Source organism: Pseudomonas sp. RA_15y_Pfl2_54 (assembly GCF_963971015.1).
Taxonomy (GTDB): Bacteria; Pseudomonadota; Gammaproteobacteria; order Pseudomonadales; family Pseudomonadaceae; genus Aquipseudomonas; species Aquipseudomonas baetica_A.
In genome coordinates this window covers 1-57671 of sequence record NZ_CAXAPN010000016.1, presented here as the reverse complement: position 1 = coordinate 57671, position 57671 = coordinate 1, and the positions used below count along the sequence as shown (strand labels likewise).

General features: G+C 59.3%; 47 protein-coding genes and 2 pseudogenes (1 of these 49 running past the window's edge). 34 read left to right on the top strand and 15 right to left on the bottom strand.

Going from position 1 to position 57671, the window contains the following annotated elements; translation table 11 throughout:
* Positions 1-526, top strand: the 3' portion of a protein-coding gene (locus AACY50_RS13595) for a VIT1/CCC1 transporter family protein (protein WP_339494394.1). 176 nt of this gene lie to the left of the window's left edge; the window shows 526 of its 702 coding nt (coding positions 177-702); its start codon lies beyond the left edge, outside the window; it ends in the stop codon at positions 524-526.
* Positions 527-903: 377 nt separating this feature from the next.
* Complete coding sequence (locus AACY50_RS13590; RefSeq protein WP_339538682.1) at positions 904-3153, top strand: response regulator; 2250 nt, start codon at positions 904-906, stop codon at positions 3151-3153.
* 83 nt (positions 3154-3236) lie between these two features.
* Here the strand turns inward: AACY50_RS13590 and AACY50_RS13585 are convergent, their stop codons facing one another.
* Positions 3237-4145, bottom strand: coding sequence for a helix-turn-helix domain-containing protein (locus AACY50_RS13585; RefSeq protein WP_339494353.1), 909 nt, complete (start codon positions 4143-4145; stop codon positions 3237-3239).
* Positions 4146-4307: 162 nt separating this feature from the next.
* Here AACY50_RS13585 and AACY50_RS13580 point away from each other — a divergent pair, with 162 nt between their 5' ends.
* The 5 genes from AACY50_RS13580 (at position 4308) to AACY50_RS13560 (ending at position 10480) form a co-directional block, all read left to right on the top strand.
* On the top strand, positions 4308-5666 hold the full coding sequence (locus AACY50_RS13580) for a glutamine synthetase family protein (protein ID WP_339494354.1): 1359 nt from the start codon (positions 4308-4310) through the stop codon (positions 5664-5666).
* Positions 5667-5764: 98 nt separating this feature from the next.
* Positions 5765-6853, top strand: coding sequence for a polyamine ABC transporter substrate-binding protein (locus AACY50_RS13575; protein WP_339507651.1), 1089 nt, complete (start codon positions 5765-5767; stop codon positions 6851-6853).
* Complete coding sequence (locus tag AACY50_RS13570; RefSeq protein WP_339465063.1) at positions 6850-8151, top strand: NAD(P)/FAD-dependent oxidoreductase; 1302 nt, start codon at positions 6850-6852, stop codon at positions 8149-8151. Before AACY50_RS13575 ends, AACY50_RS13570 begins: the two co-directional genes overlap by 4 nt.
* 105 nt (positions 8152-8256) lie before the next feature.
* Positions 8257-9912 (top strand): PqiB family protein, encoded by a 1656-nt coding sequence (locus AACY50_RS13565; RefSeq protein WP_339465064.1) that lies wholly within the window; start codon positions 8257-8259, stop codon positions 9910-9912.
* 16 nt (positions 9913-9928) lie between these two features.
* Positions 9929-10480 carry a PqiC family protein gene (locus AACY50_RS13560; RefSeq protein ID WP_339494357.1) on the top strand — a complete coding sequence of 184 codons (552 nt, stop codon included), beginning with the start codon at positions 9929-9931 and terminating at the stop codon, positions 10478-10480.
* On the opposite strand, the gene AACY50_RS13555 is transcribed toward AACY50_RS13560, so the two are convergent.
* Entirely contained in the window at positions 10438-11742 is a 1305-nt protein-coding gene (locus AACY50_RS13555) for a sensor histidine kinase (protein WP_339465066.1), read from the bottom strand. The genes AACY50_RS13560 and AACY50_RS13555 overlap by 43 nt on opposite strands.
* Before the next feature lie 328 nt (positions 11743-12070).
* Between AACY50_RS13555 and AACY50_RS13550 the strand changes: the two genes are divergently transcribed.
* The 6 genes and pseudogenes from AACY50_RS13550 to AACY50_RS13525 all read left to right on the top strand — a co-directional run bounded on the left by AACY50_RS13550 (position 12071) and on the right by AACY50_RS13525 (position 20125).
* Complete coding sequence (locus AACY50_RS13550; protein WP_339538680.1) at positions 12071-12736, top strand: histidine phosphatase family protein; 666 nt, start codon at positions 12071-12073, stop codon at positions 12734-12736.
* Between the two features lie 275 nt (positions 12737-13011).
* Positions 13012-14733 (top strand): lipid IV(A) 4-amino-4-deoxy-L-arabinosyltransferase, encoded by a 1722-nt coding sequence (gene arnT / locus AACY50_RS13545; RefSeq protein ID WP_339538679.1) that lies wholly within the window; start codon positions 13012-13014, stop codon positions 14731-14733.
* Positions 14730-16247 carry an ArnT family glycosyltransferase gene (locus AACY50_RS13540; protein WP_339465069.1) on the top strand — a complete coding sequence of 506 codons (1518 nt, stop codon included), beginning with the start codon at positions 14730-14732 and terminating at the stop codon, positions 16245-16247. Before arnT (AACY50_RS13545) ends, AACY50_RS13540 begins: the two co-directional genes overlap by 4 nt.
* 211 nt (positions 16248-16458) lie before the next feature.
* Positions 16459-17472 carry an iron ABC transporter substrate-binding protein gene (locus tag AACY50_RS13535; RefSeq protein WP_339538678.1) on the top strand — a complete coding sequence of 338 codons (1014 nt, stop codon included), beginning with the start codon at positions 16459-16461 and terminating at the stop codon, positions 17470-17472.
* A 72-nt stretch (positions 17473-17544) separates the two neighbouring features.
* A pseudogene (locus tag AACY50_RS13530) lies at positions 17545-19070 on the top strand (ABC transporter permease).
* Positions 19067-20125, top strand: a complete 1059-nt coding sequence (locus AACY50_RS13525; RefSeq protein WP_339538677.1) for an ABC transporter ATP-binding protein — start codon at positions 19067-19069, stop codon at positions 20123-20125. Before AACY50_RS13530 ends, AACY50_RS13525 begins: the two are co-directional and overlap by 4 nt.
* Here AACY50_RS13525 and AACY50_RS13520 read toward each other — a convergent pair whose 3' ends face one another.
* Complete coding sequence (locus AACY50_RS13520; protein ID WP_339465112.1) at positions 20126-21016, bottom strand: site-specific integrase; 891 nt, start codon at positions 21014-21016, stop codon at positions 20126-20128.
* A 429-nt stretch (positions 21017-21445) separates the two neighbouring features.
* Here AACY50_RS13520 and arnB point away from each other — a divergent pair, with 429 nt between their 5' ends.
* The 13 genes and pseudogenes from arnB (at position 21446) to AACY50_RS13455 (ending at position 35843) form a co-directional block, all read left to right on the top strand.
* Positions 21446-22594 carry a UDP-4-amino-4-deoxy-L-arabinose aminotransferase gene (arnB, locus tag AACY50_RS13515; RefSeq protein WP_339465074.1) on the top strand — a complete coding sequence of 383 codons (1149 nt, stop codon included), beginning with the start codon at positions 21446-21448 and terminating at the stop codon, positions 22592-22594.
* Entirely contained in the window at positions 22591-23613 is a 1023-nt protein-coding gene (arnC, locus tag AACY50_RS13510; protein WP_339494364.1) for an undecaprenyl-phosphate 4-deoxy-4-formamido-L-arabinose transferase, read from the top strand. The genes arnB and arnC overlap by 4 nt, the downstream gene beginning before the upstream one ends.
* Positions 23610-25616 (top strand): bifunctional UDP-4-amino-4-deoxy-L-arabinose formyltransferase/UDP-glucuronic acid oxidase ArnA, encoded by a 2007-nt coding sequence (gene arnA, locus AACY50_RS13505; protein ID WP_339465076.1) that lies wholly within the window; start codon positions 23610-23612, stop codon positions 25614-25616. The genes arnC and arnA overlap by 4 nt, the downstream gene beginning before the upstream one ends.
* Positions 25616-26500: a 4-deoxy-4-formamido-L-arabinose-phosphoundecaprenol deformylase gene (gene arnD, locus AACY50_RS13500; RefSeq protein ID WP_339465077.1), complete on the top strand. Its 885-nt coding sequence runs from the start codon at positions 25616-25618 to the stop codon at positions 26498-26500. The genes arnA and arnD overlap by 1 nt, the downstream gene beginning before the upstream one ends.
* Complete coding sequence (gene arnT, locus AACY50_RS13495) at positions 26497-28149, top strand: lipid IV(A) 4-amino-4-deoxy-L-arabinosyltransferase (RefSeq protein WP_339507657.1); 1653 nt, start codon at positions 26497-26499, stop codon at positions 28147-28149. Before arnD ends, arnT (AACY50_RS13495) begins: the two co-directional genes overlap by 4 nt.
* On the top strand, positions 28146-28490 hold the full coding sequence (gene arnE / locus AACY50_RS13490; protein ID WP_221731700.1) for a 4-amino-4-deoxy-L-arabinose-phosphoundecaprenol flippase subunit ArnE: 345 nt from the start codon (positions 28146-28148) through the stop codon (positions 28488-28490). Before arnT (AACY50_RS13495) ends, arnE begins: the two co-directional genes overlap by 4 nt.
* The gene (gene arnF, locus AACY50_RS13485; protein ID WP_339465080.1) at positions 28487-28891 is read left to right on the top strand and encodes a 4-amino-4-deoxy-L-arabinose-phosphoundecaprenol flippase subunit ArnF; all 405 of its coding nucleotides are present in this window, start codon (positions 28487-28489) and stop codon (positions 28889-28891) included. The genes arnE and arnF overlap by 4 nt, the downstream gene beginning before the upstream one ends.
* Positions 28888-30267: a UDP-glucose dehydrogenase family protein gene (locus AACY50_RS13480; RefSeq protein ID WP_339465081.1), complete on the top strand. Its 1380-nt coding sequence runs from the start codon at positions 28888-28890 to the stop codon at positions 30265-30267. The genes arnF and AACY50_RS13480 overlap by 4 nt, the downstream gene beginning before the upstream one ends.
* On the top strand, positions 30264-31862 hold the full coding sequence (locus AACY50_RS13475; RefSeq protein WP_339465082.1) for an ArnT family glycosyltransferase: 1599 nt from the start codon (positions 30264-30266) through the stop codon (positions 31860-31862). Before AACY50_RS13480 ends, AACY50_RS13475 begins: the two co-directional genes overlap by 4 nt.
* 105 nt (positions 31863-31967) lie before the next feature.
* Positions 31968-32551, top strand: a pseudogene (locus AACY50_RS13470) (MFS transporter); the annotation flags it as partial.
* A gap of 155 nt (positions 32552-32706) precedes the next feature.
* On the top strand, positions 32707-33393 hold the full coding sequence (locus AACY50_RS13465) for an HPP family protein (protein ID WP_339465083.1): 687 nt from the start codon (positions 32707-32709) through the stop codon (positions 33391-33393).
* Between the two features lie 188 nt (positions 33394-33581).
* A complete protein-coding gene (locus AACY50_RS13460; RefSeq protein WP_339465084.1) occupies positions 33582-34688 on the top strand; it encodes an enoyl-CoA hydratase/isomerase family protein in 1107 nt (368 codons plus the stop codon).
* 3 nt (positions 34689-34691) lie between these two features.
* A complete protein-coding gene (locus AACY50_RS13455; RefSeq protein ID WP_339465086.1) occupies positions 34692-35843 on the top strand; it encodes an acyl-CoA dehydrogenase family protein in 1152 nt (383 codons plus the stop codon).
* A gap of 130 nt (positions 35844-35973) precedes the next feature.
* On the opposite strand, the gene AACY50_RS13450 is transcribed toward AACY50_RS13455, so the two are convergent.
* The 6 genes from AACY50_RS13450 to AACY50_RS13425 form a co-directional block, all read right to left on the bottom strand.
* Positions 35974-36747: an enoyl-CoA hydratase gene (locus tag AACY50_RS13450; RefSeq protein WP_339494371.1), complete on the bottom strand. Its 774-nt coding sequence runs from the start codon at positions 36745-36747 to the stop codon at positions 35974-35976.
* 16 nt (positions 36748-36763) lie between these two features.
* A complete protein-coding gene (locus AACY50_RS13445; RefSeq protein ID WP_339494372.1) occupies positions 36764-37891 on the bottom strand; it encodes an acyl-CoA dehydrogenase in 1128 nt (375 codons plus the stop codon).
* Between the two features lie 143 nt (positions 37892-38034).
* Complete coding sequence (locus AACY50_RS13440; RefSeq protein ID WP_339494374.1) at positions 38035-39228, bottom strand: acetyl-CoA C-acyltransferase; 1194 nt, start codon at positions 39226-39228, stop codon at positions 38035-38037.
* A 12-nt stretch (positions 39229-39240) separates the two neighbouring features.
* Positions 39241-40002, bottom strand: coding sequence for an SDR family NAD(P)-dependent oxidoreductase (locus AACY50_RS13435; RefSeq protein WP_095126290.1), 762 nt, complete (start codon positions 40000-40002; stop codon positions 39241-39243).
* 16 nt (positions 40003-40018) lie between these two features.
* On the bottom strand, positions 40019-41683 hold the full coding sequence (locus AACY50_RS13430; protein ID WP_339507659.1) for an AMP-binding protein: 1665 nt from the start codon (positions 41681-41683) through the stop codon (positions 40019-40021).
* 267 nt (positions 41684-41950) lie between these two features.
* Positions 41951-42967: an AraC family transcriptional regulator gene (locus AACY50_RS13425; RefSeq protein WP_339465093.1), complete on the bottom strand. Its 1017-nt coding sequence runs from the start codon at positions 42965-42967 to the stop codon at positions 41951-41953.
* A 230-nt stretch (positions 42968-43197) separates the two neighbouring features.
* Between AACY50_RS13425 and efeU the strand changes: the two genes are divergently transcribed.
* Genes efeU through efeO (AACY50_RS13405) form a run of 4 tightly spaced genes read left to right on the top strand, consistent with a single transcriptional unit; the run spans position 43198 to position 47418 of the window.
* Positions 43198-44043 carry an iron uptake transporter permease EfeU gene (gene efeU, locus AACY50_RS13420; RefSeq protein WP_339465094.1) on the top strand — a complete coding sequence of 282 codons (846 nt, stop codon included), beginning with the start codon at positions 43198-43200 and terminating at the stop codon, positions 44041-44043.
* Positions 44044-44051: 8 nt separating this feature from the next.
* The gene (gene efeO, locus AACY50_RS13415; protein ID WP_339538676.1) at positions 44052-45251 is read left to right on the top strand and encodes an iron uptake system protein EfeO; all 1200 of its coding nucleotides are present in this window, start codon (positions 44052-44054) and stop codon (positions 45249-45251) included.
* A 17-nt stretch (positions 45252-45268) separates the two neighbouring features.
* Entirely contained in the window at positions 45269-46567 is a 1299-nt protein-coding gene (efeB, locus tag AACY50_RS13410) for an iron uptake transporter deferrochelatase/peroxidase subunit (protein WP_339538675.1), read from the top strand.
* A 26-nt stretch (positions 46568-46593) separates the two neighbouring features.
* Positions 46594-47418, top strand: coding sequence for an iron uptake system protein EfeO (gene efeO, locus AACY50_RS13405; RefSeq protein WP_339538674.1), 825 nt, complete (start codon positions 46594-46596; stop codon positions 47416-47418).
* Positions 47419-47569: 151 nt separating this feature from the next.
* Here the strand turns inward: efeO (AACY50_RS13405) and pssA are convergent, their stop codons facing one another.
* Complete coding sequence (gene pssA, locus AACY50_RS13400; RefSeq protein ID WP_339465099.1) at positions 47570-48913, bottom strand: CDP-diacylglycerol--serine O-phosphatidyltransferase; 1344 nt, start codon at positions 48911-48913, stop codon at positions 47570-47572.
* A gap of 206 nt (positions 48914-49119) precedes the next feature.
* On the opposite strand from pssA, the gene AACY50_RS13395 reads away from it, so the two are divergent.
* From AACY50_RS13395 to AACY50_RS13385, 3 genes are all read left to right on the top strand, one after another.
* Positions 49120-49683, top strand: a complete 564-nt coding sequence (locus AACY50_RS13395; protein WP_339465100.1) for a TetR/AcrR family transcriptional regulator — start codon at positions 49120-49122, stop codon at positions 49681-49683.
* Positions 49684-49738: 55 nt separating this feature from the next.
* Complete coding sequence (locus tag AACY50_RS13390) at positions 49739-50218, top strand: nuclear transport factor 2 family protein (protein ID WP_339465101.1); 480 nt, start codon at positions 49739-49741, stop codon at positions 50216-50218.
* Positions 50219-50339: 121 nt separating this feature from the next.
* A complete protein-coding gene (locus AACY50_RS13385; protein ID WP_339465102.1) occupies positions 50340-51119 on the top strand; it encodes a TSUP family transporter in 780 nt (259 codons plus the stop codon).
* Here the strand turns inward: AACY50_RS13385 and nudC are convergent.
* The 5 genes from nudC to lpxO all read right to left on the bottom strand — a co-directional run bounded on the left by nudC (position 51087) and on the right by lpxO (position 55552).
* The gene (gene nudC / locus AACY50_RS13380; RefSeq protein ID WP_339465103.1) at positions 51087-51917 is read right to left on the bottom strand and encodes an NAD(+) diphosphatase; all 831 of its coding nucleotides are present in this window, start codon (positions 51915-51917) and stop codon (positions 51087-51089) included. The two genes, AACY50_RS13385 and nudC, sit on opposite strands and share 33 nt — an antisense overlap.
* Positions 51918-51923: 6 nt before the next feature.
* Positions 51924-52736: a crotonase/enoyl-CoA hydratase family protein gene (locus tag AACY50_RS13375; RefSeq protein WP_221731677.1), complete on the bottom strand. Its 813-nt coding sequence runs from the start codon at positions 52734-52736 to the stop codon at positions 51924-51926.
* 147 nt (positions 52737-52883) lie between these two features.
* Positions 52884-54026: a PQQ-dependent sugar dehydrogenase gene (locus tag AACY50_RS13370; protein WP_339538673.1), complete on the bottom strand. Its 1143-nt coding sequence runs from the start codon at positions 54024-54026 to the stop codon at positions 52884-52886.
* A gap of 52 nt (positions 54027-54078) precedes the next feature.
* Positions 54079-54399, bottom strand: a complete 321-nt coding sequence (locus AACY50_RS13365) for a hypothetical protein (protein ID WP_339465105.1) — start codon at positions 54397-54399, stop codon at positions 54079-54081.
* 253 nt (positions 54400-54652) lie between these two features.
* Positions 54653-55552 carry a lipid A hydroxylase LpxO gene (gene lpxO / locus AACY50_RS13360; protein WP_339465106.1) on the bottom strand — a complete coding sequence of 300 codons (900 nt, stop codon included), beginning with the start codon at positions 55550-55552 and terminating at the stop codon, positions 54653-54655.
* 383 nt (positions 55553-55935) lie between these two features.
* On the opposite strand from lpxO, the gene AACY50_RS13355 reads away from it, so the two are divergent.
* Positions 55936-57522, top strand: coding sequence for an ABC-F family ATPase (locus AACY50_RS13355; RefSeq protein ID WP_339538672.1), 1587 nt, complete (start codon positions 55936-55938; stop codon positions 57520-57522).
* Positions 57523-57671: the final 149 nt, after the last annotated feature.

Genomic DNA, 57671 nt, shown 5'->3' with positions numbered 1-57671 from the left:
AGCGGGCGCCATGTCGATGGCCGCAGGCGAGTATGTTTCGGTGCATTCTCAGGCCGACACCGAGCACGCGGATCTGGCAAAAGAGCAAAAAGAGATTGATACCAAACCTGCGGCAGAACACCGGGAGCTGGCGCAGATCTACATCCATCGAGGGGTTGAACCCGAGTTGGCCAGCCAGGTCGCCAGTCAGCTAATGGCTCACGACGCATTGGGCGCACATGCCCGCGACGAGTTGGGTATTTCAGAGACGCTCAGTGCCAAACCCCTTTCTGCCGCTTTCGCGTCGGCGACGAGCTTTGTCGTCGGCGCCGTTTTGCCAGTGGCGGTCACGCTGATCGTGCCGCTTCAGAACGTGATTCTCTGGATATCGATCATGTCGCTGCTTTTCCTGGCCTCCCTGGGCGCAGTCGCCGCGCAGGCCGGAGGCGCCTCTTTGCTCAAAGGCGCCTGGCGTGTGACCTTCTGGGGGGCGTTGGCGATGGTCAGCACCGCTGTGGTTGGGCATTTGTTCGGTGCGGTTGTCTAGGGCCGGTCAGTCTTTGTCAACGCCCCATCGGCGGCGCTCAGCCGGGCTGCGTCAGTGGGCTCGGAAACTACTCAGCGTTAAGCGAAAGTCTTTGCGCAGAGCTTCAAGCGACGACCGCCGGTCGGAGAGAAATGTCTGACGCCGTCCTGCGCCCAATCATTGCGTCCGTTCACGTCGTTGAACCGCCCCTCGCGCGCCAGCGAGCATTGCCTGGTGATTAAAGGGGTGTAGGATCCAAGGACGTGTTCACCCGGAATGCACTCACGCGGAAAGTCACAATGGCAGTTCGTCCGCCACTCGACACTGGAACCGCCACGCCCAGGATGATGACTCCATCTCCTTTGGCTGATGCTGCAACGTTGGGCTCCAAAGCGCGAATGGCCCCCAATGAAACAACAGACGCCCTCGATCAGTTACGTTTGCTCAATGGCCAGTTGGCCGAGATGAATCATGAGCTTCGTAGCAAGCTCGACCAGCAACGGGACGCTGCGCTGGACTGCCAGAATGTGCTGAACGGCATCAACATCGCGGCTGTCTTGCTGGACGAGCAGTTGAACATTCGTCTGTTCACACCGGCCACCCAAACCTTGTTCAGCATGCGTGCCGCCGACATTGGACGTCCGCTGGCCGAGCTATGCTCGTTGGCAACAGACGCCAATCTTCTGGAAGACGCCAGAGCGGTGATGCGTGACACGACGCCGCTGGAGCGAGAAGTCCGATCACAGAGCGGTATGAGTTTTACTCGGCGGATTTCCCCTTACATCAAGCACGACCATTGTGTGGAAGGGGTCATCATCACCTTTACCGATATCTGCGACAAAAAGCAGGTCACCCAGGCACTTGAAGAAGCGACGCATAACGCGCAGTTGGCAACGGCTGACCGTACACGGTTTCTGGCCTGTGCCAGTCATGATCTGCGCCAGCCTTTACAAACGCTCAAGTTGTTGCAAGGCCTGTTACTGAGCCTGTTGAAAGAGGAACAGCCTCGAAAACTGACCATCAGAATTGGCGAAACAGTGGGCGCCATGTCCGGCATGTTGAATGCGCTACTGGATATCAACCACATTGAAACCGGTGCCGTTCAGGCAAACCCCGTTACTTTTCGAGTGAGTGATCTGCTGGACCGACTCGCCGACGAATTCAATTACAAAGCCTCTGCCCAAGGGTTGAGGCTGAAGGTCGTGCCCTGCCATCTCTCGGTCGAAAGTGATCCGCGCCTATTGGAGCAGATCCTGCGCAATCTGCTGTCCAACGCGCTGCAATACACCCATGAAGGTCGGATACTCCTGGGCTGCCGGCGACATGGCGGGTGGCTGAGTATCGAAGTTTGGGACACAGGCCTGGGTATCGAGCCGTCCCATCTGGAATCCATCCTTGCGGCCGATCCGCCAGGCAAAGAGCCTGGCGCTGGATTTGAAACGGGTTTGCCTGCCGTCAAACGCTTATGTGCCCTGCTCGGGCATCGACTGCGTGCGCAATCGCGCATCCAAAAGGGGTCTGCCTTCGCCATTGATGTCGTCTTGACGCCTGAAAGTGCAGCGTTGCCAGGTGCCATGCATCCAACGGATCAGTCGGCGCAAGGCTGCACGGCAAACGGTGAAATGATCCTGGTTGTCGAGGATGACGTCGAACTGCTCGAGTTGTTGGGGACATTGCTCAAATCCGCAGGCTATCAAGTGGCAATGGCCAAAGACGGGATGACGGCACTGGAAAGTGTCACGCGTGGCGGCGTACAACCCGATCTGATTCTGGCCGACTTCAATCTGCCCGGGGCGATCAACGGCTTACAGATGATCACTCAGTTACGCATGGCACTTCATCGCAGCATGCCTGCCATCATTCTGACGGGAGATATCTCGCGCCTGACCTCCCGCGACGTAGCGTTCGAACACTGCGTTCAACTGAACAAACCGGCGAAGCTAAAAGAGGTCACGTTCGTCATTGCGTCGTTGCTTGCACAGCAACGCACCGCAAAAAACGACAGTGAGCGACCCGAACAATTCGCCCCTGGCATTGCGCGCTCATCGATCATCTTCGTAGTCGATCGCGACGATCTCTTTCGCCACACGATTCGCGGCGTGCTTGAATCCCACGGCTACGCGGTTCACGACTACGCGACCAGTGAAGCGTTTCTTGCAGACTATGCCCCCGGCCCGCCCGCCTGCCTGCTGATCGATGCCCACCTGCCAGGAATGGAAGGCGTTGAACTGCTGCACCAACTGAGAAAGAACGGCGATGACTTGCCCGCTGTCGTGATCAGCGGCAGCAATGAAGTGTCGATTGCCGTCGATGCCATGAAGGCCGGCGCTTCAGATTTCATTGAAAAGCCATTCGGTCGTAGTGAGATGCTTCAGAGCATTGCGCGAGCCTTGGAACACTCGCAGGACGCCAATAAAAAACTGGCGTGGATGCAGGAAGCGACTCATTGCATCGATAGCCTGACCTTACGGCAGCGACAAGTCATGGACATGGTACTGGCAGGATTTGCGAGCAAACACATTGCAGCGCAACTCGGAATCAGCCAGCGCACGGTGGAAAACCACCGCGCCGCGGTCATGACTCGAACCCACTCCAAGTCCATTCCCGCCCTGGCGCGTGTGGCACTGGCCGCCGATTTGAGAGTTTGAATGAGCGGCGGGCTCCCGGGTTGCGCACAGTGGTCGTGCACGTTGTTCGCATTCTGGTGTGGGTCACAAAGGACTTTGCTTCGCTACGCCATGGGTGAACGCTTGAGCGTCTCGCTTGGCAGTTCCTTGAACAGCGACCGGTAACTGTTGGAAAACCGCCCCAAGTGCCAGAACGACCAATTCATCGCCACTTCGGCGACCGTCGTTTGCGTCGGTGTGCACTTGAGTAATTCGCGGTGAGCACTGTTCAACCGGCGCAGACGCAACCATTGACTCGGGGTCATCCCGGTGTAGGCCTTGAACGCCTGTTGCAACTGCCGCAATGACACCCCTGCCACTTGGGAAAGCTCCAGCAAATTCAACGTCTCTTCCGGTGAATCGGCAGCCCACTCCCCGATCCGTTTCATGAGCGTTCGCTCTTCGGTACGACGCTGCAATTCACCGTGATCCAGGCCTATACGTGCGTTGTCGAGGATAAACAGACAATCCTCTAAAAGCTGCCGAGTAAGCGCGTCTTTTTCTTTTGAATCAATGGGTTGCGAAAGCTTCGTGAGAATCGAGCTTAACCAGCGACTGAACAGCGCGTTCTGCCCGCCCTTGAGTTGCGTCATGAACAAGCCTTCGAGTTTCGCCAGATCCAGACCTTGCTGACGGACAAACTCCGGGCCGAACACCACGGCGATTTCCTGGTAGTTCTCCGGGGTGATCCAGATGTTGCGACTGTCTTCATTGAGCAGATACAGCGCGTTGTCACTGCGATCAAAACAGAACGCCAAAGCCCCTTGCGGCGCGCTGAAATTCTGCTCGACCCGGGTGTTCATCTGCTCTTCGTAGACCTCGACACCCTGCAGATCCAGATAACGAATCTGCCCGGCGAAATGCCCCGGCGACATCTGTTGGTAATGCTGAACCCAGCCCGGTGTGGCGCGGACTTGCTCGGCCACATCGGCGGTGTTGAATGCTTGAACCTGTAGCGGATTGCACGTTGTCATGGGGTGACCTTGCGCACTCTTTTGGTGCGCTTTGGTGCTGCTTAAAGTGGATAGATGGAACCGCAAAGCTCGCCCAAGATAGTCGTCAATGCGCCACAGGGGAAGGGGCGGAAGATGAAACCCGCCCTCCCCGGCGTCTCTAAAACCAATAACGAGGTCTTTATGAATGCCCCTTTCGATCAGCTGTTCACTTGGCTGAAAGATCACAAGATTACCGAAGTTGAATGTGTGGTCAGCGACCTGACCGGCATCGCCCGCGGCAAGATCGCACCGACCAACAAGTTCCTCCAGGAGCGCGGCATGCGCCTGCCGGAGAGTGTGCTGCTGCAAACGGTAACCGGGGATTTTGTCGACGACGACATTTACTACGACCTGCTCGACCCGGCCGACATCGACATGATCTGCAAACCGGTGAGCGATGCGGTCTACGTGATTCCATGGGCCATCGAGCCGACGGCCATCGTCATCCACGACACCTTCGACAAGTTCGGCAACCCGATCGAACTGTCGCCGCGCAACGTGCTGAAGAAAGTCTTGCAGCTGTATACCGACAAAGGCTGGAAGCCGATTGTGGCGCCGGAAATGGAGTTCTACCTGACCCAGCGCTGCGAAGACCCGGACTTGCCGCTCAAGGCACCGCTGGGTCGTTCGGGGCGCGCCGAGAGCGGCCGGCAGTCGTTCTCCATCGATGCGGCTAATGAATTCGATCCGCTGTTCGAAGACGTCTATGACTGGTGCGAACTGCAAGGTCTGGACCTCGACACGCTGATCCACGAAGACGGCCCGGCGCAGATGGAAATCAACTTCCGTCACGGCGACGCCCTGGATCTGGCCGACCAGATCACCGTGTTCAAACGAACCATGCGTGAGGCGGCGCTCAAGCACAACGTCGCGGCGACGTTCATGGCCAAGCCCATTGGTGACGAACCGGGCAGCGCCATGCACATCCACCAAAGTGTGGTGGACATCGCCACCGGCCAGCCGATCTTCGCCACCGCCGATGGGCAAATGAGCGAGTTGTTCCTGCATTACATCGGCGGTTTGCAGAAGTACATCCCTAAAGTGCTGCCGATGTTCGCGCCCAATGTGAACTCGTTCCGCCGTTTCCTGCCGGACACCTCGGCACCGGTCAACGTCGAATGGGGCGAAGAGAACCGCACCGTTGGTTTGCGTGTGCCGACCTCCAGCCCGCAAGCCATGCGCGTTGAAAACCGCCTGCCGGGTGCCGATGCCAACCCGTACCTGGCAATTGCCGCGAGTCTGCTCTGCGGTTACATCGGCATGGTCGAGGGCATCGAGCCTAGCGCTGCGGTACAAGGCCGCGCCTACGAACGCCGCAACCTGCGTTTGCCGATCACCATCGAAGAAGCCCTGACGCAAATGGAAGAGTGCGACACCGTTGCGCACTACCTGGGCGACAAATTCGTACGCGGCTACGTCGCGGTGAAACGTGCCGAGCATGAAAACTTCAAGCGCGTGATCAGCTCGTGGGAACGCGAGTTCCTGATGCTGAGCGTTTAAGCCAATTCCACAAATCCTCTGTGGGAGGGGGCAAGCCCCCTCCCATAAGGGGAATAGCGAACCACCTGAAAAATCCAATAATTCGAAGAGGTGTCGATATGCGTCTATTGAAATCCGTACTCCCGGTTGCTCTGAGCGTGCTGTTCAGCGCCGTGGCCCACGCCGAACCCCAGGTCAGCGTCTACAACTGGACCGACTACATCGGTGAAACCACCCTCGCCGACTTCCAGGCCAAGACCGGAATCAAGGTGATCTACGATGTTTTCGACTCCAACGAAACCCTCGAAGGCAAGCTGCTCGCCGGTCGCACCGGTTATGACGTCGTGGTGCCGTCCAACCATTTCCTCGCCCGTCAGGTGAAGGCCGGCGCCTTTCTCAAACTGGATCGTTCGCAGTTGCCGAACTGGAAGAACATCGACCCGAAATTGCTCAAGCTGCTGGAAAAGAACGATCCCGGTAACTTGCACTCAGTGCCTTACCTGTGGGGCACCAACGGCATCGGTTACAACGTCGACAAGGTCAAGCAAGTCTTGGGCATCGATCACATCGACTCCTGGGCCGTGCTGTTCGAGCCTGAGAACATGAAAAAACTCAGCCAGTGCGGCGTCTCGATGATGGACTCGGCCGACGAAGTTTTCCCCGCCGTACTCAACTACATGGGCATGGACCCTCGTAGTGAAAACCCGAAAGACTTTAAAAAGGCTGAAGCGAAGCTGCTGAGCGTTCGCCCTTACATCACCTATTTCCACTCATCGAAATACGTCTCGGACCTGGCCAACGGCGACATCTGTGTAGCCTTCGGTTACTCCGGCGACGTGTTCCAGGCTGCCAACCGCGCCAAAGAAGCCAAGAACGGCGTGAACATCGCCTACGCCATTCCCAAAGAAGGCGCCAACCTGTGGTTCGACCTGCTAGCCATCCCGGCAGACGCCAGCAACCCGAAAGAAGCCCACGCCTTCATCAATTACCTGCTCGATCCGCAAGTGATCGCCAAAGTCAGCACTTCGGTCGGTTACGCCAATCCGAACCCGGCCGCCAAGCAATACATGGATCAGGACCTGGTCAACAACCCTGAGGTTTATCCCTCGCAGGCCGTGCTCGACAAACTCTACATCTCCTCTACCCCGCCCCAGGCGATCATGCGTCTGATGACCCGCTCCTGGAGCAAAGTGAAGTCCAACAAATGAATCAGTACAGCCAAGAACACGCCCGCTCCTATTACGCTGCTTCAGCGCGGGCGACCACGCCCTACCCGATACTGGACAGCGATCTGAGTGCCGATGTCTGCGTGATCGGCGGCGGGTTCACCGGGGTCAATACCGCCATCGAACTGGCGCAGCGCGGACTCTCGGTGATCCTGATCGAAGCCCGGCGCATTGGCTGGGGCGCCAGCGGGCGCAATGGCGGTCAGTTGATTCGCGGGATCGGCCACGAGGTCGAAGGTTTCGCCCGTTATGTCGGTCAGGAAGGCGTGCGCTACTTGCAGCGCTCCGGCATCGATTCGGTGGAGCTGGTGCGCCAGCGCATCGGCGACAACAGCATCGATTGCGATCTGCACTGGGGCTTCTGTGAGCTGGCCAACACGGCCGCGCAATTTGCTGCCTTCAGGGACGAACACGTTGGCCTCGCCGAACTCGGTTACGCCCATGAAACCCGGTTGGTCGGCCCCGAGCAGATCCGCCAGCAAGTGGTCAACGCCGAAGGCTATGCGGGCGGTCTGATCGACATGGGCTCAGGTCACCTGCATCCGCTTGATCTTGTACAGGGCGAAGCGCGGTTGGCCGCGTCCCTGGGTGTGCGCATCTTCGAGCAGAGTCCGGTGCTGGAAATCATCCACGGCACAACCGTGCAAGTGCGTTGCGCCACCGGCACCGTACGTGCCGGCAGCCTGGTACTCGGTTGCAACGCGCACCTGGATGAGCTCGAAAAACAGCTCAGCGGCAAAGTGCTGCCGGCGGGCAGTTACATCATCGCCACCGAACCATTGTCCGACGAACGTGCCGCGCAACTGATCCCGAACAATTTTGCGCTGTGCGATCAGAAGGTCGGGCTTGATTATTACCGGCTCTCGGCGGACCGGCGCCTGCTGTTCGGCGGTGCTTGCCATTATTCCGGACGCGATCCGGCGGACATCGCCGCCTACATGCGGCCGAAGATGCTCAAGGTCTTCCCGCAACTGGCGGACGTGCGCGTCGAATATCAGTGGGGCGGCAAAATCGGCATCACCGCCAACCGCTTCCCGCAGGTCGGCCGACTCAAGCAGCACCCGAACGTGTTCTACGCCCAGGGGTATTCCGGCCATGGCCTGAACGTCACACACTGGTGCGCGAAACTGCTCGGCGAGGCGATTGATGCCGGTCACAGCCAAGGCATGGACGTGTTCAGCGGCGTGCCGCACATGACCTTCCCCGGCGGCCCGGCCTTGCGTTCGCCGCTGCTGGCACTGGGAATGTTCTGGTATCGGTTACGCGAGATGCTCGGCTGAGGTCTTTCCCTTCCGCACATTTGCTCTATCGCCCAGCACTTCTATATTGATGAAGTGCTTTTGCGTTCCTGACGCTCAGAGCCCAATTATTGAAGGAGGACACGGATGAAGTCGTCAGCCACCGACGAGCCGCGAGCACCAGGCCAGGCGCCGATAAAGACCCGACGCTTCAGTGTGTCATTGGTCTGGATCGTGCCAATCGTTGCGGTGCTGGTGGGGATTTCGCTGGTGGTGCACAACCTTCTGCAGGAAGGGCCGACCATCGCCGTCAACTTCAAGACCGGCAGCGGCCTGGTGGCCAACAAGACCGAGGTCAAATACCGCAACGTGGTAATCGGTCAGGTGACCGATGTCGAACTGAGCGATGACCAGAAAAGCGTCAACGCCACCATCAAACTGGCCAAGCGTGCCGAATCCTTCACCCGCGAAGACTCTCAGTTCTGGGTGGTGCGCCCGCGTATTGGGGCCGGCGGTGTGTCGGGTATCGATACCCTGCTTTCCGGCGACTACATTGGTGCCGATATCGGCCAGTCCAACACCCGAGCCAAACACTTCAAAGGTCTGGAAAACCCACCACCGATCACCTATGGCGAACCCGGCAAGCGCTTCATGTTGCACGCCCCGGATCTCGGTTCGCTGGACATCGGCTCGCCGATCTACTACCGCAAGATCCCGGTCGGTCAGGTCGTCAGCTACGCACTGGCATCTGACGGCAAGGGCGTGGACATTGAAGTGTTCATTCATGCGCCCAACGATGCTTTTGTCACCGAAAACACCCGTTTCTGGAACGCGAGCGGTATTGACGTCAGCGTCGGCGCCAACGGCTTTCAGTTAAAGACCGAATCGTTGTCGTCGATGCTGGTCGGTGGTATTGCCTTTCGGGCGCCGGACTACAGCCCCAATGACGTTGCTGCGGCCGATGACAAACACTTCGAACTGTTCGAAGACCAGCAAACCGCCCTCGCCCCACCCAGCGGCAAAGCGCAATACCTGAGCTTGCGTTTCGACCAGTCCTTGCGCGGGCTCAAGGTCGGCGCTCCGGTGGAGTTCCTCGGCATAGAGATCGGCCGGGTGGTGGCGATCAATCTGGATTTCGACGCGAACAAAAGCAGCTTCCCGCTGAATGTCGGCATTGTCATATACCCGCAGCGCCTCGGTCTGGCCTACGGAAAAATGCTCAAGACCTTCAAGCACAACCCCGACGACGAAGCTGCCGGCATACGCCTGATCGGCACCTTCATCGACAAGGGCTTGCGTGCGCAAGCCCGCAGCGGCAACCTGCTGACCGGACAGTTGTACATCGCCCTGGACTTCTTCCCGAAAGCCGAAAAAGTCGCGTTTGACCCGACGCAGCGCCCAGTGGTGATTCCGACGGTTCCCGGCAGCCTCGAACAGCTACAGGTCAAACTCGAAGCCATGATCGACAAGCTCAACAAACTCCCGGTCGGCAGCATCGCCAGCAACCTGGACAGCAATCTGGTCGAACTGCGCAAAGGTCTGACCCAGTTCAACGCCAAGACCCTGCCGGGCGTGCAGACCACCCTCGCCGACGTCAGTAAAACCTTGCAGTCCGCCAACTCGACCCTGGCCGAAGATTCGCCGCAGCGCGAAAAACTCAACCAGACCCTCGATGAACTCGCACGCATGTCGCGCTCCTTGCGTGAGCTGTCGGATTATCTGGGCCGTCACCCGGAATCGCTGATTCGCGGGCGCCCCGACAACGCCGCGCCACTGGACCTGAAAGGACCGCCACGCAATTGAGCACAGGAGCTAACCCATGGCTTTACCGCTGAAGATCACCGTGCTCGCTGCGTTCATGTTGCTGGGTGCTTGCCGCAGCGACCCGATCAGCTTTCACACCCTGACGCCGGTGCAACCCGGTAGTCACCGGGCGGGCACACAAATCCCGATTGAAGGGATCACCGTGCCGCCCCAGGTGGATCGTCCGCAAATTGTCGTCCGCGAGGGCAGCAGCGGCCTGGCGATTCTGGAAACCCACTGGTGGGGCGCGAGTCTGGCGGATGAGTTGCGCAGTGCCTTGACCGACCAACTGAGCAACATCAGCGGGCGGGGCACTGTCTCGGTGCGTATCGATGTACAACGCTTCGACTCGATTCCCGGCCAGTACGCGTTGATCGATGCAACATGGCGACTGCGGCCGCTCGGCGATACCGACAACGGCCTGTTGACCTGCCGTTCCACGCTGCAAACGCCGTCAGGCCCCAGTATCGATGAACTGGTCTCGGCCCAGCAGAACAACGTCAAACGTCTGGCTGCCCTGATCAGTCAGACCGCCGGCGATCTGCACAGGTGCCCAGCGTCTTCCTGAGTCAGCGTCACGGTAAAACGACACCCGTTGGGCTCACGGCTGGTGAGTTGCACCTGCCAATGCTGCTGGTTACAGATTCTCTGCACCAGTGAAAGCCCCAAGCCGAGGCCCTCCCCGCGTTGCTCATCGCCGCGCACGAATGGCTGGAACATCGCATGGTGTTGCTCCTCGGGGATACCGATGCCGCTATCCTCGACCACAAAGCTGTTTTCGTGGAGGGTCAGGCGGACAAACCCTTGATCGGTGTAGTGCCAGGCGTTGCGCAACAGATTGCCCATGACCGACTGCACAAAGGTCAGGTTGTAGAGCGCCGTTCCTGCGTGTTGCGCGTCGTAGATAAATTCCAGGCCCTTTTCACGAATCAACCGCCCCCAGACTTCAACCAAAGCATCGGCGACCTCCCTGAGCGAGCAGGCAGATTCAGTGCCGGCTTCCTGTTGCTTGCGGGCCAGCAGCAAGAATGTCTCGACCAACTGGCGCATTTCGTCGCTGGCCCGGGCGATGCGGTTGACTTGCGCCGAGGAGCGCGCGTCCAGTGAAGGGTTGGCCAGCAACAGTTCGCAGGAACTGGCGAGCACCATCAGCGGTGTGCGCAATTCGTGGCTGACGTCGCTGGTGAAGAGTTTCTCCCGGCTCAGCGTTTGCCTTAACCGGCCCAGCGTCTGATCGAACGACAACGCCAGTTCGCCGACTTCGTCGGCGGCATAGTCCGGATGCAGAGGCGGAGCCAGTTCAATGAGTTGGTCGCGATGCCTGACCTGGTTCGCCAGGCGGATCACCGGGGCCATGACCCGCCGCGCCAGTAGACGGCCCAGCCCAATGGCCAGCAACACGCTGAGCATGAAACCGACAATCACCACGATGAACAGCAAGCGCTCACGCTGCTCAAGGTTTTCCTGGTCCCGCAACAGTACGTATTTTCGTCCGCCAACAGCTTCCACCATCGCGTAGAAGTCATCGCCGTCAAACTGGATCTCCTGAAAGCCCAAAGGCAATGCTGCCAGTTGCGCGGTGAGCGCCATGGCCCCTCGTCCGCCCTCAAAAAAAAACAGCTCACTTTTTTCAGGTTTATGGTTCCAGTGGCTGATGTCATCCATCGCCAGTAACCGGTGCAACCCTCCGCCGAGCGTGGTACGGGTCAAATTGCGCTCGACCACGTGCACGGTGGCGACAATCCCTAGCGCAAACACACCGGCGACCAGGGCGCTCATCGAGGCGAAGACGACCACAATCCGTTTGGTGAGGCTTTGCTTAAAGTCCATTGGCTAGAAATGACTCCACGACTGCTCAGTTCAATCGCAAAAAAAAGGGCGCTGCACGGTTGTGTTCATGCTTGCAGCTTTACCGGTACTGGCAACTTTTGTTAAGGGGGCTTCACGAATAAAACAGCAATTGAGTCTGGTTATCAAATAGCCGTTTTAGTTTGTTTGCTGATGCGCTCGCAAATTTTTCACATGTTCTTCACCACACCGCCATGATCATCAGCGCAATGTTCAGCCTCCATTCAAGTAAACAATCGTGAAGCTGGTTTAATCGTCATCCCTCCATTGCACCAGCGAGACTTCAAGTATCTACACAAGGGGCAGTAACTTGATTGAATCATTACAATTAAAAAGACCTGCCAAACAATGGCGTTATTCCCGTCTGCGTCTCTTGCTAACGGCTTTTGGCCTGGTGCTGGTCACCGCATTGGTCAGCGGTTTTGTCTGGTCACAGCGTTCCCCAAAGGATTTGGGCAACGCTGCGAGCACCGTCACCGCCCAATGGATGAAAGCCTGGCAGGCTAGAGAAGTTGTCGCACTGGTGCGACATACCGAACGGTGTGACCGGTCAACCAACCTTTGCCTGGGGCCGGCAGATGGCATTACTCAGGTAGGACGTGACGCGGCTGTTGCCGTCGGACAAGGGTTCGTGCGGCTGGGCATGAAGCGGGCCGAAGTGTTCAGTAGTCCGCTCACCCGTACCGCACAAACCGCCCACTCCATGTTCGGCCAGGACGCCATCACACAGGACTGGCTGGAGGTGTGTGGGCCGACGATGCGCAATGACGTCGTGGCGCACAAGACGGCAGGTCATAACCTGGTGCTGATCACCCACAGCGGCTGCATCAGCGATTTTGAAAAGCAGACCGGTTACCCCCACGCGGTGACAGCTCAATACGGCAGTGCATTGTTGGTACGCATAGCCCCCCAAGGCGAACTTAAAGTCCTGGGCATTTTGAATGAAAACGCGTGGTCGAAAATCGCCCAGCAATAAACCGGTCAATGAATGCAGCGAACATAAAAGTCTCTCCGACTTGCCCCTGACTTTGTAATAATTGATTTTGTACATATTTGAACGCTGGACATTCGCGTTTTTTTAGCTTGTCTTAGCAAGGCGAACTTTGTACTGGAAGCAGAAAAGTTCGCTGAATACAGGAAATGTCTGTCGGACTTAACTTACTTGCATTCATCCACCAATAACACGCTCGCCTCGGATTGTGCCAAGTGCGTTATTGAAACAAACACCCTGCTCTGCCCCAAGGTCCAGTCATGACGTCTGAGAATAATCCACTGCGCCACACTGCCCGCAACTCACCGCTACACAATGCACCCTCCCTCGCCGAACGCCTGGCGATCCCGGGCCTGATACTCGCCTTCGTGGTGTTTTACCTGCTGCCGCTGATGAGTCACGGCTTGTGGATCCCCGATGAAACCCGTTACGGCCAGATCAGCCAGGAAATGCTGCTGAGCGGCAACTGGGTTGCACCACATTTCATGGGCATTCGATATTTTGAAAAACCGATTGCCGGTTACTGGATGATCGCCATCGGTCAGGCGATTTTCGGCGACAACCTGTTCGGCGTGCGGATCGCCTCGGCACTGAGTACCGGCGCAAGCGTCTGGTTGGCCTATCTCATAGCGCGCCGTTTGTGGAATAACCCGCGAATCAGCGCAGCCGTCGCTCTGCTGTACATGAGCTTCGGCCTGATCGCCGGGCAAGCCGGTTATGCCAATCTCGATCCGCAATTCACGCTATGGGTCAACCTGAGTCTGGTCGCGGTGTGGTTTGCCATCGACAGTTCCACTCCCCGCGCCCGCCTCGGCAGTTGGGCCCTGTTGGGGATCGCGTGTGGCATGGGCCTGATGACCAAGGGCTTTCTCGCGTTGCTATTGCCGGTGCTGGTCGCCCTGCCCTACATGATCTGGCAACGCCGGTTTGGCGAACTGTTGCGTTACGGCCCGGTGGCGGTGCTGGTCGCAGCCATCGTCAGCGTACCTTGGGCATTAGCCGTTTATTACCGTGAACCGGACTTCTGGCGGTTTTTCTTCTGGCATGAGCACATCCGCCGTTTTGCCTCCGGCGCCGCCGCGCAGCATGCACGTCCGTGGTGGTTCTACCTGCCGCTGCTTTTTGCTTGCAGCCTGCCGTGGGCCGTGCTCCTGCCCTCGACCATCATCCGCACCTGGCGCGAGAGGCACGACCCGAAAATCGCCTTCGTTGCCCTGTGGTTTCTACTGCCCCTGGCATTTTTCAGCCTGAGCAGCGGCAAACTGCCGACGTACATCATGCCGTGCCTGTTGCCTTTGGCTCTGGTGATGGGGCGCACGGTGATCAACTGGCTGGACGAGCGAAAGGCGCGGGTACTGCGCCTGAACGGCGTGATCAATACCGTGCTGGCGAGTGTTGCGCTGATTGCGCTGCTCTACCTGCAGGCCACCAAAGAGATTTACCAGAATACCGAGATGTTCAGCCTGTCGTTGGCCTACATCGTGCTGATCGGCTGGATCATCGCCAACGCGCTGCAGGTGCTGCGGCCATTGACGTTGTGGGCAATGCCGGCGTTGGGGATAGGCTTGTTGATCGCGCTGCTGCCGGCGGCGATGCCCGCGCAGATCGTCGACAGCAAGATGCCGGATCAGTTTATTGCCGAGCATCAGCAGGCGCTGAGCGAAACCACCTCGCTGCTGAGTAACGACCTCGGTGCGGCGTCAGCCCTGGCGTGGCGCTTGAAACGACCGCAGGTGGATCTGTTCAACACGGTCGGCGAACTCAAGTACGGCCTCGACGACCCGGCCATGGCCTCACGCAAGGTCAGTCTCGACGGCGTCGGCCAGTGGATGACCGAAGCGCGCAAGAAAGGCTCGGTGGGGGTGGTGATGCGGGTCAACAGCGCCCAGGAGTTCCAGGAAATTGAGTTGTTGCCGGTGGACGGCAAGCACTTTCAGCGGGGCAACCTGCAAATTTTCATCTTTGCGCAGAGCCAGCCATGACATCGAGTGCCAATGATCGGCGTGCCTTGCTGATCCTTCTCGCCGCCACCGCGCTGATGTTGCTGCTGGGGCTGGGCAGCCGTGAACTCTGGGGCGCGGAGACCCGCTGGGCCAACATCGCCTTGCAGATGCTGCAAAGCGGTGACTATTTCGACCCGTATCTCAAAGGCGATCCGTACTACGACAAGCCGCTGCTGTCGTATTGGCTGATCACCGCTTCAGCCTGGCTGATGGGCGGTTTGGGCCACTGGTCGTTACGGCTGTCTTCGGTCATCGCGGCATGGCTGAGTGTTTGGCTGGTGTATCTGATCGGCGAGCAGCTATTTCGCAAAGGCACGGGATTGATCGCCGGGTGGATGCTCGCCACGACCTTCTATTTTGTTTTCTGGGCGCGGGTCGCCACCGCCGACATCCTGACGGTGTGCGGCGTACTGGCTGCGTTCTGGTGGTATTGGCGCGGGCCGGAGGACACAAGGCTCTGGCGTTACGTCGTCTTCTTCGGGCTGCTGTCGCTGACGTCGCTGTTCAAGGGGCTGATCGGATTCATCCTTCCGGGCCTGCTGCTGTTGCCGCACCTGCTCAGCGAAGGCCGCTGGAAACGTCATTTGAATGGACGTCTGGCGGTAGCGCTGGTGATCGCCGGGGCGTTTTACATGCTGCCGTTCCTGCTGTCCCACCTCTATGGCGCGCCGAATTACAGCCAAAGCGGTCTGGGCCTGGTACTGCGTGAAAACGTCGTGCGGTTCTTCGAGCCGTTCGACAACATGGGCCCGATTTACACTTATCTGCTCTATCTGCCGGTTTATACCTTGCCATGGGCGCCATGCTGGATCATTGCGCTGTGGGTCGCGGCGCGGCGCTGGCGCCACATCGAACCCGACGCCCGCTGGCTGATCCAGGGCCTGGCCCTGCTGATGCTGTTTTTCACCGCCAGTGGCAGTCGGCGCAGTTACTACGTACTGCCGCTGGTACCTTTCGCGCAACTGCTCGGTGCGTGGTGGATCACCCGGCGCATGGCGGCGCGCAATACCCAGGGGCGCGGATGGATGAGAGGATTCGCTGCGGCCACCGTCGTGCTGGTCGCCGTGCTCGGCGTCATCTATCCATGGACCAATAGCGGTGGCGGTGCGATTCGCTTTGGCGAAACCGTGCGCGAGCAGGCCAGCCTGCAGGCGCCACTCAATCAGTGGCGCATGGTGATGGTCGAGGTCGACAACAAAGTGCCGATGTACCTGCAAACCGGTGGCGCGCCCTTCTACTATGTGCCGCAAAGCCGTGATTTTCCGCGCACCGGCAGTTCGGCGCAGATGATGGCGTGGCTGGAACGCACCAGCGGCGAGCACTGGAAGCCGCAACGCACAATCATCGTTGCCCAGTACCGCAAAGGCGACCCACTGCCGCTCCAATACCTGAGCGCCGATCACCAGATCGTCACCACCACCCCCACGCGTGGCGAGCAGTTTTTCCACGGGCGCACAGACCAAAGCATCGCGTACATCCCCAATCCCTCCTGAATAACCTGACGTTGAATGACGCACGGCAATCGTGCGTCTGCGACGCCGTTGGCAATCTGAATAGAAATGCTATGTATTAACGGTGCGTTTGACGTTTTTTTCTCATTTGTTTCTCTACATTGCCGACGGCCCAACATATGCAAATCATTCGCATTGAAGTCTGCGCGCGAGTGCTTGCCCATAACGTCTGAAAATCAGGAGCGTTCTCGTCATGAATCCACAGTTTCCGTCCTTTCTGAAACGCGCGTTGCTCGCCACCGCCCTGCTCGGTGCGGGCCAGACGTTCGCCGCTGATAGCGTTGGCCTGCTGGTCTACAACGCACAGCACGAAAGCCTGACCAAGGCCTGGGTCGCCGGATTCACTCAAGAGACCGGTATTCCCGTGACGATTCGTAATGGCGATGACACCGAGATGGGCAATCAGCTCGTACAGGAAGGCTCGGCCTCACCGGCAGACGTGTTCCTCACCGAGAACTCACCGGCGATGGTGCTGGTCGACAACGCCAAGCTGTTCGCCCCCGTAGCGCCGAAAACGCTGGAACAAGTGGATTCGGCGTACCGCCCGGCTCACGGGCGTTGGGTCGGTATCGCTGCGCGTTCGACGGTGTTCGTCTACAACCCGGCCAAACTCGCGGAAAAAGACTTGCCAAAATCCCTGCTCGATCTGGCAGAACCCGGCTGGAAAGATCGCTGGGCCGCCTCCCCTGCCGGTGCCGACTTCCAGGCGATCGTCGCCGCCGTGCTTGAGCAGAAAGGCGAAGCCGCCACGCTCGATTGGCTCAAAGGCATGAAAGCCAATGTCTCCGTGTATCGTGGGAGCAGCGCCGTGCTCAAAGCGGTGAACGCCGGGCAGATCGACAGCGGCGTGATCTATCACTATTACAGCTTCGTCGATCAGTCCAAAACCGGCGAAAACAGCAAGAACACCCGACTGCATTACTTCAAACATCAGGATCCGGGTGCATTCGTGAGCATTTCCGGCGCAGGCGTGCTGGCCTCCAGCAAACACCAGGAGGAGGCCCAGCAGTTCCTCAACTACATCACGGGCAAACAAGGTCAGGAAATTCTGCATAGCGGCAATTCGTTTGAATACGCCGTAGGCAAAGACGCACCGTCCAATGCCAAGCTGACGCCGCTGAAAGATCTGGATGCGCCCAAAGTCGATGCGTCGAAACTCGACAGCCAAAAAGCCGTCGAGCTGATGACCCAGGCAGGACTGCTGTAAGTGCTGCCGCAAACCTTACCTGCACAAGTTGCCGCGACCACGGGTGCCCACCGCCCGTGCAGAGCCCGCGCCGTGACGGGGCGTCGGGGCTCGTGGGTGGTCGCCCTGGCGATCGGGGTTTCATTGTTGTCGCTGCTACCGATTGCGTTTGTGGTCGGTGTGTCGTGGGCCACGGGTTGGGCGACCATCGAAGCGTTGGTGTTTCGCCCTCGGGTAGCCGAGTTGTTGATCAACACGGTGCTGCTGGTGTTGATCACTCTGCCGCTGTGCATCGTGATCGGCACCGCGCTCGCGTGGCTGACTGAGCGCACTGACCTGCCCGGTCGGCGCTTTTGGTCCTTATTGGCCGTCGCGCCGCTGGCGGTGCCGGCGTTCGTTCACAGTTATGCGTGGGTCAGTCTGATTCCATCGATTCACGGACTGCCGGCCGGTGTGCTGGTCTCGGTGATCCCTATTTCCCGTTTCTTTATCTGCCGATTGCGGCAACGTTGCGTCGACTGGATCCGGCCATTGAAGACGTCGCCGAATCCCTGGGTCTCAAACCGTGGGCGGTGTTTTTCAGGGTGGTATTGCCGCAGTTGCGCCTGGCGATTGGCGGCGGTGCCTTGCTGGTCGGCCTGCATTTGCTCGCCGAATACGGCCTCTACGCGATGATCCGTTTCGACACCTTCACCACGGCTATTTTCGATCAGTTCAAATCGACCTTTAACGGCCCGGCGGCAAACATGCTGGCCGGGGTTCTGGCGTTGTGTTGTCTGGCGATGCTGACGGTCGAATCTGCCGCCCGTGGTCAGGCGCGTTATGCCCGCGTGGGTTCAGGCAGTGCGCGTGAACAACGCACGGTGCTTTTGGGCCGCGGCACCGTTGCACTCGGGCTGACCCTGCAAACCGTGATCGCTCTGCTCGCCCTCGGGGTGCCTTTACTGACGTTGGGGCGTTGGCTCGTCACTGGCGGCGTTGAGGTCTGGCAAGGCGGTGAGTTGTTGCCCGCTTTACTGCAAACCCTGTCATTGGGCGTGGCCGGTGCACTGTTGACCAGCCTGGCGGCAATTCCGATTGCCTGGCTGTCGATCCGCGCACCGGGCAGGTTGCAGCGCCTGCTTGAAGGCTGCAATTACATCACCAGTTCATTGCCAGGAATCGTTGTGGCGCTGGCGTTGGTGACGATCACTATCCATTTCGCCCGGCCGATCTACCAGACCACCATCACTGTGCTGCTGGCCTATCTGCTGATGTTCCTGCCACGGGCGCTGGTCAGCCTGCGTGCCGGTTTCGCCCAAGCGCCGGTGGAGTTGGAAAACATCGCGCAAAGCCTCGGCCGCTCGCCGTTACGCGCCGTGTGGCTGATCACCTTGCGCCTGGCCGCACCGGGCGCAGCGGCAGGTGCCGCGTTGGTGTTTCTGGCGATCACCAATGAACTGACGGCGACCCTGCTGCTCGCTCCCAACGGCACGCGGACATTGGCCACGGGCTTCTGGGCCATGACCAGCGAAATCGACTACGCCGCTGCGGCGCCTTATGCACTGTTGATGGTGCTGCTATCGCTACCGCTGACGGCCATTCTCTATCACCAATCCAGGCGCACCGCTGGCCGATGAACGCACTCGAACTGATTACCCTGAGCAAATCCTTTGGCGCACAGAAAGCGCTGGATAACATCTGTCTGTCCGTCCCCACCGGCAGCCGCACGGTCATCGTCGGCCCTTCCGGCTCCGGCAAAACCACGTTGCTGCGAATGATCGCCGGATTCGAATTTCCTGATGCCGGCAGCCTGTTGCTTAACGGTCAGGTGCTGGTAGACAGCACTCATGCGGTGCCGGCGTATCAACGCCAGATCGGCTATGTGCCGCAGGACGGGGCACTGTTTCCGCACATGACCGTCGCCGCCAACATCGGCTTTGGGCTGACGCTGACGGGTGAGGCTCGAAATGAACGCATCGCACAGCTGATGGACAGCGTATCGCTGGAGGCCAACATGGCGGGTCGATGGCCCCACGAATTGTCCGGCGGCCAGCAACAAAGGGTTTCACTCGCCCGGGCACTGGCCCAGCAGCCCCGACTGATGCTTCTCGATGAGCCGTTTTCTGCCCTCGACACCGGCCTGCGCAGCGCCATGCGCAAAATGGTCGCGCGGCTGCTCGAAGACGCTGGCGTCACCACGATCCTGGTCACCCATGACCAAGGTGAGGCGCTGTCGTTTGCCGATCAATTGGCGGTCATGCGTGCAGGGCGTCTGGTGCAATCCGGGCATCCCATGGATCTCTACCGATACCCGGACGATGAGCAGACCGCGCATTTTCTCGGTGAAGCCGTCGTGATGCCGGCGCGCATCGAATTCGGTTGGGCCCATTGCGAGCTGGGCGCGGTGCCGGTCAACAGCGACGGTTTCATCGGCCATGCACAGATCATGTTGCGCCCTGAGCAATTGCAGTTGTCCGACGCCATGACCAGCACCAAAGGCTGTCATGCGGTGGTCACTGAGCGGGAGTTCGCGGGTAACACCTGCACATTGACGGTCGAACTACGCGCAGAAACCAGCCAGGGCCCTGGCCGTTCACTGTTGGTGCGCAGCTCCGGCATGCACGCGCCGCCGGCCGGTAGCGAGGTTCATCTGTCGGTACTCGGCGCGGCCCATGTGTTGGCGATGGCCTGATCACAGATCGAAGCGATCCACCGCACGCCGCCGCTCGTTGTCATCACGCACGTCGTAGTTGGCGGTCGTCTGGATATTGCTGTGGTGCGCTAGTTTCTGTGCAATCGACAGATCATGTTCTTCGATGACGCGGGTGATGAATGAGCGCCGGAAGTCGTGGGGCATGATTTTTACCCCGACCTGCGTGCCACGCTGACGGGCGATGTAATAGATCGCGTGTTTGGTGATGCGCTCGCGGGTGATATGGCTGCCACGGCGGATGCGGTTGAACAGAAACGCATCGTCGCTCTCGCCTTCCTTGAGTTGCGTACGGCGCAATTCCAGCCATGCATTGAGCTTGGCAAACGCCCAAGCGGGGGCGTACTTGATCAGTTGCTTGTTGCCCTTGCCCACCACGGTCAGGCTGCGCTCGCTGAAGTCGACCTGGTTCAGATCCAGGTCCACCGACTCTGACTTGCGCATGCCGGTGCCGTACAGCAACGCAATCACCGCCGCGTCGCGCAGCCCTTGCGGACGAGGGTCGGCGGCGCAGACTTCCATCAACTCATGGATCAGCGTGCGCTTTAGATTTCGGCCCTGAGACAGTCGCGTGCCGGCAATACCTTTTACCGAACGCATCTTTAACAGGTGATCCTGACTAATCAGGCTCATGCGCCAGGCTTCGTTCATGACGCCGCGCACGGCATTTACATAAAGCGAAGACGTATTCGGCGCATAGTTGTCTTCGCGCAATGCTGCGACTAACGCAACAACATCTTCCGGTTGTAAAGCGTGCCAGGGAATGTCCTCGACATTCATGTCTTCGAAGCCGAGACGGTCAGCGGCGTCCTGCAGAACATAGCGCATGGTCAGTTGGCTGGAGGGGGCCAAGCGCGCCAGATACAGAGACATCGGGTTGGTTTTTGGCGGTTCTGTCGGTGTAAGGGGTAAGTCAATCAAACGAAATGCCTTGAGTAAAAACTGTTCAACACAACAACTTTAAAATGTAATGTTTTTAATATAAGCCGATTAATTCCGTAAGACTTTTCCTGTAAAAAAATCAATAAAAGGCAGAAGTCTGAACAGTGGCTTAATGAACTTTAGATAAACGAATCGCCGACTACTTTTTCATATTCCTTTCACAAAATCGGGCATAACCTTAAGCCCGATAGAGCCAGCGGCGGCAGTGAACAAACTGCCGGGCGAGGCTCGAAAAGTCAACCAAAGCCCGACGTCAGGTTGTTCTAACAACCTGTTGATGTAGAAAAGAATTCTGCGTCTACGCTGGTACTGGATCCGATGAAAATCGTGAGGCTTTCTTTTTTTCTCATTGAGGTGCCCATGAGTCAGGCGTTTCTCCCCTTCTCCCGCCCGAGTATCGGCGATGAAGAAATTGCAGCCGTCGAGCAAGTATTGCGCTCGGGCTGGATCACCACCGGACCGAAAAACCAGGCACTTGAAGAACAGTTCGCTCAATACGTGGGGTGCCATCATGCCGTGGCACTGTCTTCGGCTACCGGCGGGATGCATATTACGTTGCTGGCGTTGGGCATCGGCCCGGGCGATGAAGTCATTACGCCGTCGCAAACCTGGGTGTCGACCGCCAACATGATCTCGCTGATCGGCGCCAAACCTGTGTTTGTCGACGTCGACCGCGACACCTTGATGACCGACGTTGTGCGCATCGAAGCGGCCATCACCCCACGCACCAAAGCGATTATTCCGGTGCATTACGCCGGTGCCGCGTTCGATCTCGATCCGCTGTACGCCCTGGCCGACAAGCACGGTATCGCAGTGATCGAAGACGCGGCCCATGCCGCCGGCACCCGCTACAAGGGCCGCCACGTTGGCGCGCAAGGCACAGCCATCTTTTCCTTCCATGCGATCAAGAACATGACCTGCGCCGAAGGCGCGATGTTCGTCACCGACGATGAAGCCCTGGCCAGTCGCGTGCGCATGCTCAAATTCCATGGTCTGGGCGTCGATGCCTACGACCGCCTGACCGGTGGGCGCAAGCCACAGGCGCAAGTGATGGAGCCGGGTTTCAAATACAACCTGGCCGACATCAACGCAGCGATTGCATTGGTGCAGTTGCAGCGCCTCGACGCGATCAACGCCCGCCGTACCGAGTTGGCCACTGCCTACCGACAAAAACTCGAAGGCCTGCCGGTGCAGCCACTGGCCGTGCCCGACTACGCGCAACAGCACGCCTGGCACCTGTTCATCCTGCGCATCGACAGCGAGCGTTGCGGCATGGACCGCGAAGCCTTCATGAAAGGTTTGCAGGATCAGGGCATCGGCACCGGTATCCATTTCATCGCCACCCACCTGCACACCTGGTATCGCCAGCGTGACCCCGACCTGTACCTGCCCAACACCGAATGGAACTCGGCGCGGCTGTGCTCGATTCCGCTGTTCCCCGACATGACCGATCAAGACCTTGATCGCGTGGTCGGCGCCATCGCCACCCTAATGGACAAACGCCTGTGAAACCTTACCCAATCCGTTGCGTGTCGATCGTTATCCCGGTCTACAACGAACAGGAGAGCCTGCCGGAACTGCTGCGCCGCACCGAAGCGGCCTGCCGGCTGCTGCGTCACGACTTTGAAATTGTCCTCGTGGACGATGGCAGTCGCGACGACTCCGCCATGCTTCTTGAAGAAGCCGCCACCCGCGAAGACAGCCCGTTTGTGGCGGTCATCCTCAACCGTAACTACGGCCAGCACGCGGCGATCATGGCCGGTTTCGAACAGTGCAAGGGCGACGTGGTCATCACCCTCGATGCCGACCTGCAGAACCCGCCAGAAGAAATCCCGCGACTGGTGGCCGAAGCCGAAAAGGGTTACGACGTGGTCGGCACCGTGCGCGGCAACCGTCAGGACTCGGCCCTGCGCCGCTATCCGTCGAAGCTGATCAACCTTGCCGTGCAACGCTCAACCGGCGTCGCCATGAGCGACTACGGCTGCATGCTGCGCGCCTACCGCCGCACGATCATTGACGCGATGCTCGCCTGCCGCGAACGCAGCACGTTCATTCCGATTCTGGCCAACAGCTTCGCCCGCCACACCACGGAAATCGTCGTCGCCCACGCTGAGCGTGAGCATGGCGATTCGAAGTACAGCCCGATGCGCCTGATCAACCTGATGTTCGACTTGACCACCTGCATGACCACCACACCGCTGCGTTTGCTGAGCATTGTCGGCTTCGCGATGGCTGGGCTGGGCGTGCTGTTTGCGGTGGCGTTGATCGTACTGCGGCTGGCCTTCGGCGCCGGTTGGGCCGGTGACGGCACGTTCGTGCTGTTCGCCGTGCTGTTCGTGTTCACCGGCGGCCAGTTCATCGGCATGGGCCTGCTCGGCGAATACCTGGGCCGCATGTACAGCGATGTGCGCGCCCGCCCGCGTTTCTTCATTGAAAAAGTGTTGCGCAGCCACGCCGATAGCCCGGCGCCTGCCGTCACTGTTGATGGTCTCTCTTCTTCCTCTACTACCGGTCAGGTTCACTCATGAGTGCAAAAACTGTTGTCTTCGCTTACCACGATATTGGCTGCGCCGGCATTCAAGCCCTGCTCGACAGCGGCTTTGACATCGCAGCGGTGTTCACTCACGCCGACGACCCGAAAGAAAACGCCTTCTACAGTTCTGTGGCGCAACTGTGCGCCAACAAAGGTATCCCGGTTCACGCGCCGGAAGACGTTAACCACCCACTGTGGATCGAGCGCATTGCCAAACTCGACCCTGAGTACATTTTCTCGTTCTACTACCGCAACCTGCTGAGCGAGCCGCTGCTGGCCCTTGCCAAAAAAGGCGCGTTCAACCTGCACGGTTCGCTGCTGCCGCGCTACCGTGGCCGCGCTCCGGCGAACTGGGTGCTGGTCAACGGCGAAACCGAAACCGGGGTGACCCTGCACCGCATGGTCAAACGTGCCGATGCCGGCGCCATCGTGGCTCAGCAACGCGTCGCCATCGAACGCAGCGACACCGCACTGAGCCTGCACGGCAAACTGCGTACTGCCGCCGCTGATCTGTTGCGCGACACCTTGCCAGCGATGCTTCAAGGCAAGATCAGCGAAACGCCGCAAGACGAATCCAAAGCCACGGTGTTTGGGCGTCGTACGCCGGCGGACGGCAAATTGGTCTGGGCCAATCCGGCCGAGCAACTGTTCAATCTGACTCGCGCCGTGACTCAGCCGTATCCGGGCGCTTTCTGCGCCGTGGGCGAACACAAGCTGATCGTCTGGAGCGCCGAAGTCGTCAAAGGCAACGAAGGCCAGGCCCCGGGCCGGGTGATCAGTGTCGATCCGCTGCGCATTGCCTGCGGTGAAGATTCGCTGGTGATCCTCTCGGGTCAGCGCAACGACAACGGTCTGTTCCTCAGTGGCCCGCAACTGGCCAGCGAACTGGGTCTGGTCGACGGCTCGTTGCTGCGCGGCGCTGAATCCGGTCGTGGGCCACGCCGTACTCGCGTGCTGATCCTGGGCGTCAACGGGTTCATCGGTAATCACCTGTCCGAGCGCCTGCTGCGTGATGATCGCTATGAAGTCTACGGTCTGGACATCGGCTCTGATGCCATCGACCGTCTGCGCAGTCATCCGCACTTCCACTACGTTGAAGGCGACATCAGCATTCACTCCGAATGGATCGAGTACCACATCAAGAAGTGCGACGTGGTGCTGCCACTGGTGGCCATCGCCACGCCGATCGAATACACCCGCAATCCGCTGCGCGTGTTCGAGCTCGACTTCGAAGAAAACCTGAAACTGGTGCGCTACTGCGTCAAGTACAACAAGCGCGTGATCTTCCCGTCGACGTCGGAAGTCTATGGCATGTGCCAAGACAAGAACTTCGACGAAGACACTTCAAACCTGATTGTTGGCCCGATCAACAAGCAGCGCTGGATCTATTCGGTGTCCAAGCAACTGCTGGACCGGGTGATCTGGGCTTATGGTGCCAAGGGCCTGAACTTCACCCTGTTCCGCCCATTCAACTGGATGGGGCCGCGCCTCGATCGTCTGGATTCGGCGCGTATCGGCAGCTCCCGTGCAATCACCCAACTGATCCTCAACCTGGTGGAAGGCACGCCGATTCGTTTGTTCGACGGTGGCGAGCAGAAACGCTGCTTCACCGACATCGCCGACGGCGTCGAAGCGCTGGCGCGGATCATCGATAACGACAACGACGCCTGCAACGGCCAGATCATCAACATCGGCAACCCGGACAACGAAGCGAGCATCCGTCAGTTGGGCGAAGAGCTGCTGCGTCAGTTCGAAGCCCACCCGCTGCGCGACAACTTCCCGCCGTTCGCCGGTTTCCGCGACGTCGAGAGCAAGGCGTTCTACGGTGCCGGTTATCAGGACGTCGAACACCGCAAACCGAGCATTGCCAACGCCAAGCGCCTGTTGAACTGGGAGCCGACCGTTGAGATGCGCGAGACCATTGGCAACACGCTCGACTTCTTCTTGCGCGAGGCCATGCTCGAAATCTCGGAGAGCTGCGATAAAGAGGCACGCTGATGCAGGCAGGTCTTCGTATCGATGTCGACACCTACCGCGGCACCCGTGAAGGTGTGCCGCGACTGTTGGAGATGCTCGACGAGGCGCAGGTCAAGGCAACGTTTTTCTTCAGTGTCGGCCCGGACAACATGGGCCGGCATCTGTGGCGCCTGATCCGCCCGCAGTTCCTCTGGAAAATGCTGCGTTCCAACGCGGCTGGCCTGTACGGCTGGGACATTCTGCTGGCCGGCACGGCCTGGCCCGGCAAACCGATTGGCCGCGATCTCGGGCACCTGATGCGTCAGGCCCGGGACGCCGGTCATGAAGTCGGCCTGCACGCCTGGGATCACCATGGCTGGCAGGCCAATGCCGGGCGCTGGAGCGACAAGCAACTGATCGAGCAGATTCGTCAGGGTGTCGACACCTTGAGCGACATTCTTGGCCAGAAGATTGAATGTTCGGCCGCCGCCGGTTGGCGTGCGGACGAGCGCGTGATCGAGGCCAAGCAAGCTTTCGGTTTTCGCTACAACAGCGATTGCCGTGGGCAGCGGATGTTCCGTGCGCTGTTGGCTGACGGCACACCGGGCACGCCACAGATACCGGTGGACTTGCCGACCTTCGACGAAGTCGTCGGCCCGAGCGTGGCTGCGCAGGACTTCAATGCGTACATCCTCGATCGCTTGCGCCCGGAAAACCTCAACGTCTATACCATTCATGCCGAAGTAGAAGGGATTCTGATGGCTCAGGATTTTCGTCAATTGCTGGCCGAGGCACGCCAGCGAAACATCGAGTTCAACCCTTTGGGCAACTTGTTGCCCGAGTTCCTCAACACCTTGCCCGTAGGCCGCGTAGAGCGCGGCGTCCTCGATGGCCGTGAAGGCTGGTTGGGAGTGCAAGGCGCATGACTCAACGCTGGACATTGCCGCTGCTGTTGCTGGTTTTTTTCCTGCTCGCTTATTTGCTGCCGCTGGGCACTCACGGTTTGTGGATTCCAGACGAAACCCGCTACGCACAGATCAGCCAGGACATGCTCCTGAGCGGTAACTGGGTGTCGCCGCACTTCATGAGCCTGCGCTATTTCGAGAAGCCGATTGCCGGGTACTGGATGATCGCGCTGGGTCAGGAGTTGTTCGGGCAAAACCTGTTCGGCGTGCGCTTTGCCTCGGCATTGAGCACCGGTTTGAGCGTGTTGTTGTGCTTCTTGATCGCTCGACGTTTATGGAATGACCCGCGCAAAAGTTTTGTCTGCGCCCTGCTCTACATGAGTTTCACCATCGTTGCCGGGCAGGCCGGATACGCCAACCTCGATCCGCAATTCACTTTCTGGGTCAACCTGAGCCTGGTGGCGCTGTGGTTTGCTGTCGACAGTCACACCGGCGGCAAGCGCCTGGCCGCCTGGGCGTTGTTGGGACTGGCCTGCGGCATGGGGTTCATGACCAAGGGTTTTCTCGCCTGGCTGCTGCCGGTGCTGATCGCCTTGCCGTGGATGCTCTGGCAAAAACGCTGGCGTGAATTGCTGATGTACGGCCCGATGGCGATTGCCGTCGCGATCATCGTCAGCCTGCCGTGGGTGCTGTCGGTGCATGCGCAAGAGCCGGATTACTGGCGGTTCTTCTTCTGGCACGAACACATCCGCCGCTTCGCCGGTGACGATGCCCAGCACGATGCGCCGTGGTGGTTTTACCTGCCGCTGCTGGTGGCGTTCAGTCTGCCGTGGGTCGGTCTGTTACCGACGGCATTCAAGCAGGCGTGGCAAACCCGCGCTCAGCCCCAAGTCGTGTTCCTGCTGCTGTGGCTGCTGATGCCGCTGCTGTTTTTCAGCTTGAGCAACGGCAAGTTGCCGACTTACATCCTGCCCTGCCTGCTGCCAATGGCGTTGCTGCTCGGTCATGCGCTGGCCGACCGTTTACGTCTGGAGCAAGGCCGGGCGCTGAGCATCAATGGTCTGCTGAACCTATTGTTGGGGCTGGTGACGCTGATCGCAGTGGTCTACCTGCAACTGAAAAAACCGCTGTACGACCACGAATTGCACAGCATGGTGCTGGTGTTCATTGCCCTGACCGGCTGGATCATCGCCAACCTGCTGCAAGCCTTCCTGCCTCTGCAATGCTGGGCGGCGCCGGCATTCGGCAGCCTGTTGCTGATTGGCGTGTTGCCCGCGGCGCTGCCCAAATCGGTGGTCGCCAACAAGATGCCCGATCAGTTCATCCGTCATCACGTCACTGAACTGGCACAAACCACGCACTTGTTGAGCAACGATCTGGGCGCGGCCTCGGCCCTCGCCTGGCGCCTGAAACGCCCGCAGGTTGCGCTGTACAACACGATAGGCGAACTGAAATATGGCCTTGCCTATCCTGACGGCATTCAACAACGGGTCGATTCCGATCAAGTGCAACAGTGGATGCACGAGGCTCGCCGCAGCGGTTCGGTCGGCGTGGTGATGCGCGTCAAGGGGCAGGAAGAACTGGACGAAATCGACAAACTGCCCAAGGACGGCATCCGTTACGAGCAGGGCAATCTGGTGATCATGATCCTTCCCAAGGAGGCGTCATGAGCCTGTTGCTGCTGTTGGTCGCGTGCCTGCTGACCTGCCTGGGTCAGGTGGCGCAAAAATACGCGGTGGAGAGTTGGCGCGGCGTCGATTCCTCCTGGGCTGAAAAACTGCGTTCGCCGTGGTTGTGGCTTGCACTTTTGGCGCTGGGCAGTGGCTTGCTGGTCTGGCTGTTGGTATTGCAGCGTCTGGAAGTCGGCATTGCCTACCCGATGCTCAGCCTCAACTTCGTGCTGATCACGTTGATCGCTCGCTTCGTTTTCCGCGAACACATTGATCGCCGGCATTGGCTGGGGGTAGCGCTGGTGATCGGCGGTGTCGTACTGCTGGGGCAACAATCATGAGCCAACGTCGTGGGATCGCCTTCGCCATGGGCAGCGTGTTGTTGGTCAGCGCGGCGCAACTGGGCATGCGCTGGAGCATGACGCGCCTGCCAGCGCCTGAGCAATGGCTGGCGCTGGACGGCATCGACCTGCACGCATTGGCGGTCGTGTTCACGGCCATTTTCGCCTACGCCCTGTCGATGCTGTGCTGGCTCGCCGCGCTGCGCGATCTGCCATTGGGCCGCGCGTATTCACTGCTGAGCATCAGCTATGCGCTGGTGTACCTGCTGGCGGCCAGTCTGCCGCTGTTCAACGAATCCTTCAGTTTCACTAAATCACTGGGCGTGGCGCTGGTCATGCTCGGGGTCATCACCATTAACACTCGTCCGGCTCGTGCGCCCGAATTCAGGAGTGCTCCATGAAAATCACAGTGTTTGGAAGCGGTTACGTCGGTCTGGTACAAGCGGCTGTGTTGGCCGAGGTCGGGCATGACGTCGTGTGCATGGACGTCGACCAGAAGAAGGTCGATCTGCTCAAGCAAGGCCATGTCAGCATCTTCGAACCGGGGCTGGCCAGCCTGGTGCGCGAAGGTCTGGATTCGAAACGCCTGCAATTCACCACCGATGAACAACTCGCCGTGCAACACGGTCGCGTTGCGTTCATCGCGGTCGGCACGCCGTCCCGTGAGGACGGCTCGGCCGACCTGCGCTACGTGCTGTCAGTCGGTGACGCGATTGCCCGTCATCGTGAGCAACCCCTGATCCTGGTGGAGAAATCCACGGTACCGGTGGGCACCGGCGACAGGCTGCGCGCGCACCTCGAAAAGGCGCTGGTCAAGGCGGGTCGGTTGCTGCAGTTCGATATCGTCTCCAATCCGGAGTTTCTCAAGGAAGGCTCGGCCGTTGCCGACTGCCGCCGTCCGGACCGGATCGTCATCGGCTGTGAAGGTGACGAAGTGCGCGACGTGATGCGCGATCTGTACTCGCCATTCAACCGCAACCATGACCGCATCATGTTCATGGACCTGCGCAGCGCCGAGCTGACCAAGTACGCCGCCAACTGCATGCTGGCGACGAAGATCAGCTTCATCAACCAGATCGCCGAACTCGCCGAGCACCTGGGCGCCGACATCGAGTCGGTGCGTCAGGGCATCGGCGCCGATACGCGTATTGGCTACCACTTCATCTACCCGGGCTGCGGTTATGGCGGTTCGTGCTTCCCCAAGGATATGCGTGCGCTGATCCACAGTGCCGAAGAGGCGCATTGCTCCAGCGACTTGTTGCAAGCGGTCGAGGCGATCAACCAGCGGCAGAAGCACAAGTTGTTCGAGCGCATCAACGCGTTCTACAAAGGTGATCTGCGCGGCAAGACCTTCGCGCTCTGGGGCTTGGCGTTCAAGCCCAATACCGATGACATGCGCGATGCGCCGAGCCGGGTTTTGCTTGAAGAGTTGTGGGCCGCAGGTGCCAGCGTGCGTGCGTTCGACCCCGAAGCCATGCAGGAAACCCAGAACCTGTACCCCAACGAACTGAAACTGATGCTCATGGGTACACCGGAATCGGTATTGCCGGGGGCTGATGCGCTGATCATCTGCACCGAATGGCAGCAATTCAAGGCGCCGGATTTCGACTTGATCAAACAGCGCCTCAATAATCCGGTGATTTTCGACGGACGCAACCTGTACGACGCGGAACGTCTGGCACGTAACGGGTTCCACTACTTCCCGATGGGCCGTGGTGAATCGCGCACATTGCCGATCCCGCTGCAACAGTGGCCTCACACCTCAGACGTCGCTTGAACACGCTGTCGCCTGCCATCCGCCAGCAGTCCCTGATCGCGGGACTGTTGGCATTCTTGTTGTTCGTCGCCGGGGTCTACGGGCAGGCCCCTATCGGTTTTGACTCGCGTTTTGTGCTGTTCGCTCAGGAGATGCTGCGCCACGGGCCGACGGTGTTTCCCACGACGTATGGTCAGCCGTATGCCGATTACTCGGCGCTGTCGACGCTCTTTATCTGGTTTTTGTCGTTGCCGTTCGGTGCGGTCAATGCGTTCACGGCGTGGGCACCGAGTGCTGTCGCCGGCGCGGTGATCGTGACGTTGATGTACCGGCTACTGGCGCCCTATTCGCACCCCTGGGCGCTGATCAGCATTTTGTTGCTGATGCTGACCGGCACTTTTGTCACCGAAGTGCGTGCTGTATCTCAGGACTTGATGCTAGCCGCCGTGGCGTTTGCGGTGTTCTACCTCGGTTACGCCCATGAACATTTCGGCGGCGGACAACGTTGGCCGCTGATTTTCGTGCTGCTGTTGCTCGGTTTCGGCATTCGCGGGCCGATCGGGTTGGTGGTGCCGACCGGCATGTTATGCAGTTATTACCTGCTCAACCGACAGTGGTCGCGGTTGTTCGTGTTTGGTCTGTTGGCCTCAGTGCTGCTGGTGGCGTGTGTGGGCCTGCTGCTGTGGTTTGCCAGACTCAGCGGCGGGCCAGCGTTTATGCAGGATGTGATTCGCATGCAGTTCATGGGGCGCATGGACGGCAGTGAAGGCGTCAGCGGTTCGCTGTATTACTTCACCAGTTCGCTGGGCAACTATGCGCTGGCATATCCCTTGGCCTTACTGGCGTTGGCGGCTGCCTGGCTGAGCAAACCACAGCAGCGCGGGCCGGCCTTGCGGCTGGTGCAGTATTGCGCGGCGGCCGGGCTGATCGTGATCGTCGGCTTGTCGATTCCGCAGGCGAAAAAGGCACGGTATCTGCTGCCGATGTTGCCGATGGCGGCGATCATCGCGGCGTATCCGTTTCAGGTTGCTCAAGGTCGGGGGTTCGCGTGGCTGCGCGGTTTGATACTTGGCCTCTGGCTGGTAACGCCCGGATTGTTGATATTGGCCTTGCTGGTCGCAAAGAAGCGTTTCCCCGAGCAACTGGGCGAAATCACCCTCGTTATGATCGTGTTGGGCGCCCTCCAATTGGCGGCGTTGTGGCGGTTGTTGCGGCCCCGCTGGCGCGCTGAAACATTGGCACTGTGTTCAGTGCTGGCGTTGTGGACGGTGTATGCGTCAGTGTTTGAGCCGGTTGAGCGGCGGCTGTATGACACACAGACCTTCAGTCGTGCCGCGTTTGCCCAGGTTCAGCAAAACCCTGCACCGTTGGTGCTGCACGGGATGGGCAAGGACGCCAAGGCGATCAAGTTCATGGTCAACATCGAACAGGATCTGCAACCGCAGTTCACCGACACCGCACAGGCGCTGGAAGCGCTTAAAGGCCCGGCGTGGCTGATCATGGATCGCAGTGATTTCCTGACATTGAAGGGGTCGTCACTCGATTCGTTACAACCGGTACTCAGCGGCGCGTTTGATAAAAACAACTACGTCCTGCTGTACCTCAAGCCCTTGTAGCCGCTAACCACCCTCCCCGCCATCGGGAGGGTTCAGCTTGACCGGTGGCCTGTGCGCGGCGAGGATGGCCGCGCGCCAGCCGAGCGCTGAAATAAGGACATAGAGATGATGGGTGTGGTGATTGCCGGTATCCAGCCACAGGCCCCCTTCATCGTTGCCGGCATGATCGCCATTGGCAGCATTTTTTTTGCTGCTCGGTGTCTCACTGGAGGCAAAGCCAATATCAACGGTCAGTCAGCCACAAAGCTTTGTGAAGACCCTGATCATCCTGAAGAACGACCGCACGATGATCCTGTTCACCCTCGGTTGCCTGCTCAGCACGCTGGTACCTGCACTTCTGGATTGCGGCGGGCACTGCATTGTTCATCGTTGGCCTGATCGGCTTCAGTCTGGCTGACAGCCTCGTCGGCTGGTGCGTGGCGATGTTCATCTTCACCCTCGGCGAGATGATCATTTACCCGGCGGATTTCCTCTTCGTCGACACCCTGGCCCCTGAAGAACTGCGCGGCAGTTACTACGGTGCACAGAACCTGGCGGCACTGGTCGGCGGTGCGAGCCCCGTAATGTGCGGTTTTCTGCTAATGCACACACCCGCGCCGAGCATGTTTTATGCCTTGAGCGCTCTGGCCGCATTAGGCGGTTACCTCTGTTACATCAGTGGTCGTCGTGTCGCTTCAGTGCAAAAATAATGCACTAAAACTGCATTAATATGAATTTGTCAGCATAGAGATTGATCGGCACACTGTGCGCGTTCCTCCCCCAATGTTGGAACAACTTCGAGGGCTTTCCGGATTGCCGGACAAGTCCTTTTTTTTGCCCGGACTTTTTACAGGATCGGTTTCACATGCTCGCTCGCTGGTTGCCCGCCGCCATCAACACCCGCCCCACCGAATGGAGCCGCGCCGCTATCGGCATGGCGTTGGGCACGTTGTTCAGTGTGTGGCTGTGTGCGCAGGTGTTTGGCCATGAGGTGGCTTATCACCTGATCGGGCCGTTGGGTGCGTCGGCGGTGTTGCTGTTTGCCGTATCGTCCGGGGCGCTCGCCCAGCCGTGGTCGATCATCGGCGGTTATCTGTGCGCAGGTGGGGTGTCGATATTGGTTGCCCACGTACTCGGGCGAACTTTGGGTAGCGCATGCCTGGCGGCGGGCATGGCGTTGATCCTGATGTGCTGGCTGCGGTGCCTGCACCCACCGGCCGGTGCGTTGGCACTCACCTTGGTGCTGGCCGATCCCGCCACCATTGCCATGGACTGGAAAGCCATGGCGCCCGCGATGCTCGGCGCGGCGTGCATGCTGCTCAGTGCGCTGGCCTACAACAACCTCACGCGTATTCGTTATCCAAAACGCCCCGCTGAACTGGCGCCAGCGGTCGCCCCGGTCGACAGCCAGGCGATCACCGCCCAAGACCTGAAACGGGCGCTGGCCGACATGGACGCGTTCATCGACGTCACTCCTGAGGATCTTGAACGGCTGATCCACGCCAGTGAACTGCATGCCAAACGTCGCAGTATTGGTGAAGTTTTCAGCTGACAGCCACCTGCATCAATGGCGCGAGGGGGCCACTTCCCTCGCCACAACGGCAATCTTGTACCCAAGGCAAAAACGCAAACTCCCCCTGCACATATCCCCGTTGTACACGGCAAATTTGCACTGTTACGATCCGGTAACGCTCGCGCGCGAGCTTCTCGAATAAAGACAATAAAAGCAGGGAGTTAGTGATGACTGCTCAGGCTTCATCCCCGAGGACTTTGTCCATGGATGCCACGCAAAACGAAGTGCTGGCCGAGGTTCGCAACCACATCGGTCACCTGACCCTCAACCGCCCCGCCGGCCTCAATGCCATCACCCTCGACATGGTTCGCCTGCTGCAACAGCAGCTCGATGCCTGGGCCGCGGACGCCAATGTCCATGCCGTGGTACTGCGCGGTGCCGGTGAAAAAGCTTTCTGCGCCGGTGGCGACATTCGCTCGCTGTACGACAGCTTCAAAAGCGGCGACACGCTGCACGAAGATTTCTTCGTCGAGGAATACGCTCTCGACCTGACGATCCACCATTACCGCAAACCGGTGCTCGCGCTGATGGATGGTTTTGTCCTTGGCGGCGGCATGGGGCTGGTGCAAGGCGCCGATCTGCGGGTCGTCACGGAGAAGAGCCGTCTGGCGATGCCGGAAGTGGCCATCGGTTATTTCCCGGACGTCGGCGGTAGCTATTTCCTGTCGCGCATTCCCGGTGAACTGGGGATTTATCTGGGCGTCAGCGGCGTGCAGATTCGCGCCGCTGATGCGCTGTATTGCGGGCTGGCCGACTGGTACGTCGACAGTGACAAACTGGCGACCCTCGATCAGCAACTCGATCATCTGCAATGGAGTGACACGCCGCTGAAGGATCTGCAGAACCAGCTCGCCAAAATGGGCGTACAAACCCTGTCCGATGCGCCATTGCAAAAACTGCGTCCGGTCATCGACCATTTCTTCGCCCTGCCGGACGTGCCGAGCATGGTCGAGCAATTGCGCGCTGTGACCGTGGCCAACAGCCACGAATGGGCGACCACTACGGCTGATCTGCTGGAAACCCGTTCGCCATTAGCCATGGCCGTGACCCTGGAAATGCTTCGTCGTGGCCGGCATCTGAGCCTGGAACATTGCTTCGCGCTGGAACTGCATCTGGATCGCCAGTGGTTCGCACGCGGTGATTTGATCGAAGGCGTGCGCGCCCTGCTGATCGACAAAGACAAGACACCTCGCTGGAACCCACCGACCCTCGCCGCGCTGGACGCTGCGCATGTCGCGAGTTTCTTCCACGGTTTTGATGAGAGCGGGAGCTGAGCCATGCACGATCTCGAACTGACTGAAGAACAAGTCATGATCCGCGACATGGCCCGGGACTTTGCCCGCGGCGAAATCGCACCCCACGCGCAAGCCTGGGAAAAGGCTGGCTGGATCGACGACGCTTTGGTGGCGCAAATGGGCGAACTGGGTTTGCTCGGCATGGTCGTGCCAGAAGAATGGGGCGGCACTTACGTCGACTATGTGGCGTATGCGTTGGCGGTCGAAGAAATCTCCGCTGGCGACGGCGCGACGGGTGCATTCATGAGCATTCACAACTCCGTCGGTTGCGGCCCGGTGCTCAATTACGGCAGTGACGCCCAGAAGCAGACCTGGTTGGCGGATCTGGCCAGCGGTCAGGTCATCGGCTGCTTCTGCCTGACCGAACCCCAGGCCGGCTCCGAAGCGCACAACCTGCGCACTCGCGCCGAACTGCATGATGGCCAGTGGGTGATCAACGGCGCCAAGCAATTCGTCAGCAACGGCAAACGGGCGAAACTGGCTATCGTGTTTGCGGTGACCGATCCGGATCTTGGCAAGAAAGGGATTTCCGCGTTTCTGGTACCGACCGATACGCCCGGTTTCATCGTCGATCGCACCGAACACAAAATGGGCATCCGCGCCTCCGACACCTGCGCGGTGACGCTGAACAACTGCAGCATTCCCGAGGCCAACCTGCTCGGTGAGCGCGGCAAGGGTCTGGCGATTGCCCTGTCCAACCTTGAAGGCGGACGCATCGGCATCGCTGCGCAGGCGCTCGGCATCGCCCGTGCGGCGTTTGAAGCGGCGCTGGCTTACTCGCGTGATCGGGTGCAGTTCGGCAAACCGATCAACGAGCATCAGAGCATCGCCAATCTGCTGGCCGACATGCACATGCAATTGAACGCAGCGCGGCTGATGATCCTGCATGCGGCGCGGCTGCGCACGGCGGGCAAGCCGTGCCTGTCAGAGGCTTCACAGGCCAAGTTGTTTGCTTCGGAAATGGCCGAGAAGGTCTGTTCGTCAGCGATTCAGATTCATGGCGGGTATGGGTATCTGGAGGATTATCCGGTCGAGAAGTATTACCGCGATGCGCGGATTACCCAGATTTATGAAGGGTCGAGCGAGATTCAGCGAATGGTGATTGCCCGGGAATTGAAGAACTACCCGCTATAACCGTGCGGGCCGCCTCCCGGTGGAGAGGCGGCCCAATGGTCAAACCCCCAAAAGCTTCGCGGGCAAGCCCGCTCCCACAAGGTTCTGTGCAGCCCTGTGAGGGCGGGTTTGCCCGCGATAGCGTCAGTAATTACTTGCCCTGGAACTCCGGCGCCCGCTTGGCCACGAACGCCGCCATCCCTTCCTTCTGATCCTGTGTGGCAAACGCGGCATGGAACACCCGGCGCTCAAAACGTACGCCTTCCGTCAGGTTGACCTCGAACGCTCGGTTGACGCTTTCTTTGGTCATCATTGCAATCGGCAGCGACTTGCTGGCAATGACGGCGGCCACCTTCAGCGCTTCATCCAGCAGTTCATCACTGGGCACGATCCGCGCGACGATGCCGCAGCGCTCGGCTTCCACGGCATCGATCATGCGCCCGCTCAGGCACATTTCCATGGCCTTGGCTTTGCCCACGGCACGGGTCAGGCGCTGGGTGCCGCCCATGCCCGGCAGGACGCCGAGGTTGATTTCCGGCTGGCCGAACTTGGCGTTGTCGCCGGCCAGAATAAAGTCGCACATCAACGCCAGTTCACAGCCCCCGCCAAGGGCGAAGCCGTTGACCGCTGCGATGATCGGCTTGCGTCGATTGGCGACACGGTCGCTGTCGCTGAACAGATCGTCCATGTAGATCTGCGGATAGGTCAGCTCGGCCATTTCCTTGATGTCGGCACCGGCCGCGAAGGCTTTCTTCGAACCGGTGAGGACGATGCAACCAATGTTCGCGTCAGCTTCCAGCCCATCGAGCGCATGGTTCACTTCGCTGACCAGTTGCGCGTTCAGCGCGTTCAGCGCCTGCGGGCGGTTCAGGGTGATCAGGCCAACGCGGCCGTGGATTTCCAGCAGAATCGTTTCGTAAGTCATGAATAAAAACTCCTTCTCAAAGATTGCGCGAAATGACCATGCGCTGAATATCACTGGTGCCTTCGTAGATCTGGCAGACACGCACGTCGCGGTAGATGCGCTCCAGCGGGAAGTCGTTGAGGTAACCGTAACCGCCCAGGGTTTGCAATGCCATCGAGCAGACCTTCTCGGCCATTTCCGAGGCGAACAACTTGGCCATCGACGCCTCGACCAAGGCCGGTTGACCACTGTCACGCAGGGCGGCAGCGTAATGCACCATTTGCCGCGCAACGGCGATCTGCGTGGCCATGTCAGCGAGGCGGAACGCCACGGCCTGATGCTCGATGATCGGCTTGCCGAAGGTGTCCCGCTCGCGGGCGTAATCGCGCGCGGCTTCGAACGCGGCGCGGGCCATGCCCACCGCTTGCGAAGCAATGCCGACGCGCCCGCCCTCGAGGTTGGCCAAGGCGATCTTGTAGCCCTCGCCCTCCTCGCCCAAACGGTTCGCGACCGGGACTTTGACGTCTTCGAAGAGAATCTGGCAGGTGTCCGAAGCATGCTGGCCGAGCTTGTCTTCAACGCGGGCCACTTTGTAGCCCGGCGAATCGGTCGGCACGATAAGTGCGGTGATTCCGCGTTTGCCGGCACTCGGATCGGTCACTGCAAACACAATGACAATCCCGGCGTTTTGCCCCGACGTGATGAACTGTTTGCAGCCATTGAGCACGTAGTGATCACCTTCCAGGCGTGCACGGGTTTTCAGGCTGCTCGCATCGGAACCGGCTTGCGGCTCGGTCAGCGCGAACGCGCCGAGCATTGCGCCGCTGGCCAGCGGTTTGAGGAAGCGCTCGCGCTGATCGTCGTTGCCAAACTTGAGAATGGGCACGCACCCCACCGAGTTGTGCACGCTCATGATGGTCGAGCAGGCGCCGTCGCCGGCCGCGATTTCTTCCAGGGCCATGGCATAGGCCAGGTAACCGGTGTCGCAACCGCCCCACTGCTCCGGCACGAGCATGCCGAAGAAGCCCAGTTCGGCCATTTCGCCGATGGCTTCCTTGGGAAACCGGTGTTCGCGATCCCACTCGGCGGCGAACGGTTTCAGCCGCTCCTCGGCAAACTGCCGGGCCATGTCGCGGATCTGGTTTTGGTCTTCGTTGGCAATCATGGTGAATCCTTAAATCCGGGGGTGACTACACAGAACCCTGTGGGGGGGGCTTGCTCCCGAAAGCGGTGTGTCATTCAAAAGTGATGTGCCTGACACAGCCACTTCGGGAGCAAATCTCCTCCCAGCGTTGGGAATGGTTGGCCTTAGTAGACGCATTCCACGGCCATGGCCGTCGCTTCGCCGCCGCCGATACAAATTGCCGCGATACCGCGTTTGAGGTTTCTCTGGCGCAAGGCCGAGAGCAAGGTCACCAGAATCCGCGCGCCGGATGCACCGATCGGATGGCCCAAGGCACAGGCGCCGCCGTGCACGTTGAGTTTGTCGTGAGGAATTTCCAATTGAGTCATCGCCGCCATGCCGACCACAGCAAACGCTTCGTTGACCTCGAACAGATCAACGTCGCCCAACGACCAACCGGTTTTCTTGATCAATTTCTTGATCGCACCAATCGGCGCCACCGGGAACAGGCCCGGGGTGTCGGCGAACGCTGCGTGGCCGTGAATCACCGCCAGTGGTTTCAAACCGAGTTTCTGCGCCTGCGACTGACGCATCAGCACCAGTGCAGCGGCGCCATCAGAGATCGAACTGGCGTTCGCCGCCGTCACCGTGCCGCCTTCGCGGAACGCCGGCTTCAGTGAGGCGATCTTGTCGAGTTTGGCTTTCGGCGGCTGCTCGTCATGGCTGATCAGCACCTGCTCTTTGCCGACGGTCACGGTCAGCGGAACGATTTCAGCCTTGAAGCTGCCGTCCTTGATCGCTTGCTGGGCGCGGGTGGTCGAAGCGATAGCGAACGCGTCCTGGGCTTCACGGCTAAAGTGATGGGTTTGGGCGCAATCTTCGGCGAAGGTGCCCATCAGCCGGCCTTTGTCGTAGGCATCTTCGAGCCCGTCGAGGAACATCGAATCAAGCACGCGGCCATGGCCCATGCGGTAACCGGCGCGGGCACGATCCAGCAGATATGGCGAGTTGGACATGCTTTCCATGCCGCCGGCAATGACCACATCGGCGCTGCCAGCGACCAACATGTCGTGGGCGAGCATGGTGGTTTCCATGCCTGAGCCACACATTTTGTTGACCGTGGTGCAACGGGTCGATTTATCCAGCCCGGCGCCCAGTGCGGCCTGACGCGCAGGCGCCTGACCGAGGCCTGCCGGCAATACGCAACCGAACAGCACTTCGTCGACCGAGTCGCTGGCAACACCTGCACGCTCCACCGCCGCCTTGATCGCGGCAGCGCCGAGTTGTGGCGCGGTGAGGCTTTTCAGTTCGCCTTGAAAGCCGCCCATGGGGGTGCGGACAGCGCTGACGATGACAATCGGATCGTTGGAAAGGGTCATGACAAATCCTCCTTACTTGGCGGCCATGCGCAAGGCACCGTCGAGACGGATCACCTCACCGTTGAGCATGCTGTTTTCGATGATATGCCGAACCAGTGCGGCGTACTCGGCAGGCTTGCCCAGACGCGGCGGGAACGGCACACCAGCGGCCAGCGAGTCGCGGACTTCCGGGGTCATGCCGGCCATCATCGGGGTTTCGAAAATGCCCGGTGCGATGGTCATCACACGAATGCCGAAGCGGGCCAGTTCGCGGGCGGCCGGCAAGGTCAGGCTGGCGATGGCGCCTTTGGACGCCGAATAGGCGGCCTGACCGATCTGGCCATCGAATGCCGCCACCGAGGCGGTGTTGATGATCACGCCGCGTTCGCCGTCGGCATTGGCCTCGGCTTCGGCGATGGCCGCAGCGGCCAGGCGCAACATATTGAAGCTGCCGATCAGGTTGACGTTGATCACTTGGGCGAAACTGCTCAGTGCATGCGGGCCGTTCTTGCCGAGGATCTTTTCGCCACGCACAATACCGGCGCAGTTGACCAGACCGTTCAGGCTGCCGAAGGCTTTGACGGTCGCCTGCACGGCAGCTTCGGCGGCGGCTTCGTTGCTGATATCGGCCACCACGCTTTGCGCGCCCAAACGCTGCGCCTGTGCGGCGACTGCTTCGGCATTCATGTCCACCAGCATCACTTTGGCGCCGGCACTGACCAGCAATTCAGCCGTGGCGGCACCCAGGCCGGACGCGCCGCCGGTGACGATAAAAACCTTGTTTTCGATCTGCATGACTGTACTTCCTGATTCAAGCTGAAACGTTATGCGCCGCGGCCTCTTGAGCCTTGGCGATTTCCTGGTTGCGCAAGATAAAGCGCTGCAATTTGCCACTCGGGGTTTTGGGCAACTCGCTGACAAATTCGATTTCACGCGGGTAGGAATGCGCGGCCAGACGCTTGCGTACGTGTTGGCGCAGCTCTTCGGCCAACTCCGGCGCGGCGCGGTATTGCGCGCTGAGCACGACGAACGCTTTGACCAGTTCGGTGCGTTCCGGGTCCGGCTTGCCGACCACCGCCGCTTCGACCACGGCCGGGTGTTCGATCAACGCACTTTCGACGTCGAACGGGCCTACGCGGTAGCCCGATGTGGTGATCACGTCATCGCTGCGGCCGACAAAACTGATGCTGCCGTCCGGGTTCCATTCCACGGTGTCACCGCTCAGGTAGTAGTCGCCGACGAACGCCTTGGTCGGCGCGCCTTCGTAACCGCCGAACCAACACATCGGCGATTGCGGACGGTCGATGGCGAGAATGCCCGGCTGGCCGACACCAAGTTCGTTGTACTGATCGTCGAGCACCACAATGCGATGACCCGGCGAGGTAAACCCGGCAGCGCCAACATGAACAGGGTGTGCGAGGCCGTGGTGATTGCACAGGACCATGCCCAGTTCGGTCTGGCCGTAATGGTCGTGTATGACCACGTCGAGGTGGTCGGCGAACCAGCGGATGACTTCCGGGTTCAGCGGCTCACCGGCGCTGCTGACGATGCGCAGTTTGCCCTTGATCGACTTGGCGAACTCGTCACCGCCGGCAATCAGCAAGCGATACGCCGTTGGCGAACCGGTGAGGTTGGTGATGCCGTACTTGTTGATCACCCTGCAGGTACTTTCCAGGGTAAACGGGCCGTCGTAGAAGGTGATCGGGTGGCCCATCGACATAGGGCCGGTGACGCCGTAATAGATGCCGTAGGCCCAGCCCGGATCGGCGACGTTCCAGAACGCATCTTCCGGGCGCAGATCCACGGCATCGCGAGTGTAGCTCTGGAACGCGACGATGGCTTTGAGCGGCACCGACAGCGCTTTCGACGGGCCGGTGGTGCCCGAGGTGAACATCAACAGGAACGGGTCTTCGCCAGTCAGCAGCACCGGTTCGCAGGCATTGGAATAATGAGCCAGTTCGGCCCAGAAACTGAAATCGCCCCGGACGATGCCCTGCCCTTTGGCGCCACTGACGGTGACCAGCGTCGGGCAGTCTGCAACTTCCGTGAGTTTCGGTCGGTTGACGGCGTCAGTGACCACGATTTTGGCGCCGGAGCTGTTCAGGCGATGTTCGAGGGCCTTGGGGCCGAACGCGGTGAACAGCGGCTGATACACCGCGCCGATACGCCAGGTGGCAAACACGGTGATGAGCAATTCGATGTTGCGTGGCAGCAGGCCGGCAACCTTGTCGCCCTTCTGCACGCCTTGGGCGAGGAGAAAATTGGCGAAACGCGCGGCTTTGTCCTGCAAGTCGCTGAAGGTGTAGGTCGCGCTGGCGCCGTCGCGGCCTTCCCAGAACAGCGCGATGCGCCCCGGCAATGCATGACGGTCGCAACATTCGACGCAGGCGTTGAGCGCCTCAAGCGTTGCGCTGAGCGCGGCATCGACGGTGTGCTGATAGTTGAACTGTTCGGTGGCAGACAAGTAATCGCGCATTGCCAGAATCCCTCTGTGTTTTTATTAGGCTGGGAACCGTAAACAACACAGCGATAGTCGCGCTGTGGTGGGCTTGGGGCAATGGTCAAAGCCATCAAAGTGGCTGACTGGTTTGGCCAAGCGCTGGTAAGTGTGCTGCCCGTTCCGGCCTCTTCGGGAGCGGGTCTGTTTCCACAGGGGAATGCATTTCAAGCTGAGGGAGCTGATCTGAACTGTGGGAGGGGGATTGCTCCCGAAGGCGTCGGGCCGGGCGACGGATGATCTGGATCAGACCGCCTCATTCAGGATCAACGTGCGATAGTGCCCAGGATTGGACCCCGACCACTTGCGAAACGCTTTGTAGAACGAACTGGCATCGGCAAACCCTAGCCGCGCTGCGATCTCGACAAAACTGATCGAAGGCTCCGCCAGCCACATAATCGCCAACTCCTTGCGCACACTGTCCTTGAGGCCTTGATACGTCTGCCCCTCCTCCGCCAGGCGTCGGCGCAACGTTGAAGCCGACATGCACAATTGCTGCGCCAGCGCTTCGGTTTCAGGCCAGCTCTCGGCGGGCAACTGACGCAAATCCTGTTTGATCCGACTGGCAAAGCTTTGTGGGTCGCGGTACTTCACCAGGATGTTGGCCGGCGCGTGGGCCAGGAAACGTTGCAACTCCTCGACACTGCGTTTGATCGGTAGATCCAGCACGTCGGCCGCGAAGATCATCCGTGTGCGAGGTCGGTCGAACCGCAGGTTTTCCGAAAACATCACTCGATAATCATCGGTGAAGTCCGGTTCCGGGCAGCGCAGTTCGATGGCCATGATCGGGATACGTCGCCCGGCCAGCCAGCAGGCAACACCGTGGACGATCATCCAGTAGGTGAAATAGGTAAAGGCGCGGGCGGGTTCAGGTTCGTCTTCAAGCAAAACGATTTCCGCGAGGCTCTGCTGATGCACCAGTTGCGCAGGCAGACGTTCAAGCATCAGCGACAGAAATCCCAGGCCGCTGCTCAAACCGGCAGCAAGTGTCGGTTGCGCCATCGCGCTACGACAGAGGAACTCAAGGCTGCCTGACTTGAGCTTGCGCGGGTCCATGCCGAAAAACTCGTCATCGCCGCGCCGCGCCAGCAAGCGCCAGAGTTTGGCGTATTGCGAGGCCGCTACTCGGCCATCGCCTGCGTGCAGCAAGGCTGGAGCAATGCCGACCTTGTTCAAGACGTCTTCAGTGGCCGCGCCCGGGGCACAGCTCTGCAGCAGTGCTTCACGCACCAATTGAACGGCGATGGTGTCTTTTTCCGACATGGAGCGAGGCAGACCTGGTTGTTTTTGACTGTGCGGCATCTTAACGCAGGACTTGAATTCAACACGAATCAACCGTGGTTGCGAGCAAGCCCGCTGCTCCAGAGACCTGCGCAGCACAAAAATCAGGATTGTTCAGCTAACGTTCAGGTTTATGCCAATCAGTTTCATTTGCGAATGAGTGTCATTATGTTACAACTTGTAACTTCTTCGAACGACCTATTGGATACCGAATGCTTGTCCCCTTCCTGATCATGCTGCGCGAAGGCATTGAAGCCGCGCTGATCGTTGGCATCATCGCCAGCTACCTGCAACAGACCGGCCGTGGCCAATGGATGCCCGCCGTGTGGATCGGCGTATTTCTCGCCGCCGCGCTAGCGCTGCTGGTGGGTGGCGGGCTGGAACTGGTCAGTGCCGAGTTCCCGCAAAAGCAGCAGGAGCTGTTCGAAGGCATGGTCGGGCTGGTGGCCGTGGGGGTTCTAAGCGCCATGGTCTTCTGGATGCGCAAGGTCGCGCGCTCGATCAAACACTCGCTGCACGCCTCGCTGGACGAAGCGCTGACCTCTTCCAGACACCAGGTCATCGCGCTGATCGCCATGGTGTTCTTCGCCGTGGCCCGCGAAGGTCTGGAAACGGTGTTCTTCCTGCTCGCCGTGTTCCAACAGAGCGAAGGCCCCGGCGCGCCGATTGGCGCCCTGCTCGGCCTGATGCTGGCCATCGTTGTTGGGTTCCTGATCTACAGCGGCAGCATGCGCCTCAACCTTTCTGCGTTTTTCAAGTGGACCGGGCTGTTCATTCTCGTCGTCGCTGCGGGGATTCTCGCCAACTCGGTGCAGGCGCTGCATGAAGCCGGGCTGTGGAATCACCTGCAAACCGTAGTTTTTGACTTCAGTGCCACGCTGCCGATGGGCGGGCCGCTGGGTTCAGTGCTGGCCGGCATGTTCGGTTATCAGGACACCCCAACCCTCAGCACCCTTGGCGCTTATCTGATCTACCTGATGGTGGCGCTGGTGGTGTTTTTCCTCCCGGCTGCACCGACCCAACCCGTCGCACAACCGAATTCTGTTTCCAGCCAATAAGGGCACCCATGTCAAAGCCTAATACTCCCCAGGCCTCGCCTCCCCGCGCCTTGCGTTGGGCGGTGGCCGGCTCGGTGATCGTGATGGTCGCCGCCGGTGGCCTGTTCTATTACGCCTCGCAATTGGCGGCGGCCAAACGAAAGCACAACCTCAACGAAGTGGTGGTCAACATTCATCCGGGCAACTGCGAGCCCAATGAATTGAGCGTACCGGCCGGCCGCGCCAGTTTCCGTATCGTCAACCGCTCCGAGCGAGCAGTGGAATGGGAAATCCTCGACGGCGTGCTGGTGGTCGAGGAGCGCGAGAATATTGCGCCGGGCCTGAGCCAGGCAATCAACGCCAACCTGCAACCCGGCGACTACGCGATCACGTGTGGCCTGCTGAGCAATCCGCGCGGCACTTTACATGTCACGCCCACAGCTGCTTCTGACGCCGCGGCCAAAGCCAAGCCCTCGATGATCGCCTTTGTCGGGCCGTTGTCGGAGTTCCGCGTGTATCTGGCCAGCCAGGGCAGCGCGCTGATCAAAGCCGTGACCGTGCTTGATCAGGCGATCGCCAGCGGCGACTTGAGCCAAGCGCAAGCGGCGTATCTGCCGGCTCGTGCGGCCTATCAACACCTGGCTCCTGCTGCGCAGCGTCTGGCCGAACTGGATAACAGCATCAACGCCCGCGCCGATTACTTTGAAAAACGCGAGCAGGATCGAGCCTTTGTCGGTTTCCACCGGATCGAATACGGCCTGTTCCAGCAAGGAAAACTCGACGATCTCGCACCGGTTTCTCAGCGCTTGCTGACCGACGTCACCACGCTCATACAGCAATTGCTCGCCCAGTCGCTACCACCGGAACAACTGGTCAACAGCGTCGCGCGCAACCTCAGCACACTCGCCGACGTCCGCGCCGCCAGCGGTGAAGAAGAGCGCTACAGCCACAGCGACCTCAACGGTTTTGCCGCCAACCTGCAAACCGCACACAAAGTCGTGGACCTGCTGCGACCGATGCTGAGCAAGTCTGCTGCCGATCTGTTACCGAAAGTCGACAAGGCGCTGACGGACTTCGATACCGAACTCAACACCTACAAGATCAAGGACGGCTACGCCCGCTACGACACGGTCAGCGGCGAACAACGCAAACAGATTGCCGACAAGGCTCAGGCTCTGGCCAGCGCGCTTGATGGCATCGATCCCGCCCTCGGCCTCTCCGGCCTGTAAGCAGAAGACGAGTACCGATGAAAGATTCAGAACAACTCAACCTGCAGCGTCGCCGTGTCCTGATGGGCATGGGGGCCGCCGGTGTCGCCCTCGCGGGTTCGGCCCTGAGCTGCCCGGCCATGGCCGCCGCACCGGCGCAAGTCACCGAAGCACCGAGCAGCGACAAGACTGAAGACCGCCACGATTTCTACGGCGTACACCAGACCGGCATCGTCACCCCGCGCCCAGCCTCGGGCATGCTGGTTTCGTTCGACGTATTGGCCAGTGATCGCGAAGACCTCGAACGACTGTTTCGCACCCTCAACGAGCGCATCGCCTTTCTGATGAAGGGCGGCCCCGTGGCACAGATTGACCCGAAACTGCCGCCCCCGGATTCCGGCATCCTCGGCCCGGTGGTCACGCCGGATAACCTGACCATCACCGTTTCGGTGGGTGAGTCGCTGTTCGATGAGCGCTTCGGCCTAGCCGACGCCAAACCCAAGCGTCTGATCCGCATGGTCGGTTTCCCCAACGATGCACTGGACGCCGACTGCTGCCACGGTGACCTCAGCCTGCAGTTTTGTGCCAACACCGCCGACACCAACATTCATGCCCTGCGCGACATTGTGAAGAACCTGCCTGATCTGCTGCTGGTGCGCTGGAAACAGGAAGGTAGCGTGCCGCCACAAGCCCCGGCCAAACCCGGTGTGCCGGCGCAGTCGGCGCGCAACTTCCTCGGTTTCCGGGATGGTTCAGCCAACCCCGATTCCACCGACGGCAAAGCCATGGACCGCGTGGTCTGGGTGCAACCGGACAGCGATGAACCTGCCTGGGCCGTGCATGGCAGCTATCAAGCGGTGCGGATCATCCGCAACTTCGTCGAGCGCTGGGATCGCACGCCGTTGCAGGAGCAGGAAAGCATCATCGGTCGGGTCAAAACCACTGGCGCGCCGATGGGGGCCCGACATGAAACCGAAGTCCCGGATTACAGCAAAGATCCGGCCGGCAAGCTGACCAAACTCGACGCGCACATTCGCCTGGCTAACCCGCGTACCGCTGCGAGCCAGGCCAACCTGATCCTGCGTCGGCCGTTCAACTATTCCAACGGGGTAAACAAGAACGGTCAGCTTGACATGGGGTTGCTGTTCATCTGCTACCAGGCCGACCTGGAAAAAGGCTTTATCACCGTGCAGACCCGCCTCAATGGCGAACCGCTTGAGGAATACCTCAAACCCGTCGGCGGCGGTTACTTCTTCACGCTTGCGGGCGTTACGGGCGACAAGGACTTCATCGGTCGCTCGCTGCTTAATGCCACACAACCGAAAACCGCTGCCTAAAACAATCAAGACACTGGAGCCGCCCCATGAAAAAAACGCCACTCGCGCTATTACTGACCCTTGGCTTGCTCAACACCCCGCTGTCGGTTTTCGCAGCGACCTCTGCACTGGATCTGGTCGGGCCGGTGTCGGACTACAAGATCTACGTCACCGAACAACTCGATGAGCTGGCCAGCCACACTCAGCAGTTCACCGATGCGGTGAAGAAAGGCGACCTGGCGACTGCGCAAAAGCTCTATGCACCGACCCGCGTTTACTACGAGTCGATCGAACCGATTGCCGAGCTGTTCAGTGACCTTGATGCGTCTATCGATTCGCGTGTCGACGACCACGAAAAAGGCGTGAAAGCGGAAGATTTCACCGGGTTCCACCGCATCGAGTATTCGCTGTTCTCTGAAAAGAGCACCCAAGGCCTGGATACGTTGGCGCAGGGTTTGAACAAAGACGTCAAAGACCTGCAGAGCCGCGTGGCCGGTCTGACCTTCCCGCCTGAGAAGGTGGTGGGGGGGGCTGCGGCGCTGCTTGAGGAAGTTGCCGCGACCAAGATCACCGGTGAAGAAGATCGTTACAGTCACACCGACCTGTACGACTTCCAGGGCAACATCGATGGCGCGAAGAAAATCGTTGATCTGTTCCGTCCGCAGATCGAAAAACAGGACAAGGCGTTCGTCGCCAAAGTGGACAAGAACTTCGCCTCCGTGAATAAAGTTCTGGCCAAGTACAGAACCAAGGACGGTGGTTTCGAGACGTATGACAAGGTGCAGGACAACGACCGCAAAGCGCTGGTCGGGCCGGTGAATACCTTGGCTGAAGACCTGTCGACCTTGCGTGGAAAGCTGGGTCTGAACTGAGTTTTTATAGCGTTTGATACGGCCCGCTCGCGAGCAAGCCCGCCCCACATTGGATCTGTGTCGATCACCTTATTTGTGGTGAACACAGCCTTCCTGTGGGGGCGGGCTTGCTCGCGCAAGCGGTTGTGGCTGCACCGAATAGCTTGAAGCCTTACAAAATCCGGTAGAGCAACCGCTCAATCCGCACCCGGCTCACGCGCTTGAGAAACTTCGCCACCCCGCTCGGGTACTCCGGCAAGGTTTCCAGACTCTGGAAACTCTCGATACGCGTGGTATGGCGAAATATTTCCTCCAGCTCCTTCGCCCGCGGTTCCAGCCACTCGCCTTGCTGATCATCCATCAACAGCGCGTTTTCCAGATCCAGACGGAACGCCCGTGGATTGAGGTTGTTGCCGGTCAGCAGCGTATAGCGCTGATCGATCCACATGCCCTTGAGGTGATAGGTGTTGTCACCGTCACGCCACAGGTGCAGGTTCAACTGGCCGCTGTCGATGTTGCGCTGATGCCGTTTGGCAAAGCGGCGCAAGCTGATCTCGTACAGGTACGGCAATGCCGCGATGACCTTGAACGGTTCGCTTGGCGGGATGTAAAAGTCGTTGGCGGTCTTGTCGCCCACCACGATGTCGATCTTCACGCCGCGAGCCAGCGCACGGTTGACCTCACGGATCACGCCCAAAGGCAGGTTGAAGTACGGCGTGCAGATGGTCAGTTGCGTTTGCGCGCTGGCGATCAACTCGAGAATCACCCGGTTCAGCGGGTTGTTCTTGCCGACGCCAAGCAACGGACTGACCGATAGGCCAGTGTGCGCCGTACTGCCGGCGCTGGTGTCGTATGCCGCGTATTTGAGTCGACTGCGCAGATCGCCAATATAGTTGCGCAGGCTTCGGGTGGTCGGCAGGTTCGGCAAATCAAGACGGTGCACCGCTTTGGATTCGATCAGGCCGTGCTTGACCAGGTGATGCATCGAATCCGCCAGCTCAGGGCTGCGCAGGACGTGATAGCGGTCGAAACGGTACTTGTCGAACTTGTGCAGATAAACGTTGTTCAGGCTCGCACCGCTGTAGACCACACAATCGTCGATCACGAAGCCCTTCAAATGCAGCACGCCAAACAACTCGCGGGTCTGCACCGGCACACCGTAAACCGGCACTTCGCTCTGGTGGGTGCGGGTCATCTCCTGATACCACGCCGAGTTCCCCGGCTGCTTGCCGGCGCCGATCAACCCGCGCTGGGCGCGCAGCCAGTCGACCACCACAGCAATTTCAAGCTCTGGACGCTTGAGTTTGGCGGCGTGCAAGGCATCGAGGATTTCCTGACCGGCTTCGTCTTGCTGCAAATAAAGCGCGACGATGACGATACGCTGGGTCGCCTCGGCGATTTTCTCCAACAGGCAACGACGGAACTCGGCGGCACCGGACAGAATGGTCACGGCCTCGGCGGTCAGCGGAAAGCTGCGCAATTTAGGCAGCAGAGAACGTTTGAAAAGCAACGGCATAGGGCTCGCAATGGGTCGAATCCGAAGAACCCGAGAGCTTACACCATCGACTCGTTCGGGTCTTGTTACTGGCTGCAATATCCCCTTCGTGAGCAGGCTCACTCCCGCCTTTGAAAAACGATCCACGGCGAGGGCGGACTTGCTCGTGAGCGCCACTTTGAAATCAACGCTTGACCAAGGAGAACGATCATTCTACTGTTTGCCACATGAACCTGACTACTGACCCATCGACTCGCGACATCATTCTGGATGTCACCGAAAAGCTGATTTACAGAAGCGGCATCGCCGCCACTGGCATGGATCTTCTGGTGAAAACCGCCGGTGTCTCCAGAAAAAGTATCTACCGCTACTTCGCCAACAAAGAGGAGCTGACCGTCACCGCCCTGCAACGCCGTGACGTGCGCTGGATGCACTGGTACCGAAACGCCGTCGATCAGGCCGAAACCCCCGCCGATCGCTTGCTCAACCTGTTTACCGTGCTCAAGGGCTGGTTCGCTTCGGAAGGTTTCCGCGGCTGTGCGTTCATCAATACCAGCGGCGAAACCGGCGACCCTCAGGACCCGGTGCGCCAGGTCGCCAAAGAGCACAAACAGAAGCTGCTCGACTATGTGTGCGAGCTATGTACCGAACATGGCGCCAAGGATCCGCAACTGCTGGCCAAACAGATGCTGATCCTGATTGATGGCGCCATTACCGTAGCGCTTGTGATGGGTGATCACAGTGCCGCCGATAATGCGCAATGCATGGCGCGAAAGTTGTTGGACCTGTAACACCTTAATGAGCCTGACAAGTTGTTTAAACGTTGAATTTATCGGGAGACTTAACATGTCTACTGCAGCCCAGGTACGTCCACCATTGCCGCCCTTCAACCGAGATTCGGCGATCGAGAAAGTTCGTTTGGCCGAGGATGGCTGGAATTCTCGCGATCCGGAAAAGGTATCGCAGGCCTACACCCTCGATACAAAGTGGCGTAACCGCGCCGAGTTCGCCAGCAACCGCGAAGAAGCCAAGGCCTTCCTGACCCGTAAATGGGCCAAGGAACTGGATTACCGTTTGATCAAGGAACTCTGGGCCTGGTCTGACACGCGCATTGCCGTGCGTTACGCCTACGAGTGGCACGACGATTCGGGTAACTGGTTCCGTTCTTACGGCAACGAAAACTGGGAGTTCGATGAGAATGGCTTGATGTTCCAGCGCTATGCCTGCATCAACGACATGCCGATCAAGGAAAGCGATCGCAAGTTTCACTGGCCGCTGGGGCGTCGCCCGGATGATCATCCGGGGCTGTCTGATCTGGGTTTGTAATTTCACGAAGACCGCGGTGTAGACGCGAGCAGGCTAACGGCTCGCGGCAACACTTGGAAATGAGTAACATGGCGATCCTCCCCGCAGCCTAGAACTGCGCCCTGCCGAATAAGCCGATTCCATGCCTTTCGAACTCAGTGTTGACCTCACCACCCTGGCCATTCTGGCCCTCGTCGCTTTCATTGCCGGATTCATCGACGCCATCGCGGGCGGGGGCGGCCTGTTGACCACACCTGCGTTGCTGACCGCCGGCCTGCCGCCGCATCTGGTGCTGGGTACCAACAAACTCAGTTCGACCTTTGGTTCGGCCACCGCCAGTTTCACCTTTTACCGACGCAAGCTGTTTCATCCACGGCAATGGGTACACGCGATTATCGGTACCTTGGTTGGCGCGCTGGCGGGCGCCATCGTCGCCCATTACCTGCCCGCAGAATGGCTGAACAAAATGCTCCCGGTGATCGTCTTCGCGTGCGGCTTGTACCTGTTGTTCGGCGGCACACCAAAAGCGCCGCTGGACAGCGACGCACCGATCAAAAAGAAATGGCAATCAAGCCAAGGCTTCAGCCTTGGTTTCTACGACGGTGTGGCCGGCCCCGGCACGGGTGCGTTCTGGACCGTCAGCAGCCTGCTGCTCTACCCCATCGATCTGGTCAAGGCCAGCGGCGTGGCGCGCAGCATGAACTTCGTCAGCAACATTGCGGCGCTGTCGGTGTTCGTGTTTTCCGGGCAGGTGGACTGGATCATCGGCCTGAGCATGGGCCTGTCGGTGATGGTCGGCGCGTTCTTTGGCGCGCGCACCGCGATCAGCGGCGGCGCCAAGTTCATTCGCCCGGTGTTCATCACCGTGGTACTGGGTTTGACCGTGCGTCTAGCCTGGCAGCACTGGTTCAGCGTGGCCTAAGCGCCGCGCCACGTAGACGTCGATCAGGTAACGGGCAATCGATTTTGACGCCGGTAACGGCGGCAGATCATGCACGTTGAACCATTGGGCGTCTTCGATCTCGTCTTCCTGACAGACAATCTCACCGCCGGCGTATTCAGCATGGAAACCCAGCATCATCGAATGCGGAAACGGCCAGCACTGGCTGCCCATGTATTGAATGTTCTTCACCTCGATCTGCACTTCTTCACGCACCTCTCGAATCAGGCAATCTTCGGCCGACTCGCCCGGTTCGGCAAACCCGGCAAGCGTGCTATAGACGCCGGTAACGAAGCGCGGTGAGCGTGCCAGCAAAATCTCGTCGCCACGGGTGATCAGTACGATCATGCTCGGCGAAATGCGCGGGTAACTGCGCAAATCGCACAGCTGGCAATACATCGCACGCTCACGTGGCACCTGTCTCATCGCTTTCCCGCAATTGCCGCAGAAGCGATGTTCTCGAGCCCAGGTGCCGATCTGCGCGGCGTAGCCCAAGACTTTATAGATCGTGTGATCGCCATCGAGCATGAACGCCCGCAAACCTTTCCAGTTGCAACCCGGCACCTCGCTGGCACTGCGTAATTCCAGGAGGTACACCGGCTCGCCATCGAGATGGCCAATGCCATGTTCGGCGAGGGTCGACAGGTCCTGACGCTTTAGCCATTCCCGGGGGAATAGTGCGCCGTTGTCATCGAACAGAAAGCCTTCGGGGCTGCGCGCCACCGCCCAACCGCCGGGTTGATCAGTGTCCAGTACTGCAGTGGTCCAGCGAGATGTCATGGTTTCTCAATCCAGAAATTCGGGTTTCTGTTTGCTCATATGGGCGGCCATGGCCACGCGCAAATCGGTGGATTGCAACATGGCGGCGTTCCAGGTGGCAACGTATTCGAGACCGTCGTCGATGCGATGGTCGCGCATGTAGCTGATCATTTCTTTAGTGCCAGTGACCGCGATAGGCGACTTGGAAGCGATGTCGCGGGCGATATCGAAAACGCCTTCGAGCAGCACATCCTTATCGCTGTAAACACGATTGACCAGACCGATGTTACGCGCCTCTTCAGCGCCGAATGTGCGACCGGTGTAAGCCAGCTCACGCAGCATGCCGTCTCCGATGATCCGCGGCAACCGTTGCAATGTGCCAACATCAGCGGCCATGCCGATATCGATTTCCTTGATCGAGAATTGCGCGTCTTCGGCGGCGTAGCGCATGTCGCACGCGGCGATCAGGTCAATCGCGCCGCCCAGGCAGTACCCCTGAATGGCTGCCAGCACTGGTTTGCGGCAGTTGTCGACGGCGTTGAACGAGGCTTGCAGGGTCAGGATCTTGCGGCGCAGCAGGCGCGCATTGCGACCGACGTCCTTGCCCAATTCATTGGCGACGCCGGCGAGCATCATCAGGTCAATGCCGGAGGAAAAGTGTTTGCCATTACCGCTGAGCACCACCACGCGCACTTCGTCTGTGTCGTCGATCCACTGGAAGATCTCGACGATCTCGCTCCAGAAAGCGGCGTTCATCGAATTGATTTTTTCCGGACGGTTTATCTGCACATGAGCGATATTGTTGGCCAGTTCGACACTGAAGGCGGTGTATTGAGACATGGCAGTGATCCTTTACCGGGCTGAAAATGAAGCCCGAACTATAACAAGGCATCGCGGTGGCGGTTCGGCCAAATGCGGGACTGAGTAGAGTTCTGCGTTATCTGTGCCGATGTGTGGCGAGGGAACAGGCTCCCTCGCCACAGCGGGTTACTTCAGACCGATTTTGTACAGCGAACCATTCTCCTCGTCCGTCAACACGTACAGGTAGCCATCCGGCCCTTGCCGTACGTCACGGATGCGCTGCTTGAGTTCGCCGAGCAAGCGCTCCTCATGCACCACCTTGTCACCATCAAACTGCAAGCGAATCAGTTCCTGTGTCGCCAGCGCGCCGATAAACGCGTTGTGCTGCCACGGTTTAAAACGGTCGCTGTCGTAAAACGCCAACCCCGATACGCCTGGCGACTTCTCCCACACATGATGCGGCGCAATCGTGCCTTCAGCGGTTTTACCCTGAGCTTCCGGGATCGGCTGCATGGAATAGTTGATGCCGTGAGTCGCCAGTGGCCAACCGTAGTTTTTCCCCCGCTCGATGATGTTGATCTCATCACCTCCGCGCGGCCCGTGTTCATTCTCCCAAAGCGTGCCGGTCCACGGATTGAGTGCTGCGCCCTGTGGATTGCGCTGGCCGTACGACCAGATCTCGGGCCGCACGCCAGACTGACCCACGAATGGATTGTCGTCCGGTACTTTGCCGTCGGGGTAGATACGTACGACTTTGCCTTGCAGCTTGTCGAGATCCTGCGCGGTGGGCCGGTCGTTGTTTTCGCCCAGGGTGATGAACAGATAACCGTCGCGATCAAACACCAGTCGTGAACCGAAATGGTTGCCGACAGAGAGTTTCGGCTCTTGGCGGAAGATCACTTTAAAGTCCTTCAACGTTTTCAGGTCGTCCGACAGCCGCCCACGCCCTACGGCCGTCCCGGCCTTGTCCCCGACGCCGCCGCCTTCGGCGTACGACAGGTAAATCAGCCGGTCCTGTTTAAAATCTGGTGAGAGCACGACATCCAGCAAACCGCCCTGCCCTTTGGCCCAGACCTTCGGTACGCCGCTGACAGGCGCAGACAATTGACCCTCTGTACCCACCACCCGCAGGTTGCCCGGTCGCTCGGTCACCAGCATGCCTCCGCGATCCGGCAGAAAGGCCAGCGCCCACGGATGCTCGAGTCCCTGGGTAATCGTGGTGACTTCGAGGGTGCCCTGCTCGCTGTGCAATTCTTGGGTAGCGGCCAAGACCGGAGCATTGATCAGTGCGCTGACGCACAGGCTGGCCAGGAGGGTTTTACGCAACATGCACGAGTCCTTTTGTTCGTTTCAAAGGCTGGCAGAACAGCAGTCCTGCCGTTCAGCGGTTACTGCCGGAATCCCGCGAGGGAGGGTTGGGAATGAACGCGGGCGGTTTACTTGGCGACGAGCGAATCGGCTGGCCGTTGCCAATGCCACGATTCTCAACGGTGGGCTGGCGTGGCGTCGGTACGGTGTTTGGCCCTCGCATTGGCGGGGCATTGGGATGGGTGCCCTGCATGCTGTTTGGGTTGGCCCGGCGGATTGGGCTGTTGTAGGGGTTGTTGCTGTTGCCGGCAGGGCTTTGCGCCAGCAGGACATCCGCATGAACCAGACCGCCACTGAGTGTCAGGACGGTGATGCCAAGCAGAATTCGGTTCATGGGGCGGCCTCTCGATGGGCATGGAATAGAGCCTTCGAGTCCACGCTACGCCCAGGGTTCGGATTTGTTAACCCATGACCTTTAAACAACATGTAACACGGCTTGACCGAACCCTCGGAAGCCGCCAAATGACGGGGAAGTTTCGCCCTGAGCCGCGGGCACCTGAAGATCACCCGGGTAAATCAGCCTGGCTCTTACACTCTGGAAAGGCGCAGGCTTGCTCGCGAAGGCGTCGGTGGCGGCTTTATATTCATCAGATCAAGATGAAGACAGCCAGTAAACCACCGAAAATCGCCCACTTTTCCATGTAGTACCGCTTGCGGTTGCGCTTTTTCAGCTCTTTGCCGCGCAAACGAATCTTGTAGATTTTGGTAAACAACCGGTTGATCCCGCCAGTACGGTCCCCCGCATCATTCGGCGCACCCGCTGCCGACATCACAGTGCGGCTAAACCAGCCGTTGAACGCTGCGGCCCATCGATACTTCAGCGGCCGCTCGATGTCACAGAACAGGATGATCCGGTTCTTGTCGGTCTTGTTTTCAGCATAGTGAATGAACGTTTCGTCGAACATCACCGCTTCGCCATCGCGCCAGTGATAGTTCTCACCGTCGACATTGATATAGCAACCCTCATCGTTCGGCGTTTCCAGGCCCAAGTGATAACGATAAGAACCGGCATACGGGTCGCGGTGACGCACCAGTTTCGATCCCGGAGGCAACTCGGCAAACATTGCCGCCTTGATCGAACCGATGCTTTGTACCAGTTCGGTCGTTCTTGGGCACAACTTCATCGCCGACGGGTGACTGTCGCCGTACCATTTCAGGTAGAACCGCTTCCAGCCGGTTTTGAAAAACGAGTTGAATCCCACATCGTTGTATTGATCGGAACGTTTGATCTCGCCAGCGCGCAGCAGATTCTGCCCTTCTTCGCGAATCTCCTTCCAATGGGCTTGCAATGGGCTCAGATCAGGAAAGTCTGCCGGATCGAGATAAGGCTTGTTCGGCTTCTTCGAGAACAGATAGAGGAAGCAATTGATCGGCGCGAGAAACGTCGAGTGATCACTCAGTTGCCGGCCCAGTTTGTGGCGCACACGGCCACGCAGGTGTACGTATGCAATGGAAATGACATAAATAGCAGCAATGATAAGTTTCACGAAAAATCGTCACACGTCAGAAGTGAACAAACTGCGCGCACCCGGGAGCATGAACTCTGGCGTCTTATGCAGTGGTCTGAGTACACATGGCGCGTCCTTGAGCCCACGCCGTTCTAGGGCGCTAGGTGAATGGATGGCATTTTAGCCACACTTTGTAACCGATAGTGAGCCTTCATCTGTGAAAAACTGTCCCGCGATTGTGCCAATCGGCGTTCGTGGCGTGTTCGCCCTATCGTTTAAAGAGCCAGACCAGTACAATCGCCGCCAAACTTTACGCGCCCCCCTTGGTTGATGACGGGACCTCCCCGCTTCAGCGCACTTTGACTCGGGCCAAGCGCTCCGGCCGCACCCTCGCAATTCAGAATGCTTCGCAGGAAAAACTCTTGATCTCTACAGCTAACATCACGATGCAGTTCGGCGCCAAGCCGCTCTTCGAAAACGTTTCGGTCAAATTTGGCGCGGGCAACCGTTACGGCCTGATCGGCGCCAACGGTTGCGGCAAGTCGACCTTCATGAAAATCCTTGGCGGCGACCTTGACCCGTCCGGTGGTCAGGTCATGCTCGAGCCGAACGTGCGCCTGGGTAAATTGCGCCAGGATCAGTTCGCCTACGAAGAATTCACCGTGATCGACACCGTGATCATGGGTCACGAAGAGCTGTGGAAGGCCAAGGCCGAGCGCGATCGCATCTATTCGCTGCTGGAAATGACTGAAGAAGACGGCATGGCCGTGGCCGAGCTGGAAACCGAGTTCGCCGAAATGGACGGCTACACTGCCGAATCCCGTGCCGGCGAGTTGCTGCTGGGCCTGGGCATTCCACTGGAACAGCATTTCGGCCCGATGAGCGAAGTCTCGCCAGGCTGGAAACTGCGCGTATTGCTGGCTCAGGCGCTGTTCTCCGATCCGGAAGTGTTGTTGCTCGACGAACCGACCAACCACCTGGACATCAACACCATTCGCTGGCTGGAAAACATTCTGACCCAGCGCAACAGCCTGATGATCATCATCTCTCACGACCGTCACTTCCTCAACAGCGTGTGCACCCACATGGCTGACCTGGATTACGGCGAGCTGCGTCTGTTCCCGGGCAACTACGACGAGTACATGACCGTGGCGACCCAGTCCCGCGAGCAACTGCTGTCGGACAACGCCAAGAAGAAAGCGCAGATTTCCGAACTGCAATCGTTCGTCAGCCGCTTCTCGGCCAACGCCTCGAAAGCCAAGCAGGCCACTTCCCGCGCCAAGGCGATCGACAAGATCCAGTTGGCCGAGGTCAAGCCTTCGAGCCGTGTCAGCCCATTCATCCGTTTCGATCAAAACAAGAAGCTGCATCGCCAGGCCGTCATGGTCGAAAAAATGGCCAAAGGCTTCGACGGCAAGCCGTTGTTCAAGGATTTCAGCTTCCAGGTCGAAGCGGGCGAGCGCGTCGCGATCATCGGCCCGAACGGTATCGGCAAGACCACCCTGCTGCGCACCCTGGTCAACGAACTGACCCCGGATGCCGGTAGCATCAAGTGGACTGACGCCGCGGAACTGGGTTACTACGCTCAGGATCACGCGCACGACTTCGAAGACGACGTCACGCTGTTCGACTGGATGGGTCAGTGGACTCAGGGCGAGCAGATGATTCGCGGTACTTTGGGCCGCATGCTGTTCTCCAACGACGAGATCCTCAAGTCGGTCAAAGTGATTTCCGGTGGTGAGCAAGGTCGCATGTTGTTCGGCAAGCTGATCCTGCAAAAGCCGAACGTGCTGATCATGGACGAACCGACCAACCACTTGGACATGGAGTCGATCGAAGCGTTGAACCTGGCGCTGGAAAACTACCCGGGCACGCTGATCTTCGTCAGCCACGACCGTGAGTTCGTATCGTCCCTGGCTACGCGCATCATCGAGCTGAGCCCGGATGGCGTGACCGACTTCAGCGGCACCTACGATGATTACCTGCGCAGTCAGGGTGTGGTGTTCTAAGAACAGCTATTCGTTTTGAGCTTGTCTAGTCCTGAAATAGGTTTACACCTATCTCACCCTAACGCCCGATGCACTGCATCGGGCGTTTTGTATTTTAAGGACAGGTGCGGGCGCTCTTGGTTGTAGATCAAGACCGCTTCCCGCACCAT

What these genes read in the sequence shown, in the direction of transcription:
- arnB (WP_339465074.1), top strand. Translation starts at nt 21,446, where the DNA reads ATGAGTCAGGCGTTTCTCCCCTTCTCCCGCCCGAGTATCGGCGATGAA.
- AACY50_RS13575 (WP_339507651.1), top strand. Translation starts at nt 5,765, where the DNA reads ATGCGTCTATTGAAATCCGTACTCCCGGTTGCTCTGAGCGTGCTGTTC.
- arnF (WP_339465080.1), top strand. Translation starts at nt 28,487, where the DNA reads ATGAGCCAACGTCGTGGGATCGCCTTCGCCATGGGCAGCGTGTTGTTG.
- AACY50_RS13540 (WP_339465069.1), top strand. Translation starts at nt 14,730, where the DNA reads ATGACATCGAGTGCCAATGATCGGCGTGCCTTGCTGATCCTTCTCGCC.
- efeB (WP_339538675.1), top strand. Translation starts at nt 45,269, where the DNA reads ATGAAAGATTCAGAACAACTCAACCTGCAGCGTCGCCGTGTCCTGATG.
- AACY50_RS13465 (WP_339465083.1), top strand. Translation starts at nt 32,707, where the DNA reads ATGCTCGCTCGCTGGTTGCCCGCCGCCATCAACACCCGCCCCACCGAA.
- arnA (WP_339465076.1), top strand. Translation starts at nt 23,610, where the DNA reads ATGAGTGCAAAAACTGTTGTCTTCGCTTACCACGATATTGGCTGCGCC.
- efeO (WP_339538674.1), top strand. Translation starts at nt 46,594, where the DNA reads ATGAAAAAAACGCCACTCGCGCTATTACTGACCCTTGGCTTGCTCAAC.
- AACY50_RS13385 (WP_339465102.1), top strand. Translation starts at nt 50,340, where the DNA reads ATGCCTTTCGAACTCAGTGTTGACCTCACCACCCTGGCCATTCTGGCC.
- AACY50_RS13445 (WP_339494372.1), bottom strand. Translation starts at nt 37,891, where the DNA reads ATGATTGCCAACGAAGACCAAAACCAGATCCGCGACATGGCCCGGCAG.
- arnE (WP_221731700.1), top strand. Translation starts at nt 28,146, where the DNA reads ATGAGCCTGTTGCTGCTGTTGGTCGCGTGCCTGCTGACCTGCCTGGGT.
- AACY50_RS13565 (WP_339465064.1), top strand. Translation starts at nt 8,257, where the DNA reads ATGAAGTCGTCAGCCACCGACGAGCCGCGAGCACCAGGCCAGGCGCCG.
- AACY50_RS13585 (WP_339494353.1), bottom strand. Translation starts at nt 4,145, where the DNA reads ATGACAACGTGCAATCCGCTACAGGTTCAAGCATTCAACACCGCCGAT.
- AACY50_RS13425 (WP_339465093.1), bottom strand. Translation starts at nt 42,967, where the DNA reads ATGTCGGAAAAAGACACCATCGCCGTTCAATTGGTGCGTGAAGCACTG.
- AACY50_RS13580 (WP_339494354.1), top strand. Translation starts at nt 4,308, where the DNA reads ATGAATGCCCCTTTCGATCAGCTGTTCACTTGGCTGAAAGATCACAAG.
- AACY50_RS13450 (WP_339494371.1), bottom strand. Translation starts at nt 36,747, where the DNA reads ATGACTTACGAAACGATTCTGCTGGAAATCCACGGCCGCGTTGGCCTG.
- nudC (WP_339465103.1), bottom strand. Translation starts at nt 51,917, where the DNA reads ATGACATCTCGCTGGACCACTGCAGTACTGGACACTGATCAACCCGGC.
- AACY50_RS13525 (WP_339538677.1), top strand. Translation starts at nt 19,067, where the DNA reads ATGAACGCACTCGAACTGATTACCCTGAGCAAATCCTTTGGCGCACAG.
- efeO (WP_339538676.1), top strand. Translation starts at nt 44,052, where the DNA reads ATGTCAAAGCCTAATACTCCCCAGGCCTCGCCTCCCCGCGCCTTGCGT.
- AACY50_RS13440 (WP_339494374.1), bottom strand. Translation starts at nt 39,228, where the DNA reads ATGACCCTTTCCAACGATCCGATTGTCATCGTCAGCGCTGTCCGCACC.
- AACY50_RS13455 (WP_339465086.1), top strand. Translation starts at nt 34,692, where the DNA reads ATGCACGATCTCGAACTGACTGAAGAACAAGTCATGATCCGCGACATG.
- AACY50_RS13390 (WP_339465101.1), top strand. Translation starts at nt 49,739, where the DNA reads ATGTCTACTGCAGCCCAGGTACGTCCACCATTGCCGCCCTTCAACCGA.
- AACY50_RS13480 (WP_339465081.1), top strand. Translation starts at nt 28,888, where the DNA reads ATGAAAATCACAGTGTTTGGAAGCGGTTACGTCGGTCTGGTACAAGCG.
- AACY50_RS13590 (WP_339538682.1), top strand. Translation starts at nt 904, where the DNA reads ATGGCCCCCAATGAAACAACAGACGCCCTCGATCAGTTACGTTTGCTC.
- arnT (WP_339538679.1), top strand. Translation starts at nt 13,012, where the DNA reads ATGACGTCTGAGAATAATCCACTGCGCCACACTGCCCGCAACTCACCG.
- AACY50_RS13560 (WP_339494357.1), top strand. Translation starts at nt 9,929, where the DNA reads ATGGCTTTACCGCTGAAGATCACCGTGCTCGCTGCGTTCATGTTGCTG.
- AACY50_RS13430 (WP_339507659.1), bottom strand. Translation starts at nt 41,683, where the DNA reads ATGCGCGATTACTTGTCTGCCACCGAACAGTTCAACTATCAGCACACC.
- AACY50_RS13460 (WP_339465084.1), top strand. Translation starts at nt 33,582, where the DNA reads ATGACTGCTCAGGCTTCATCCCCGAGGACTTTGTCCATGGATGCCACG.
- AACY50_RS13365 (WP_339465105.1), bottom strand. Translation starts at nt 54,399, where the DNA reads ATGAACCGAATTCTGCTTGGCATCACCGTCCTGACACTCAGTGGCGGT.
- AACY50_RS13535 (WP_339538678.1), top strand. Translation starts at nt 16,459, where the DNA reads ATGAATCCACAGTTTCCGTCCTTTCTGAAACGCGCGTTGCTCGCCACC.
- AACY50_RS13520 (WP_339465112.1), bottom strand. Translation starts at nt 21,016, where the DNA reads ATGTCTCTGTATCTGGCGCGCTTGGCCCCCTCCAGCCAACTGACCATG.
- AACY50_RS13375 (WP_221731677.1), bottom strand. Translation starts at nt 52,736, where the DNA reads ATGTCTCAATACACCGCCTTCAGTGTCGAACTGGCCAACAATATCGCT.
- pssA (WP_339465099.1), bottom strand. Translation starts at nt 48,913, where the DNA reads ATGCCGTTGCTTTTCAAACGTTCTCTGCTGCCTAAATTGCGCAGCTTT.
- AACY50_RS13395 (WP_339465100.1), top strand. Translation starts at nt 49,120, where the DNA reads ATGAACCTGACTACTGACCCATCGACTCGCGACATCATTCTGGATGTC.
- arnD (WP_339465077.1), top strand. Translation starts at nt 25,616, where the DNA reads ATGCAGGCAGGTCTTCGTATCGATGTCGACACCTACCGCGGCACCCGT.
- AACY50_RS13370 (WP_339538673.1), bottom strand. Translation starts at nt 54,026, where the DNA reads ATGTTGCGTAAAACCCTCCTGGCCAGCCTGTGCGTCAGCGCACTGATC.
- arnT (WP_339507657.1), top strand. Translation starts at nt 26,497, where the DNA reads ATGACTCAACGCTGGACATTGCCGCTGCTGTTGCTGGTTTTTTTCCTG.
- AACY50_RS13555 (WP_339465066.1), bottom strand. Translation starts at nt 11,742, where the DNA reads ATGGACTTTAAGCAAAGCCTCACCAAACGGATTGTGGTCGTCTTCGCC.
- efeU (WP_339465094.1), top strand. Translation starts at nt 43,198, where the DNA reads ATGCTTGTCCCCTTCCTGATCATGCTGCGCGAAGGCATTGAAGCCGCG.
- AACY50_RS13570 (WP_339465063.1), top strand. Translation starts at nt 6,850, where the DNA reads ATGAATCAGTACAGCCAAGAACACGCCCGCTCCTATTACGCTGCTTCA.
- AACY50_RS13435 (WP_095126290.1), bottom strand. Translation starts at nt 40,002, where the DNA reads ATGCAGATCGAAAACAAGGTTTTTATCGTCACCGGCGGCGCGTCCGGC.